At 64.5% G+C, this 55,254-nt stretch carries 59 protein-coding genes, 4 tRNA genes and 2 pseudogenes (2 of these 65 running past the window's edge); 58 read left to right on the top strand and 7 right to left on the bottom strand.

Annotation, left to right across the window (positions count from 1 at the left end):
- The 50 genes and pseudogenes from H9L16_RS09050 to H9L16_RS09295 all read left to right on the top strand — a co-directional run.
- On the top strand, window positions 1-270 hold the final stretch of the coding sequence (locus tag H9L16_RS09050; protein ID WP_187551408.1) for a ribose-phosphate diphosphokinase. The gene continues 690 nt to the left of window position 1, outside the view; the window shows 270 of its 960 coding nt (coding positions 691-960); its start codon lies beyond the left edge, outside the window; its stop codon occupies window positions 268-270.
- 109 nt (window positions 271-379) lie between these two features.
- Entirely contained in the window at window positions 380-1,030 is a 651-nt protein-coding gene (locus H9L16_RS09055) for a 50S ribosomal protein L25/general stress protein Ctc (RefSeq protein WP_187551409.1), read from the top strand.
- Window positions 1,031-1,090: 60 nt separating this feature from the next.
- Window positions 1,091-1,675, top strand: a complete 585-nt coding sequence (gene pth, locus H9L16_RS09060) for an aminoacyl-tRNA hydrolase (protein WP_187551410.1) — start codon at window positions 1,091-1,093, stop codon at window positions 1,673-1,675.
- Window positions 1,676-1,733: 58 nt separating this feature from the next.
- Window positions 1,734-2,824 (top strand): annotated as a pseudogene (gene ychF / locus H9L16_RS09065) (redox-regulated ATPase YchF).
- Window positions 2,825-2,914: 90 nt separating this feature from the next.
- Window positions 2,915-3,000: transfer RNA gene (locus H9L16_RS09070), tRNA-Tyr, on the top strand.
- A 77-nt stretch (window positions 3,001-3,077) separates the two neighbouring features.
- Window positions 3,078-3,151 (top strand) — tRNA-Gly (locus tag H9L16_RS09075).
- A 38-nt stretch (window positions 3,152-3,189) separates the two neighbouring features.
- Window positions 3,190-3,265, top strand: a tRNA-Thr gene (locus H9L16_RS09080).
- Window positions 3,266-3,293: 28 nt separating this feature from the next.
- Window positions 3,294-4,484, top strand: a complete 1,191-nt coding sequence (tuf, locus tag H9L16_RS09085; protein ID WP_187551411.1) for an elongation factor Tu — start codon at window positions 3,294-3,296, stop codon at window positions 4,482-4,484.
- Window positions 4,485-4,631: 147 nt separating this feature from the next.
- A tRNA-Trp gene (locus H9L16_RS09090) sits at window positions 4,632-4,707 on the top strand.
- 45 nt (window positions 4,708-4,752) lie between these two features.
- A complete protein-coding gene (gene secE / locus H9L16_RS09095) occupies window positions 4,753-5,136 on the top strand; it encodes a preprotein translocase subunit SecE (protein WP_187551412.1) in 384 nt (127 codons plus the stop codon).
- Between the two features lie 10 nt (window positions 5,137-5,146).
- Complete coding sequence (nusG, locus tag H9L16_RS09100) at window positions 5,147-5,722, top strand: transcription termination/antitermination protein NusG (RefSeq protein WP_229796608.1); 576 nt, start codon at window positions 5,147-5,149, stop codon at window positions 5,720-5,722.
- A gap of 217 nt (window positions 5,723-5,939) precedes the next feature.
- Window positions 5,940-6,368 (top strand): 50S ribosomal protein L11, encoded by a 429-nt coding sequence (gene rplK, locus H9L16_RS09105; RefSeq protein WP_187551414.1) that lies wholly within the window; start codon window positions 5,940-5,942, stop codon window positions 6,366-6,368.
- Between the two features lie 3 nt (window positions 6,369-6,371).
- Window positions 6,372-7,070 carry a 50S ribosomal protein L1 gene (gene rplA, locus H9L16_RS09110; RefSeq protein WP_187551415.1) on the top strand — a complete coding sequence of 233 codons (699 nt, stop codon included), beginning with the start codon at window positions 6,372-6,374 and terminating at the stop codon, window positions 7,068-7,070.
- Window positions 7,071-7,419: 349 nt separating this feature from the next.
- Complete coding sequence (gene rplJ / locus H9L16_RS09115; RefSeq protein WP_187554125.1) at window positions 7,420-7,959, top strand: 50S ribosomal protein L10; 540 nt, start codon at window positions 7,420-7,422, stop codon at window positions 7,957-7,959.
- 57 nt (window positions 7,960-8,016) lie between these two features.
- Window positions 8,017-8,385, top strand: coding sequence for a 50S ribosomal protein L7/L12 (gene rplL / locus H9L16_RS09120; RefSeq protein WP_187551416.1), 369 nt, complete (start codon window positions 8,017-8,019; stop codon window positions 8,383-8,385).
- Between the two features lie 254 nt (window positions 8,386-8,639).
- The gene (gene rpoB / locus H9L16_RS09125) at window positions 8,640-12,821 is read left to right on the top strand and encodes a DNA-directed RNA polymerase subunit beta (protein ID WP_187551417.1); all 4,182 of its coding nucleotides are present in this window, start codon (window positions 8,640-8,642) and stop codon (window positions 12,819-12,821) included.
- A 69-nt stretch (window positions 12,822-12,890) separates the two neighbouring features.
- Window positions 12,891-17,090: a DNA-directed RNA polymerase subunit beta' gene (gene rpoC / locus H9L16_RS09130; protein WP_187551418.1), complete on the top strand. Its 4,200-nt coding sequence runs from the start codon at window positions 12,891-12,893 to the stop codon at window positions 17,088-17,090.
- 348 nt (window positions 17,091-17,438) lie between these two features.
- The gene (gene rpsL, locus H9L16_RS09135) at window positions 17,439-17,813 is read left to right on the top strand and encodes a 30S ribosomal protein S12 (protein ID WP_187551419.1); all 375 of its coding nucleotides are present in this window, start codon (window positions 17,439-17,441) and stop codon (window positions 17,811-17,813) included.
- Window positions 17,814-17,865: 52 nt separating this feature from the next.
- Window positions 17,866-18,333, top strand: coding sequence for a 30S ribosomal protein S7 (gene rpsG / locus H9L16_RS09140; RefSeq protein ID WP_187551420.1), 468 nt, complete (start codon window positions 17,866-17,868; stop codon window positions 18,331-18,333).
- A gap of 158 nt (window positions 18,334-18,491) precedes the next feature.
- A complete protein-coding gene (gene fusA / locus H9L16_RS09145) occupies window positions 18,492-20,609 on the top strand; it encodes an elongation factor G (RefSeq protein ID WP_187551421.1) in 2,118 nt (705 codons plus the stop codon).
- A gap of 30 nt (window positions 20,610-20,639) precedes the next feature.
- Window positions 20,640-21,830, top strand: coding sequence for an elongation factor Tu (gene tuf, locus H9L16_RS09150; protein ID WP_187551411.1), 1,191 nt, complete (start codon window positions 20,640-20,642; stop codon window positions 21,828-21,830).
- Window positions 21,831-22,216: 386 nt separating this feature from the next.
- Complete coding sequence (rpsJ, locus tag H9L16_RS09155; protein WP_187551422.1) at window positions 22,217-22,528, top strand: 30S ribosomal protein S10; 312 nt, start codon at window positions 22,217-22,219, stop codon at window positions 22,526-22,528.
- Between the two features lie 10 nt (window positions 22,529-22,538).
- On the top strand, window positions 22,539-23,195 hold the full coding sequence (rplC, locus tag H9L16_RS09160; RefSeq protein WP_187551423.1) for a 50S ribosomal protein L3: 657 nt from the start codon (window positions 22,539-22,541) through the stop codon (window positions 23,193-23,195).
- Window positions 23,196-23,197: 2 nt separating this feature from the next.
- Window positions 23,198-23,803, top strand: a complete 606-nt coding sequence (rplD, locus tag H9L16_RS09165; RefSeq protein ID WP_187551424.1) for a 50S ribosomal protein L4 — start codon at window positions 23,198-23,200, stop codon at window positions 23,801-23,803.
- Window positions 23,800-24,099 (top strand): 50S ribosomal protein L23, encoded by a 300-nt coding sequence (rplW, locus tag H9L16_RS09170; protein WP_187551425.1) that lies wholly within the window; start codon window positions 23,800-23,802, stop codon window positions 24,097-24,099. The genes rplD and rplW overlap by 4 nt, the downstream gene beginning before the upstream one ends.
- Before the next feature lie 10 nt (window positions 24,100-24,109).
- A complete protein-coding gene (gene rplB / locus H9L16_RS09175; protein WP_187551426.1) occupies window positions 24,110-24,937 on the top strand; it encodes a 50S ribosomal protein L2 in 828 nt (275 codons plus the stop codon).
- A 6-nt stretch (window positions 24,938-24,943) separates the two neighbouring features.
- The gene (rpsS, locus tag H9L16_RS09180) at window positions 24,944-25,213 is read left to right on the top strand and encodes a 30S ribosomal protein S19 (RefSeq protein WP_187551427.1); all 270 of its coding nucleotides are present in this window, start codon (window positions 24,944-24,946) and stop codon (window positions 25,211-25,213) included.
- A 10-nt stretch (window positions 25,214-25,223) separates the two neighbouring features.
- On the top strand, window positions 25,224-25,559 hold the full coding sequence (rplV, locus tag H9L16_RS09185) for a 50S ribosomal protein L22 (RefSeq protein ID WP_187551428.1): 336 nt from the start codon (window positions 25,224-25,226) through the stop codon (window positions 25,557-25,559).
- Between the two features lie 2 nt (window positions 25,560-25,561).
- Complete coding sequence (gene rpsC / locus H9L16_RS09190; protein WP_187551429.1) at window positions 25,562-26,299, top strand: 30S ribosomal protein S3; 738 nt, start codon at window positions 25,562-25,564, stop codon at window positions 26,297-26,299.
- Between the two features lie 3 nt (window positions 26,300-26,302).
- Window positions 26,303-26,716, top strand: coding sequence for a 50S ribosomal protein L16 (gene rplP, locus H9L16_RS09195; protein WP_187551430.1), 414 nt, complete (start codon window positions 26,303-26,305; stop codon window positions 26,714-26,716).
- Window positions 26,716-26,907, top strand: a complete 192-nt coding sequence (gene rpmC / locus H9L16_RS09200) for a 50S ribosomal protein L29 (protein ID WP_187551431.1) — start codon at window positions 26,716-26,718, stop codon at window positions 26,905-26,907. The genes rplP and rpmC overlap by 1 nt, the downstream gene beginning before the upstream one ends.
- A gap of 11 nt (window positions 26,908-26,918) precedes the next feature.
- Window positions 26,919-27,182 carry a 30S ribosomal protein S17 gene (gene rpsQ / locus H9L16_RS09205; protein ID WP_187551432.1) on the top strand — a complete coding sequence of 88 codons (264 nt, stop codon included), beginning with the start codon at window positions 26,919-26,921 and terminating at the stop codon, window positions 27,180-27,182.
- Between the two features lie 12 nt (window positions 27,183-27,194).
- Window positions 27,195-27,563, top strand: a complete 369-nt coding sequence (rplN, locus tag H9L16_RS09210; protein ID WP_187551433.1) for a 50S ribosomal protein L14 — start codon at window positions 27,195-27,197, stop codon at window positions 27,561-27,563.
- A gap of 16 nt (window positions 27,564-27,579) precedes the next feature.
- Complete coding sequence (gene rplX, locus H9L16_RS09215) at window positions 27,580-27,894, top strand: 50S ribosomal protein L24 (protein ID WP_187551434.1); 315 nt, start codon at window positions 27,580-27,582, stop codon at window positions 27,892-27,894.
- Between the two features lies 1 nt (window position 27,895).
- A complete protein-coding gene (gene rplE / locus H9L16_RS09220) occupies window positions 27,896-28,438 on the top strand; it encodes a 50S ribosomal protein L5 (RefSeq protein WP_187551435.1) in 543 nt (180 codons plus the stop codon).
- A gap of 10 nt (window positions 28,439-28,448) precedes the next feature.
- Window positions 28,449-28,754, top strand: a complete 306-nt coding sequence (rpsN, locus tag H9L16_RS09225) for a 30S ribosomal protein S14 (protein WP_187551436.1) — start codon at window positions 28,449-28,451, stop codon at window positions 28,752-28,754.
- Between the two features lie 177 nt (window positions 28,755-28,931).
- Window positions 28,932-29,327 (top strand): 30S ribosomal protein S8, encoded by a 396-nt coding sequence (gene rpsH / locus H9L16_RS09230; RefSeq protein ID WP_187551437.1) that lies wholly within the window; start codon window positions 28,932-28,934, stop codon window positions 29,325-29,327.
- Between the two features lie 13 nt (window positions 29,328-29,340).
- On the top strand, window positions 29,341-29,868 hold the full coding sequence (rplF, locus tag H9L16_RS09235) for a 50S ribosomal protein L6 (protein WP_187551438.1): 528 nt from the start codon (window positions 29,341-29,343) through the stop codon (window positions 29,866-29,868).
- A 44-nt stretch (window positions 29,869-29,912) separates the two neighbouring features.
- Complete coding sequence (gene rplR, locus H9L16_RS09240) at window positions 29,913-30,269, top strand: 50S ribosomal protein L18 (protein ID WP_187551439.1); 357 nt, start codon at window positions 29,913-29,915, stop codon at window positions 30,267-30,269.
- 165 nt (window positions 30,270-30,434) lie between these two features.
- Window positions 30,435-30,974, top strand: coding sequence for a 30S ribosomal protein S5 (gene rpsE, locus H9L16_RS09245; protein WP_187551440.1), 540 nt, complete (start codon window positions 30,435-30,437; stop codon window positions 30,972-30,974).
- Window positions 30,967-31,161: a 50S ribosomal protein L30 gene (gene rpmD / locus H9L16_RS09250; RefSeq protein ID WP_187551441.1), complete on the top strand. Its 195-nt coding sequence runs from the start codon at window positions 30,967-30,969 to the stop codon at window positions 31,159-31,161. The genes rpsE and rpmD overlap by 8 nt, the downstream gene beginning before the upstream one ends.
- A gap of 4 nt (window positions 31,162-31,165) precedes the next feature.
- On the top strand, window positions 31,166-31,603 hold the full coding sequence (gene rplO, locus H9L16_RS09255; protein WP_187551442.1) for a 50S ribosomal protein L15: 438 nt from the start codon (window positions 31,166-31,168) through the stop codon (window positions 31,601-31,603).
- Between the two features lie 28 nt (window positions 31,604-31,631).
- Window positions 31,632-32,963, top strand: a complete 1,332-nt coding sequence (secY, locus tag H9L16_RS09260; protein ID WP_187554126.1) for a preprotein translocase subunit SecY — start codon at window positions 31,632-31,634, stop codon at window positions 32,961-32,963.
- Window positions 32,964-33,368: 405 nt separating this feature from the next.
- A complete protein-coding gene (rpsM, locus tag H9L16_RS09265) occupies window positions 33,369-33,725 on the top strand; it encodes a 30S ribosomal protein S13 (RefSeq protein WP_187551443.1) in 357 nt (118 codons plus the stop codon).
- 10 nt (window positions 33,726-33,735) lie between these two features.
- Complete coding sequence (rpsK, locus tag H9L16_RS09270; protein WP_187551444.1) at window positions 33,736-34,128, top strand: 30S ribosomal protein S11; 393 nt, start codon at window positions 33,736-33,738, stop codon at window positions 34,126-34,128.
- A 19-nt stretch (window positions 34,129-34,147) separates the two neighbouring features.
- Window positions 34,148-34,780 (top strand): 30S ribosomal protein S4, encoded by a 633-nt coding sequence (gene rpsD / locus H9L16_RS09275; protein ID WP_187551445.1) that lies wholly within the window; start codon window positions 34,148-34,150, stop codon window positions 34,778-34,780.
- Window positions 34,781-34,832: 52 nt separating this feature from the next.
- Complete coding sequence (locus H9L16_RS09280) at window positions 34,833-35,831, top strand: DNA-directed RNA polymerase subunit alpha (protein WP_187551446.1); 999 nt, start codon at window positions 34,833-34,835, stop codon at window positions 35,829-35,831.
- A 291-nt stretch (window positions 35,832-36,122) separates the two neighbouring features.
- Window positions 36,123-36,497: a 50S ribosomal protein L17 gene (gene rplQ, locus H9L16_RS09285; RefSeq protein ID WP_187551447.1), complete on the top strand. Its 375-nt coding sequence runs from the start codon at window positions 36,123-36,125 to the stop codon at window positions 36,495-36,497.
- Window positions 36,498-36,600: 103 nt separating this feature from the next.
- Window positions 36,601-37,119, top strand: a complete 519-nt coding sequence (locus H9L16_RS09290; protein ID WP_187551448.1) for a disulfide bond formation protein B — start codon at window positions 36,601-36,603, stop codon at window positions 37,117-37,119.
- 59 nt (window positions 37,120-37,178) lie between these two features.
- Window positions 37,179-38,567, top strand: coding sequence for a class II 3-deoxy-7-phosphoheptulonate synthase (locus tag H9L16_RS09295; RefSeq protein ID WP_425507189.1), 1,389 nt, complete (start codon window positions 37,179-37,181; stop codon window positions 38,565-38,567).
- A gap of 9 nt (window positions 38,568-38,576) precedes the next feature.
- On the opposite strand, the pseudogene H9L16_RS09300 reads toward H9L16_RS09295, so the two are convergent.
- The 4 genes and pseudogenes from H9L16_RS09300 to typA form a co-directional block, all read right to left on the bottom strand.
- Window positions 38,577-40,003 (bottom strand): annotated as a pseudogene (locus tag H9L16_RS09300) (amidase).
- Window positions 40,004-40,249: 246 nt separating this feature from the next.
- Entirely contained in the window at window positions 40,250-40,717 is a 468-nt protein-coding gene (locus H9L16_RS09305; RefSeq protein ID WP_187551449.1) for a DUF2127 domain-containing protein, read from the bottom strand.
- Window positions 40,714-41,262, bottom strand: coding sequence for an RNA 2',3'-cyclic phosphodiesterase (thpR, locus tag H9L16_RS09310; protein WP_187551450.1), 549 nt, complete (start codon window positions 41,260-41,262; stop codon window positions 40,714-40,716). Before thpR ends, H9L16_RS09305 begins: the two co-directional genes overlap by 4 nt.
- Window positions 41,263-41,312: 50 nt before the next feature.
- The gene (gene typA / locus H9L16_RS09315) at window positions 41,313-43,157 is read right to left on the bottom strand and encodes a translational GTPase TypA (RefSeq protein ID WP_187551451.1); all 1,845 of its coding nucleotides are present in this window, start codon (window positions 43,155-43,157) and stop codon (window positions 41,313-41,315) included.
- A gap of 112 nt (window positions 43,158-43,269) precedes the next feature.
- Here typA and H9L16_RS09320 point away from each other — a divergent pair, with 112 nt between their 5' ends.
- The 5 genes from H9L16_RS09320 (at window position 43,270) to prpC (ending at window position 48,558) form a co-directional block, all read left to right on the top strand.
- Window positions 43,270-43,764, top strand: a complete 495-nt coding sequence (locus tag H9L16_RS09320; RefSeq protein ID WP_187551452.1) for a peptidylprolyl isomerase — start codon at window positions 43,270-43,272, stop codon at window positions 43,762-43,764.
- 160 nt (window positions 43,765-43,924) lie between these two features.
- Window positions 43,925-45,127 (top strand): pyridoxal phosphate-dependent aminotransferase, encoded by a 1,203-nt coding sequence (locus H9L16_RS09325; RefSeq protein ID WP_187551453.1) that lies wholly within the window; start codon window positions 43,925-43,927, stop codon window positions 45,125-45,127.
- A gap of 60 nt (window positions 45,128-45,187) precedes the next feature.
- Window positions 45,188-46,171: a malate dehydrogenase gene (locus tag H9L16_RS09330; RefSeq protein WP_187551454.1), complete on the top strand. Its 984-nt coding sequence runs from the start codon at window positions 45,188-45,190 to the stop codon at window positions 46,169-46,171.
- Between the two features lie 331 nt (window positions 46,172-46,502).
- A complete protein-coding gene (prpB, locus tag H9L16_RS09335) occupies window positions 46,503-47,381 on the top strand; it encodes a methylisocitrate lyase (protein WP_187551455.1) in 879 nt (292 codons plus the stop codon).
- Between the two features lie 19 nt (window positions 47,382-47,400).
- Window positions 47,401-48,558 carry a bifunctional 2-methylcitrate synthase/citrate synthase gene (gene prpC / locus H9L16_RS09340; RefSeq protein WP_187551456.1) on the top strand — a complete coding sequence of 386 codons (1,158 nt, stop codon included), beginning with the start codon at window positions 47,401-47,403 and terminating at the stop codon, window positions 48,556-48,558.
- Between the two features lie 85 nt (window positions 48,559-48,643).
- Here prpC and H9L16_RS09345 read toward each other — a convergent pair whose 3' ends face one another.
- Window positions 48,644-49,105 (bottom strand): cell wall hydrolase, encoded by a 462-nt coding sequence (locus tag H9L16_RS09345; RefSeq protein ID WP_187551457.1) that lies wholly within the window; start codon window positions 49,103-49,105, stop codon window positions 48,644-48,646.
- 281 nt (window positions 49,106-49,386) lie between these two features.
- Window positions 49,387-51,408 carry an NADPH-dependent 2,4-dienoyl-CoA reductase gene (locus tag H9L16_RS09350; RefSeq protein WP_187551458.1) on the bottom strand — a complete coding sequence of 674 codons (2,022 nt, stop codon included), beginning with the start codon at window positions 51,406-51,408 and terminating at the stop codon, window positions 49,387-49,389.
- A gap of 353 nt (window positions 51,409-51,761) precedes the next feature.
- On the opposite strand from H9L16_RS09350, the gene H9L16_RS09355 reads away from it, so the two are divergent.
- The 3 genes from H9L16_RS09355 to H9L16_RS09365 all read left to right on the top strand — a co-directional run bounded on the left by H9L16_RS09355 (window position 51,762) and on the right by H9L16_RS09365 (window position 54,254).
- On the top strand, window positions 51,762-52,844 hold the full coding sequence (locus tag H9L16_RS09355; RefSeq protein ID WP_187551459.1) for an OmpA family protein: 1,083 nt from the start codon (window positions 51,762-51,764) through the stop codon (window positions 52,842-52,844).
- 134 nt (window positions 52,845-52,978) lie between these two features.
- The gene (locus H9L16_RS09360; RefSeq protein WP_187551460.1) at window positions 52,979-53,488 is read left to right on the top strand and encodes a hypothetical protein; all 510 of its coding nucleotides are present in this window, start codon (window positions 52,979-52,981) and stop codon (window positions 53,486-53,488) included.
- A gap of 25 nt (window positions 53,489-53,513) precedes the next feature.
- A complete protein-coding gene (locus H9L16_RS09365; protein WP_187551461.1) occupies window positions 53,514-54,254 on the top strand; it encodes a pseudouridine synthase in 741 nt (246 codons plus the stop codon).
- Between the two features lie 4 nt (window positions 54,255-54,258).
- On the opposite strand, the gene kbl is transcribed toward H9L16_RS09365, so the two are convergent.
- Window positions 54,259-55,254: the 3' portion of a glycine C-acetyltransferase gene (gene kbl, locus H9L16_RS09370; protein ID WP_187551462.1), read on the bottom strand. 198 nt of this gene lie beyond the right edge of the window; the window shows 996 of its 1,194 coding nt (coding positions 199-1,194); the start codon falls outside the window, past its right edge; it ends in the stop codon at window positions 54,259-54,261.

Raw genomic sequence — 55,254 nt, forward strand, 5'->3', positions numbered from 1 at the left:
GGCACCCTGTGCGCCGCCGCGAACGCGCTGAAGGAGCGCGGGGCGTTGAAGGTCGCGGCGTACTGCACCCACCCTGTGCTGTCCGGCGCGGCGATCGACAATGTCACCCGCTCGCAGCTGGACGAGCTGGTGGTGACCGACACCATCCGCCTGTCCGACGCCGCCAAGGCCTGCCCGAAGATCCGCCAGCTCAGCGTGGCCGAGCTGCTGGCCGAAACCATTCGCCGGGTGGCGTTCGGCGAATCCGTCAGTTCGCTCTACGTCGACTGACCGCAAGAATTCGCGATGCCGGTCCCCGGCGCCGCAACCCACTCACCTGGTCGCGGGTGAGTGACATCGCCGCCGCGAGGCGGCTTCAATGCAACGAGAGTGAAACAACATGGCAACGCATGAAATCAACGTCGAAAGCCGCGCAGTCGAAGGCAAGGGTGCGAGCCGCCGCCTTCGTCTGGCCGGCAAGATCCCCGCCATCGTCTACGGTGGCGAACTCCAGCCCGTCGCGATCCAGCTCGACCACGAGAAGGTCTGGCTGGCCCAGCAGAACGAGTGGTTCTACTCGTCGATCCTGGACCTGAGCCTCGGTGGCGACATCCAGAAGGTGCTGCTGCGCGATATCCAGCGCCATCCGTTCAAGCAGATCATCATGCACCTGGACTTCCAGCGCGTGAATGCCAACGAGGCGCTGCGCGCCAAGGTGCCGCTGCACTTCCTCAACCAGGAGACCTCGCCGGCCGGCAAGGCCGCCGACGTGGTGGTTCTGCACGAACTGAACGATGTCGAAGTGAGTTGCCTGCCGAAGGACCTGCCGGAGTTCATCGAGATCGATCTGGCGAATCTGGTCGTCGGCGACATCATCCACCTGTCCGAGCTGAAGCTGCCGGCTGGCGTGGAGATCCCGGAACTCAAGCTGGGCAAGGAACACGACGTCGCCGTCGTGATCGCCAAGCACGGCAAGGAAGATGCCGAAGTCGACGCGCCGGAAACCGCCGAAGTGCCGGCGACCAAGGCCGCGAAGAAGGACGACAAGTAATCGCGCCGCGTCCCGCCGGTTCGCGCCGGCGGGACGTCCGCATTGCTTTGCGATGCCGCGATGGCAGGCCTGCGCCTCATCGTCGGGCTGGGCAATCCCGGACCCGAACACGCCAGAACCCGGCACAACGCCGGGTTCTGGTTCATTGACGCGCTCGCGGAACAGGTGCGCGTGCGCTTCGGGCTGGACAGCAAATTGTTCGGCGAGATCGCCAAGGCCGATATCGGTGGTCGCGATGTGTGGATGCTGAAGCCGGCGACCTTCATGAATCTTTCCGGCAAGTCGATCACCGCGGCATTGCGCTACTGGAAGATCGAACCGGAGGAAATGCTGGTCGCGCATGACGAACTGGACATGCCGCCCGGTGTGGCAAGGCTCAAGTTCGATGGCGGCCACGGCGGTCAGAACGGCCTGCGCGACACCATGCGTCTGCTCGGGCACGGCAAGTTCCACCGCCTGCGGGTCGGCATCGGCCATCCCGGGCACAAGGACAGGGTCACCCCCTGGGTGCTCGGCAAGCCCGGGCGCGACGACGAAGCGAGCATCCTGCGCGCCATCGACGATGCCATCGGCGTGCTGCCGCTGGCGATGGACGGCAACTACCAGGACGCGATGACCCGGCTGCATACGCCGCGGCCAGGCTGATCCAACTGATTTTTCCTCGCGCGGCCAGAAGCCGCGCGACAACGGAGCAACCAGCGACATGGGCATCAAATGCGGCATCGTCGGCCTGCCGAACGTCGGCAAGTCCACGCTCTTCAACGCGCTCACCAAGGCCGGCATCGCCGCCGCCAATTTCCCGTTCTGCACGATCGAGCCGAACGTCGGCATCGTCCCGGTGCCGGATCCACGCTTGAATGCGCTCAGTGAGATCGTGAAGCCGCAGAAGTGCATCCCCACTGCGGTGGAGTTCGTCGACATCGCCGGACTGGTCGCCGGTGCCGCCAGCGGCGAGGGCCTGGGCAACAAGTTCCTGGCCCACATCCGCGAAGTGGACGCGATCACCCACGTGGTCCGCTGTTTCGAGAACGACGACGTCATCCACGTCAACAACAAGGTCGACCCGCTGGCTGACATCGACACCATCGACACGGAATTGGCCTTGGCCGACCTCGAGTCGGTCGACAAGGCGCTGAACAAGGCCGAGCGCTCCGCCAAGACCGGCGACAAGGACGCGAAGGCGCGCGCCGAGGTGCTCGGGCGCATCAGTACCGGCTTGAACGAAGGCAGGTCGGCGCGTTCGCTGGGCCTGTCCGATGACGACAAGCTCGCGGTACGCGACCTGTTCCTGATCACCCTGAAGCCGGTGATGTACGTGGCCAACGTGCTCGAGGACGGCTTCGAGAACAACCCGCACCTGGATGCGGTGCGTACCCGCGCGGCGGGCGAGGGGCCGAAGTGGTGCCGGTCTCCGCCGCCATCGAGGAAGAGCTGAGCCAGCTGGAAGATGCCGACCGCGACGAATTCCTGAAGGATCTCGGCCTGGACGAACCCGGCCTGAATCGCGTCATCCGCGCGGCCTACAAGCTGCTCGGCCTGCAGACCTATTTCACCGCCGGGGTGAAGGAAGTTCGCGCCTGGACGGTCAAGGCCGGCTCCACCGCGCCGCAGGCCGCGGGCGTGATCCATACCGATTTCGAGAAGGGCTTTATCCGCGCCGAGACCATCGGCTACGACGATTACCTGAAGTACAAGGGCGAATCCGGCGCCCGCGACGCCGGGCGCCTGCGCCTGGAAGGCAAGGAATACCGCGTGCAGGAAGGCGATGTGCTGCACTTCCGCTTCAATGTCTGACCGATCTGCACATAGGCGTTGACAGTCCGGAAAGCTGGCGTCAAAATTGCGGGCTCTTTGGAGGGCTTCGGTTCGCCAGCGAGGACAATCGGAGGGATACCCAAGCGGCCAACGGGGGCAGACTGTAAATCTGCTGGCTTACGCCTTCGGTGGTTCGAATCCACCTCCCTCCACCAGCTTCACTGCTCCACGGATTTCGCGGTACCCGGCGACCTTACCAGTCACCGGCGCAACATCGGATGGGCCTCCCGGCGCGGGAGTAGTTCAATGGTAGAACCTCAGTTTTCCAAACTGATTACGAGGGTTCGATTCCCTTCTCCCGCTCCACCATTGCACTGCAACGCTCAGGTCCTCCGTTACAACTTGCTCACGTAGCTCAGTCGGTAGAGCACCTCCTTGGTAAGGAGGAGGTCGAAGGTTCGATTCCTTTCGTGAGCACCATATTTCAGCCTCCAAACGAGACGCAGCCATGGCAAAGGGTAAGTTCGAGCGCACCAAGCCCCACGTGAACGTGGGCACGATTGGCCACGTGGACCACGGCAAGACGACGCTGACGGCGGCGCTGACGAAGGTGGGCGCGGAGCGTTTTGGCGGCGAGTTCAAGGCGTACGACGCGATCGACGCGGCGCCGGAAGAGAAGGCGCGCGGCATCACGATTTCGACGGCGCACGTGGAATATGAATCCGCGAACCGCCACTACGCGCACGTGGATTGCCCGGGTCACGCGGACTACGTGAAGAACATGATCACTGGTGCGGCGCAGATGGACGGCGCGATCCTGGTGTGTTCGGCGGCCGACGGCCCGATGCCGCAGACGCGCGAGCACATCCTGCTGGCCCGTCAGGTCGGCGTGCCGTACATCCTGGTCTACCTGAACAAGGCGGACCTGGTGGATGACGCCGAGCTGCTGGAACTGGTGGAGATGGAAGTCCGCGAGCTGCTGAGCAAGTACGAGTTCCCGGGCGACGACACTCCGATCGTGACGGGATCCGCGCGCATGGCGCTGGAAGGCGACCAGAGCGACATGGGCGTGCCGTCGATCCTGAAGCTGGTGGACGCACTGGATACCTGGATCCCGCAGCCGGAGCGCGACATCGACAAGGCGTTCCTGATGCCGGTCGAAGACGTGTTCTCGATCTCGGGTCGTGGCACCGTGGTGACCGGCCGCATCGAGCGCGGCGTGATCAAGGTGGGCGAGGAAATCGAGATCGTCGGTATCCGCGACACCCAGAAGACCACCGTGACCGGCGTGGAAATGTTCCGCAAGCTGCTGGACCAGGGCCAGGCGGGCGACAACGCCGGCCTGCTGCTGCGCGGCACCAAGCGTGACGACGTGGAGCGTGGCCAGGTGCTGTGCAAGCCGGGCAGCATCAAGCCGCACACCGACTTCGAGGCCGAAGTCTATGTGTTGTCCAAGGACGAAGGTGGCCGCCACACGCCGTTCTTCAAGGGTTACCGTCCGCAGTTCTACTTCCGCACGACCGACATCACTGGCGCATGCCAGCTGCCGGAAGGCGTGGAGATGGTGATGCCGGGCGACAACGTGAAGATGGTGGTGAGCCTGATCAACCCGGTGGCGATGGACGAAGGCCTGCGTTTCGCGATCCGCGAAGGCGGCCGTACCGTCGGTGCCGGCGTCGTGGCCAAGATCGTCAAGTAATGCAACAAGGCGCTCGCGCCCAGGCGTGAGTGCGGCCCTGCGTTTCCCCGTTCCTGCATGCAGGAATGGGTCGGGGCAGAAGGCAGGCGGCGCAAGCCGCCGTTGCCTTTTCAGGAAACAGCGCAATTTCGATCAGCAACTTTCAATACGCCAGTAGCTCAATTGGCAGAGCAGCGGTCTCCAAAACCGCAGGTTGGGGGTTCGAGTCCCTCCTGGCGTGCCACTTCGGGCCGGCGCTTCAGCGCCGCCCGCGCGGAGAAATAAAGTTTTGACCAGCAAGACGCTGCCAACCCCGTCCACCGGTGCCGGGGACATCGCCAAATACGCTCTTGCCATCCTGCTGGCGGTTGCGGGTCTTGTCGCTTTCTACTGGTTCGAGAACCAGTGGCCTGCGGGTATTCGCGTCCTTGCGGTCGTGGCTGGTCTGGTGCTGGGTGCGCTGGTCTTCATGGCAACGGCCAAGGGTGCGCAGACCCGCGAGTTTCTTTCGGAGTCCCGCTTCGAGTTGCGCAAGGTGGTCTGGCCGACGCGCCAGGAAACCACGCGCACCATGTGGGTGGTGGTCGCGGCGGTGATCATCATCAGCCTGATCCTGGCGGCCTTCGACTGGGTGATCCAGCTGGGCGTGAAATTCCTGCTCGGCAATGGTTGAGGAGATCGGCGTGACGGAAACTCAAACGGACAAGCGCTGGTATGTCGTTCATGCCTATTCCGGCTTCGAAAAGTCGGTGGCGCAGGCGTTGCGTGATCGCATCGTGCGGATGGAAATGCAGGATCGCTTCGGCGATGTGCTGGTGCCGACCGAAGAAGTGATCGAGATGCGCGCCGGGCAGAAGCGCCGTTCCGAGCGCAAGTTCTTCCCGGGCTACGTGCTGGTGCAGATCACCACCCATGACGAGGGCGGCATCCCGCGCATCGACAACGAATCCTGGCACCTGGTCAAGGAAACCTCGAAGGTGATGGGCTTCATCGGCGGCACCGCCGACCGCCCGTTGCCGATCCGCGACGCCGAGGCCGACATGATCCTGCAGCGCGTGCAGGAAGGCGTTGAGAAGCCGAAGCCGAAGGTGCTGTTCGAGCCAGGCCAGATGGTCCGCGTCGTCGACGGCCCGTTCAACGATTTCAACGGCGTGGTCGAGGAGATCAACTACGACAAGAGCCGCCTGCGGGTAGCGGTGCTGATCTTCGGCCGTTCGACTCCGGTCGAACTCGAGTTCGGGCAGGTCGAAAAAGCCTGACCGGGCGGCCTCGTCGGCGGGTCCGGACGGGGTGGCGAAAAACCTGCTATGATTTCCGGCTCCCTGCGGGGAGTCGAAGCCGCCCGGCCGCCTTGTGCGGCCGTCGCTGCGACAGGATTCGTGGTGCGCGACGCCGGGACGCGCTCCACTTCGACACAGTTGATCCCGGTCCGATGGGGAGCCTGACAACAGGCGCTTGCACCCGGAGACAAGAACAATGGCAAAGAAAGTAGTTGGTTACATCAAGCTGCAGGTGAAGGCTGGCCAAGCCAATCCTTCGCCGCCGGTGGGTCCTGCCCTCGGCCAGCGTGGCCTGAACATCATGGAGTTCTGCAAGGCGTTCAACGCCGCAACCTCCAAGCTGGAACCCGGTTTGCCGACCCCGGTGGTCATCACCGCGTATTCGGATCGCACGTTCACCTTCGTCACCAAGAGCACGCCGGCATCGGTGCTGTTGAAGAAGGCGGCGGGCATCACCTCCGGCTCCAAGCGCCCGAACACCGACAAGGTGGGCAAGGTCACGCGCCAGCAGCTCGAAGATATCGCCAAGGCGAAGGAACCCGACCTGACTGCGGCCGACTTGGATGCGGCGGTGCGGACGATTGCGGGCTCGGCCCGTTCCATGGGTCTGGTGGTGGAGGGTTAAGACATGGCCATGAACAAGCGACAGAAGGCGATCCTCGCCGCCACCCAGCCGGGCAAGGCGTACGCGATCGATGACGCCCTGAAGATCCTGAAGGACAACAGCAAGGCCAAGTTCGTCGAGGCGATCGACGTGGCCGTGCGCCTTGGCGTGGATGCCAAGAAGTCGGACCAGCAGGTGCGCGGTTCCACCGTGCTGCCGGGCGGTACCGGGAAGTCGGTGCGCGTGGCGGTGTTCGCCCCGGCTGGCGCCAAGGCTGATGAGGCCGTGGCCGCGGGCGCGGAAGCGGTGGGCATGGACGACCTGGCGGAGAAGATGATCGCCGGCGACCTGAACTACGACGTGGTCATCGCCACGCCGGACGCGATGCGCGTGGTCGGCAAGCTCGGCCAGGTGCTCGGTCCGCGCGGCCTGATGCCGAACCCGAAGGTCGGTACCGTCTCGGCGAATCCGGCGGAAGCCGTGCGCAATGCGAAGGCGGGCCAGGTGCGTTACCGCACCGACAAGGCCGGCATCATCCATTGCACGATCGGCAAGGCCAGCTTCGAGAACGACACCCTGAAGGGCAACCTGCAGGCGCTGCTGGTGGACCTGGTCAAGGCCAAGCCGGCGACCTCGAAGGGCACCTACCTGCAGAAGATCTCGCTCAGCTCGACCATGGGCCCCGGCGTGACCGTGGACCAGTCCTCGCTCAGCCTCAAGTAATCGCTTCAACCTTCCCGCGTGCGGGAAGGCGTACCGAATTTTGAAGGCCCTGCCGCGGTCCATCGCGGCGGAAGCCGTCAAAGACCGCAGGTGCGGTCTGCGCAAGGCAACGACGGGCACGGATGCTCACATGGCAAGGAATCGCCGTTGCCGAAGGCGGGATCGCTTAATCCGCATCCGACAAGGATGCCGGCCTGCGTAGATGGTGATGCCCTTCTGGAATGTTTTGATTCAAGACACCTCTGGATGGCCACCACCGGGATGCCCCGCATCCCCGATGCCACGGATCGGCATCGCCCAGAACCGCCAGCGGCAGGAGCCGTGGGCGGAGTTCATTAGGAGGAGTGAAATGGCTCTCAATCTGACCCAGAAACAGAACGTTGTCGCCGAGGTGGCCGAAGTCGCCGCCAAGGCGCACTCCTTGATCGCAGCCGAGTACGCAGGCACCACGGTCTCGCAGATGACCGCGATGCGCAAGAAGGCCCGCGAAACCGGCGTGTACTTGAAAGTCGTCAAGAACACGCTGGCCGCGCGCGCCGTGGAAGGTACCGATTTCGCAGTCGCAAAGGACTCGATGGTCGGCCCCCTCCTGTATGCGTTCTCGACCGAGGAGCCCGGCGCCGCCGGTCGCCTGATCAAGGAGTTCGCCAAGGGTAACGACAAGCTTCAGCCGAAGCTGGTCGTGGTCGAAGGCCAGCAGTACGGCCCCGCGCACGTCGAAGTGTTGGCCTCGCTGCCGACGCTGGAACAGGCGCTCGGCATGCTGGCAAGCGTGCTGTCCGAACCCGCCCGCATGTTCGCCCGCGCCGTCAAGGCCGTGGCCGACCAGCAGGGTGGCGGCGATGCCCCGGCGGAAGAAGCCGAGGCTGCCGAGGCCGAACCGGCCTGATCGCGACGCCCAGACAACGTTTCCCATTCAATCGAATCACATCCAGAGGTAAATCAAATGTCCCTGTCCAATGAGCAGATCGTCGACGCCATCGCCGCCAAGTCGCTGATGGAAGTGATGGAGCTGGTGAAGGCCATCGAAGAGAAGTTCGGCGTCTCCGCCGCCGCCCCGGTTGCCGCGGCTGGCCCGGCCGCCGCCGCTGCCGTCGTCGAAGAGCAGACCGAGTTCAACGTCATCCTGAAGTCGGCCGGCGACAAGAAGGTCGAAGTGATCAAGGCCGTCCGCGCGATCACCGGCCTGGGCCTGAAGGAAGCCAAGGACCTCACCGAGGCCGGTGGCGTCGTGAAGGAAGGCGCGTCGAAGGACGATGCCGCGAAGATGAAGAAGGATCTTGAAGCCGCCGGTGCGACCGTCGAAGTCAAGTAATCCAGATTTGCGTCGTCAGCTGGCATCGACGACACGCTGAAGGCTGGGGGCCAAAAGCCCCCGGCCTTTGGTCGTTGTAGCGGGACGGGCTTGCCAGGCCGTTCCAGGATCCACCGAAGTTCATGAGTTGACAGTCGGAAGTAGCGGGACAGGGCGTGCTGGTGCCGGCAATACCAGCGACTTCCAACTGTCGGTTCCAGGCATTCCCCCAGGCCGCGCATGCGCGGCCGAACGAGCAACGAGGCGCACGCCCCATGACCAACGCCACCACCCAGTATTCGTTCACCGAGAAGAAGCGCGTCCGCAAGGATTTCGGCAAGAGCCGTTCGATCCTCGAGGTGCCCTTCCTGCTCGCCATCCAGGTCGACTCCTACCGCGAGTTCCTGCAGGAGCACGTCGACGCCGCCAAGCGTTCCGACCGCGGCCTGCACGCCGCGCTGAAGTCGGTGTTCCCGATTTCCAGCTACAGCGGCAACGCCGCGCTCGAGTACGTGGGCTACAAGCTGGGCGACCCGGCGTTCGACGAGCGCGAGTGCCGCAACCGCGGCCTCAGCTACGGCGCGCCGCTGCGCGTGACCGTGCGCCTGGTGATCTACGACCGCGAGTCCTCGACCAAGGCGATCAAATACGTCAAGGAGCAGGAGGTCTACATGGGCGAGATCCCGCTCATGACCGACAACGGCACCTTCATCGTCAACGGCACCGAGCGCGTCATCGTCTCCCAGCTGCACCGCTCGCCGGGCGTGTTCTTCGACCATGACCGCGGCAAGACCCACAGCTCGGGCAAGCTGCTGTTCTCCGCCCGCGTGATCCCGTACCGCGGCTCCTGGCTGGACTTCGAGTTCGACCCGAAGGACGCGCTGTTCACCCGCATCGACCGCCGCCGCAAGCTGCCGGTCAGCGTGCTGTTGCGCGCGCTGGGCTACAACAACGAAGAGATGTTGAACGAGTTCTTCGACATCAACACCTTCCATATCGAAGACGAAGGCGTGCAACTCGAGCTGGTGCCCGAGCGCCTGCGCGGCGAAACCCTGGACTTCGACCTGGCGGACGGCGACAAGGTCATCGTCGAGGCCGGCAAGCGCATCACCGCGCGTCACGTGAAACAGCTGGAAACCGCCGGCGTTGCCGCGCTGGCCGTGCCTGACAGCTACATCGCCGGCCGCATCCTGTCGCACGACGTGATCGACCCGAAGACCGGCGAACTGCTGGCCACCGCCAACGACGAGATCAACGACGACATCCTGGCCAAGCTGCGCAAGGCCGGCATCACCAACGTCGGCACCCTGTGGGTGAACGACCTCGATCGTGGTGCCTACCTGTCCAACACCCTGCGCATCGACGGCACCAAGACCCAGCTGGAAGCCCTGGTCGAGATCTACCGGATGATGCGTCCGGGCGAGCCGCCGACCAAGGACGCCGCGCAGAACCTGTTCCACAACCTGTTCTTCACCTTCGAGCGCTACGACCTGTCGGGCGTGGGCCGGATGAAGTTCAACCGCCGCCTCGGTCGCAAGGAAGTCACCGGCGCCTCGGTGCTGTACGACGCCAAGTACTACGCCGAGCGCAAGGACGAAGAATCCGTGCGCCTGCGCAACGAGTTCGGTGCCGGCTCCGACATCCTCGACGTGATCAAGGTGCTGACCGAGATCCGCAACGGCCGCGGCGTGGTCGACGACATCGACCACCTGGGCAACCGTCGCGTGCGTTCGGTCGGCGAAATGGCCGAGAACGTGTTCCGCGTGGGCCTGGTCCGCGTCGAGCGCGCGGTCAAGGAGCGCCTGTCGATGGCCGAGTCCGAAGGCCTGACCCCGCAGGAACTGATCAATGCCAAGCCGGTGGCCGCCGCGATCAAGGAGTTCTTCGGTTCCTCGCAGCTCTCGCAGTTCATGGACCAGAACAACCCGCTGTCGGAAGTCACCCACAAGCGCCGCGTCTCCGCACTTGGCCCGGGCGGCCTGACCCGCGAGCGCGCCGGCTTCGAAGTGCGCGACGTGCACCCGACCCATTACGGCCGCGTCTGCACCATCGAGACGCCGGAAGGCCCGAACATCGGCCTGATCAACTCGCTGGCGGTGTTCGCCCGCACCAACAAGTACGGCTTCCTGGAGACGCCGTACCGCAAGGTCGTGGACGGCAAGGTCACCGACGACGTCGAGTTCCTCTCGGCGATCGAGGAGAACGAGTACGTCATCGCCCAGGCCAACGCCCCGCGCGACAGCAAGAACAAGATCACCGCGCAGTTCGTGGCCTGCCGCTACCAGGGCGAGTCGCTGCTGAAGCCGCCGGCCGAGATCCACTTCATGGACGTCTCGCCGATGCAGACCGTGTCGGTCGCGGCGGCGCTGGTCCCGTTCCTGGAGCACGATGACGCGAACCGCGCGCTGATGGGCGCGAACATGCAGCGCCAGGCCGTGCCCACCTTGCGTGCGCAGAAGCCGCTGGTCGGCACCGGCATCGAGCGTGCCGTGGCGCGCGACTCCGGCGTGACCGTGAATGCCCGCCGTGGCGGCGTGATCGAGCAGATCGACGCGGCACGCATCGTGGTCAAGGTCAACGAGGCGGAGATCTCCGGCGAGCAGGATGCCGGCGTCGACATCTATTCGCTGATCAAGTACACGCGTTCGAACCAGAACACCTGCATCAACCAGACCCCGCTGGTCAACGTGGGCGACGTGGTCGCGCGCGGCGACGTGCTGGCCGACGGTCCGTCCACCGACATCGGCGAACTGGCGCTGGGCCAGAACATGCTGATCGCGTTCATGCCGTGGAATGGCTACAACTTCGAGGACTCCATCCTGCTCTCCGAGCGCGTGGTGGAAGAGGATCGCTACACCACGATCCACATCGAAGAGCTGACCTGCGTGGCCCGCGATACCAAGCTGGGGCCGGAGGAAATCTCCGCCGACATCCCGAACGTGAGCGAGAACGCGCTGAACCGCCTGGACGAATCCGGCGTGGTGTACATCGGTGCCGAAGTGCGCGCCGGCGACATCATGGTCGGCAAGGTCACGCCGAAGGGCGAGAGCCAGCTGACCCCGGAAGAGAAGCTGCTGCGCGCGATCTTCGGCGAGAAGGCGTCCGACGTGAAGGACAGCTCGCTGCGCGTGCCGCCGGGCATGGACGGCACCGTCATCGACGTGCAGGTGTTCACCCGCGACGGCATCGAGAAGGACAAGCGCGCGCGCCAGATCGAGGAATCCGAGATCAAGCGCGTCAAGAAGGACTTCGACGACCAGTTCCGCATCCTCGAGTCGGCGATCTACGCACGCCTGCGCGAAGTGCTGCTGGGCAAGACCGCCAACGGCGGTCCGGGCGTGAAGAAGGGCGATACCGTGTCCTCGCTGGTGCTCGACGGTCTGAAGAAATCCGACTGGCTGCAACTGCGGATGAAGGAAGACGAAGCGTCCGACGCCATCGAGCGCGCCGCCAAGCAGCTCGACGCCCACGAGAAGGAATTCGAGCGCCGCTTCGCCGACAAGCGCGGCAAGATCACCCAGGGCGACGACCTCGCCCCGGGCGTGCTGAAGATGGTCAAGGTGTACCTGGCGGTGAAGCGCCGCATCCAGCCGGGCGACAAGATGGCCGGCCGCCACGGCAACAAGGGCGTGGTGTCGACCATCGTGCCGGTCGAGGACATGCCGTACATGGCCGACGGCCAGACGGTCGACATCGTGCTCAACCCGCTCGGCGTGCCGAGCCGCATGAACATCGGCCAGGTGCTCGAGGTCCATCTGGGCTGGGCGGCAAAGGGCCTGGGCCAGAAGATCCAGCGGATGCTGGATGCACAGGCCAAGATCGCCGACCTGCGCAAGTTCCTTGACGAGATCTACAACCACGACAACCACCCGGACAAGGGTTTTGGCACGCATGCGGAACGCGTCGACCTCAAGCAGTTCAGCGATGCCGAATTGCTGACGCTGGCGCAGAACCTCACCGACGGCGTGCCGATGGCCACCCCGGTGTTCGACGGGGCCGCCGAGGCCGAGATCAAGAAGATGCTCGAACTCGCCGACCTGCCGCTGTCCGGCCAGACCGTGCTGCACGACGGTCGCACCGGCGAGGCATTCGAGCGTGAAGTCACGGTCGGCTACATGCACATGCTGAAGCTGAACCACCTGGTCGACGACAAGATGCACGCGCGCTCGACCGGTCCGTACTCGCTCGTCACCCAGCAGCCGCTGGGCGGCAAGGCGCAGTTCGGCGGCCAGCGCTTCGGCGAAATGGAAGTCTGGGCGCTGGAAGCCTACGGCGCGGCCTACACCTTGCAGGAAATGCTGACGGTGAAGTCCGACGACGTGCAGGGCCGCAACCAGATGTACAAGAACATCGTCGATGGCGAGCACGAGATGGTCGCGGGCATGCCGGAGTCCTTCAACGTACTCGTGAAGGAAATCCGCAGCCTGGCCATCAACATGGAACTCGAGGAGCTCTGAGTGCGATGACGCGCGGCGGCAACCCCGCGCGATCCACACACCTCATTGCCCCCGATTCGGAGAGAACACATGAAAGACCTGCTCAACCTCTTCAACCAGCAGCGCCCGGCGCTGGACTTCGACGCGATCAAGATCGCGCTGGCTTCGCCCGACCTGATCCGTTCGTGGTCCTACGGCGAAGTGAAGAAGCCGGAAACCATCAACTACCGCACCTTCAAGCCCGAGCGCGACGGCCTGTTCTGCGCCGCCATCTTCGGCCCGATCAAGGATTACGAGTGCCTGTGCGGCAAGTACAAGCGCATGAAGCACCGCGGCGTGGTCTGCGAGAAGTGCGGCACCGAAGTGACCTTGGCCAAGGTGCGCCGCGAGCGCATGGGTCATATCGACCTGGCCTCGCCGGTCGCGCACATCTGGTTCCTGAAGTCGCTGCCGTCGCGCATCGGCCTGATGCTGGACATGACCCTGCGCGACATCGAGCGGATCCTGTACTTCGAAGCCTATGTGGTGACCGAGCCGGGGCTGACCCCGATGGAACGCGGCAGCCTGCTCAATGAAGAGCAGTTCCTGACCGCGCGCCAGGAGCACGGCGACGACTTCGACGCCGCGATGGGCGCCGAGGCCGTCTACGACCTGCTGCGCACGATCGACCTGCAGTCGGAAATGCTGACGCTCAGGGAAGAGATCGCCAGCACCGGTTCGGAAACCAAGCTCAAGCGCCTGACCAAGCGGATCAAGCTGATCGAGGCCTTCCTGGAGTCCGGCAACCGTCCCGAGTGGATGGTGATGACCGTGCTGCCGGTGCTGCCGCCGGACCTGCGTCCGCTGGTCCCGCTGGATGGCGGCCGCTTCGCGACCTCCGACCTCAATGATCTCTATCGCCGCGTCATCAACCGCAACAACCGCCTGCGCCGCCTGCTGGAGCTCAACGCGCCAGACATCATCGTGCGCAACGAGAAGCGCATGCTGCAGGAGTCGGTGGATGCGCTGATGGACAATGGCCGTCGCGGCCGCGCCATCACCGGCACCAACAAGCGCCCGCTGAAGTCGCTGGCCGACATGATCAAGGGCAAGCAGGGCCGGTTCCGCCAGAACCTGCTCGGCAAGCGCGTGGACTACTCCGGCCGTTCGGTGATCGTGGTCGGCCCGACCCTGCGCCTGCACGAGTGCGGCCTGCCGAAGAAGATGGCGCTGGAGCTGTTCAAGCCCTTCATCTTCGCCAAGCTGCAGCGCCGTGGCCTGGCCACGACGATCAAGGCCGCCAAGAAGCTGGTCGAGCGCGAAGAAGCGGAAGTCTGGGACATCCTGGAAGAAGTGATCCGCGAACACCCGGTGCTGCTGAACCGCGCGCCGACCCTGCACCGCCTCGGCATCCAGGCGTTCGAGCCGGTGCTGATCGAAGGCAAGGCGATCCAGCTGCACCCGCTGGTCTGCACCGCGTTCAACGCCGACTTCGACGGTGACCAGATGGCCGTGCACGTGCCGCTCTCGCTGGAAGCCCAGCTGGAAGCGCGCGCGCTGATGATGGCGTCGAACAACATCCTGTCGCCGGCCAACGGCGAGCCGATCATCGTGCCGTCGCAGGACGTGGTCATGGGCCTGTACTACATGACCCGCGCGCTGGAGAACAAGGCGGGCGAGGGCATGGTGTTCGCCAACATCGCCGAAGTGAAGCGCGCCTACGACAACCGCGTGGTGCAGCTGCACGCCAAGTGCAAGGTGCGCATCAGCGAGACCGTGGTGGCCGAGGACGGCAGCCGCAGCGCCCAGACCTCGATCGTCGACACCACGATCGGTCGCGCGCTGTTGCGCGAGATCCTGCCGGAAGGCCTGCCGTTCGCGCTGGCCAACACCGAGCTGACCAAGAAGAACATCAGCCGCCTGATCAACTCCAGCTACCGCTTGCTGGGGCTGAAGGACACGGTGGTGTTCGCCGACAAGCTCATGTACACCGGCTTCGCCTACGCGACTCGCGCCGGCGTGTCGATCGGCATCGACGACATGACCATCCCGGACGAGAAGAAGGGCATCCTCGCCGAGGCCGAAGCCGAGGTGCTGGAGATCCAGCAGCAGTACCAGTCCGGTCTGGTCACCGGCGGCGAGCGCTACAACAAGGTGGTCGACATCTGGTCGCGCACCAACGAGCGCGTGGCCAAGGCGATGATGGACACGATCGGCACCGAGAAAGTGCAGAACGCGAAGGGCGAGACCATCGACCAGAAGTCGATGAACTCGGTCTACATCATGGCCGACTCCGGCGCGCGTGGTTCGCAAGCGCAGATCCGCCAGCTGGCCGGCATGCGTGGCCTGATGGCCAAGCCCGACGGCTCGATCATCGAGACCCCGATCACCGCGAACTTCCGCGAGGGCCTGAACGTCCTCCAGTACTTCATCTCGACCCACGGCGCGCGCAAGGGCCTGGCCGACACGGCGCTGAAGACCGCGAACTCCGGTTACCTGACCCGTCGTCTGGTAGACGTCGCGCAGGACGTGGTGATCACCTCGACCGACTGCGGCACCCTGCATGGCCTGACCATGACCCCGATCGTGGAAGGCGGCGACGTGGTCGAGCCGCTGCGCGACCGCGTGCTCGGTCGCATCGTGGCCCGCGACGTGTTCCTGCCGGGCAACGACGAGGATCCGTTCGTCACCCGCAACACCCTGCTCGACGAAGCGTGGGTGCAGAAGCTGGAAGACGCCAGCGTGCAGGCGATCGACGTGCGTTCGACGATCACTTGCGAAGCCTCGTTCGGCGTTTGCGCGCATTGCTACGGTCGTGACCTCGGCCGTGGCCACCTGGTCAACCACGGCGAAGCGGTTGGTGTTGTCGCCGCGCAGTCGATCGGTGAACCCGGCACCCAGCTGACGATGCGTACATTCCACATCGGTGGCGCGGCATCGCGTGCGGCGGCGATCGACAACGTGACGGTGAAGACCACCGGCTCGGTGAAGTTCAACAATCTCAAGCACGTCAACCACGCCAGCGGCGGTTCGGTGGCGGTGTCGCGTTCCGGCGAACTGTCGGTGCTCGACAATCACGGTCGCGAGCGCGAACGCTACAAGCTGCCTTACGGCGCGATGATCAACGTCAAGGACGGCGGCGAAGTCAAGGCGGGCCAGACCGTGGCCAACTGGGATCCGCATAACCACCCGATCGTCTCGGAAGTCGCGGGCTTCATGCGCTTCATCGACTTCATCGACGGCGTGACCGTGATCGAGAAGACCGACGACCTGACCGGCCTTGCCTCGCGCGAGATCACCGATCCGAAGCGTCGCGGCACCCAGGCCAAGGACCTGCGCCCGCTGGTTCGCATCGTCGACAAGGACGGCAAGGACCTGACCATCCCGGGCACCGACCTGCCGGCGCAGTACCTGCTGCCGCCGCGCTCGATCGTCAATCTGCAGCATGGTGCCGCCGTGGGCGTGGGCGACGTGGTCGCGAAGATCCCGCAGGAAGCGTCGAAGACCCGCGACATCACCGGCGGTCTGCCGCGCGTCGCTGACCTGTTCGAGGCGCGCAAGCCGAAGGAACCGGCGATCCTCGCCGAGACGTCCGGCATGATCAGCTTCGGCAAGGACACCAAGGGCAAGCAGCGCCTCATCATCAAGCCGCTCGACGGCGAAGAGCATGAAGAGCTGATCCCGAAGTACCGCCAGATCATCGTGTTCGAAGGCGAGCACGTGGAGAAGGGCGAGACCGTGGTGGATGGCGAGCCCACCCCGCAGGACATCCTGCGCCTGAAGGGCGTGTCCGAACTCGCCGCGTACCTGGTGAAGGAAATCCAGGACGTGTACCGCCTGCAGGGCGTGAAGATCAACGACAAGCACATCGAGGTGATCATTCGCCAGATGCTGCGCAAGGTCGAAATCGTCGACCAGGGCGATTCCAAGTATCTCAATGGCGAGCAGGTCGAGCGCCAGCGTGCGATCGAGGAAAATGCCCGCCTTGCCGCGAAGGGCCTGATCCTGGCCAAGGTCGATCCGGTCCTGCTCGGCATCACCAAGGCCTCGCTGGCCACGGAATCCTTCATCTCCTCGGCGTCGTTCCAGGAAACCACCCGCGTGCTGACCGAGGCGGCCGTTCGCGGCACCCGCGACACCCTGCGCGGCTTGAAGGAAAACGTGATCGTCGGTCGCCTGATTCCGGCCGGTACCGGCCTGGCGTACCACAGCCAGCGCCGCAAGAACGCCTCGGGCCTGACCGAGGCCGAGATGGCGACGTTGGCCGGCGAGCCGGCAGAAGCCGCCACGGACGAGGCTGCCGCGGAGTAAAAACCGCTTCCTTCCCGGCCACGGCCGGGAAGGGGGCTGGCGCAACACGCCGGACCGGACTATACTGCCGGCCGCTTTTGATGGCCTCGTGCCATCCAGATCACCAAATGAGGTCGCAGGACGCGCCTCGTGTTGGGCCCAGGAAGGGCGGGATCGCAGATTGGCCATCGTTGCCTGCAGCGCAGGGGGATGGCTGTTCGGTATGGCCTCGTTTGACCTAATGGTCACGCGCGGGCTATACTTTTTCGTCTAACTCGGCCGGATTGCATTACATCCGGCCGAGCATGTTGTTCATGCGTCTCCGCACGTCCGCCTCCTAGGGCTCCGGCCCACCAATCGAGTCACCAAATGGCAACCATCAACCAGCTTGTGCGCAAGCCGCGCAACCCGGAAACCTACAAGAGCACCTCGCCTGCGCTGGCCAACTGCCCGCAGCGTCGTGGTGTCTGCACCCGCGTCTACACCACCACCCCGAAGAAGCCGAACTCGGCGCTTCGCAAGGTCGCCAAGGTGCGTCTGACCAACGGCTACGAGGTCATCTCGTACATCGGTGGCGAAGGCCACAACCTGCAGGAGCACAGCGTGGTGCTGATCCGTGGCGGTCGCGTCAAGGACCTGCCGGGCGTGCGTTACCACACCGTGCGCGGCTCGCTGGACGCCGCAGGCGTCGCCAAGCGTCGCCAGAGCCGTTCCAAGTACGGCGCGAAGCGTCCGAAGTCCTGATCGCGCCGCTTCGCGAGCGCCCACGCAAAGATTCGTTTAGGGGTTACTGAATATGTCCCGTAAAGGCAATACTCCGCAGCGCTCCGTGCTGCCGGACCCGAAGCACGGAAGCGAAACCATCGCCCGTTTCATCAACATGGTCATGCAGAGCGGCAAGAAGTCGGTCGCCGAGAAGATCGTGTACGGCGCCATGGACACCATCAGCGAGAAGAACCCGAACCCGCTCGAGCTCGTCGAGAAGGCGCTGGGCAATGTGTCGCCGTCGGTCGAAGTGAAGTCCCGCCGCGTCGGTGGTGCTACTTACCAGGTGCCCGTCGAAGTGCGCACCTCGCGTCGCATGGCGCTGGCGATGCGCTGGTTGATCGAGTCGGCGCGCAAGCGCGGCGAGAACACCATGCCGCGCAAGCTGGCTGGTGAGCTGCTGGACGCCTCGGAAAATCGTGGCGGTGCCATCAAGAAGCGCGAAGAAACCCACCGCATGGCCGAAGCCAACAAGGCCTTCGCGCACTACCGCTGGTAATGACGTCGGCGCGGGCCCGCTGAAGCCCGCAGGCGCAGCGACACGCGCCAGCGCAGGACCTCTGTCCTGCATGAAACCGACGGCCGCCGCAAGGCGGCCATCGGCCATCCGGAATATCGATTCCATTCCGTTTCGGCGGACACAAAGAGAGACTCATCGTGGCCCGTACCACTCCCATCGAGCGTTACCGCAACTTCGGCATCATGGCCCACATCGATGCCGGCAAGACCACCACGTCCGAGCGCATCCTGTTCTACACCGGCGTCAGCCACAAGATCGGTGAAGTGCATGACGGCGCGGCGACCATGGATTGGATGGAGCAGGAGCAGGAGCGCGGCATCACCATCACGTCCGCTGCGACCACCGCGTTCTGGTCGGGCATGGACAAGTCCCTGCCGCAGCATCGCTTCAACATCATCGACACCCCCGGACACGTGGACTTCACCATCGAAGTCGAGCGCAGCTTGCGCGTGCTCGATGGTGCCGTGTTCGTCCTATGCGCCGTCGGTGGCGTGCAGCCGCAGTCCGAGACCGTGTGGCGCCAGGCCAACAAGTACTCGGTGCCGCGCATGGCGTTCGTCAACAAGATGGACCGCACCGGCGCCAACTTCGACAAGGTCGTCGAGCAGCTGAAGTCGCGCCTGGGCGCGTATGCGGTGCCGATGCAGGTGCCGATCGGCGCCGAAGACGGCTTCGAGGGCGTGGTCGACCTGCTGAAGATGAAGGCGATCCATTGGGACGTCGCCTCGCAGGGCACCCAGTTCGAGTACGGCGACATCCCGGCGGACCTCCAGGCGAAGGCCGAGGAAGCGCGCAACTTCATGATCGAAGCTGCTGCCGAAGCTAACGAAGAATTCATGGACAAGTATCTCAACGAGGGTGAACTGAGCGAGGACGAGATCATCTCCGGCCTGCGCGAGCGCACCCTGCGCGTCGAGATCGTGCCCGTGTTCGCCGGTTCCGCGTTCAAGAACAAGGGCGTGCAGGCCATGCTCGACGGCGTGATCCAGTTGCTGCCGTCGCCGGCCGACCGTCCGCCGGTTGCGGGCATCGACGAAGACGAGAAGGAAGACACTCGCCTGGCCGACGACAAGGCGCCGTTCTCGGCGCTGGCGTTCAAGATCATGACCGATCCGTTCGTGGGTTCGCTCACGTTCTTCCGCGTCTATTCGGGCGTGCTGAATTCGGGCGACGCGGTGTACAACCCGGTCAAGTCGAAGAAAGAGCGCGTGGGTCGCATCCTGCAGATGCATTCCAACGATCGCAGCGAGATCAAGGAAGTGCGTGCGGGCGACATCGCCGCGGCGGTGGGACTGAAGGATGTCACCACCGGCGACACCCTGTGCGCGCAGGATCACATCATCACCCTGGAACGCATGGTCTTCCCGGAGCCCGTCATCTCGATGGCGGTCGAGCCGAAGACCAAGTCCGACCAGGAAAAGATGGGCATGGCGCTGGGTCGCCTGGCGCAGGAAGATCCGTCGTTCCGCGTGCGCACCGACGAGGAATCCGGCCAGACCATCATCGCCGGCATGGGCGAGTTGCACCTGGACATCCTGGTCGACCGCATGAAGCGCGAGTTCAACGTGGAAGCCAACGTCGGCAAGCCGCAGGTGGCCTACCGCGAAACCATCCGCAAGAAGGACGTCAAGAGCGACTACAAGCACGCCAAGCAGTCGGGTGGCAAGGGCCAGTACGGCCACGTGGTCATCGAGATGTCGCCGATGACCGCCGAAGACCGCGCCAATCCGGACGTCAAGAACGATTTCCTGTTCATCAACGACATCACCGGCGGCGTGATCCCGAAGGAATTCATCCCGGCGGTCGAGAAGGGCATGCGCGAAACCATCACCAGCGGTCCGCTCGCGGGCTTCCCGGTGGTCGGCGTCAAGGCCAAGCTGGTGTTCGGCTCGTACCATGACGTCGACTCGTCGGAAATGGCGTTCAAGCTCGCCTCGTCGATGGCGTTCAAGGAAGGTTTCCGCAAGGCCGATCCGGTCCTCCTGGAGCCGATCATGAAGGTCGAGATCGTCAGCCCCGAGGATTACGTGGGTGACGTGATGGGCGACGTGAGCCGTCGTCGCGGCCTGCTGCAAGGCCAAGACGACAGCCCGTCGGGCAAGATCATCAACGCGATGGTGCCGCTGGGCGAGATGTTCGGTTACGCGACCAGCTTGCGTTCGATGTCGCAGGGTCGCGCGACGTTCACCATGGAATTCGATCACTACGCCGAAGCGCCGACCAACGTCGCCGAAGCCGTGATCAAGAAGGGTTGATCCAACCAAATTTCTGAAGGAATCAAGACAATGGCAAAGGGTAAGTTCGAGCGCACCAAGCCCCACGTGAACGTGGGCACGATTGGCCACGTGGACCACGGCAAGACGACGCTGACGGCGGCGCTGACGAAGGTGGGCGCGGAGCGTTTTGGCGGCGAGTTCAAGGCGTACGACGCGATCGACGCGGCGCCGGAAGAGAAGGCGCGCGGCATCACGATTTCGACGGCGCACGTGGAATATGAATCCGCGAACCGCCACTACGCGCACGTGGATTGCCCGGGTCACGCGGACTACGTGAAGAACATGATCACTGGTGCGGCGCAGATGGACGGCGCGATCCTGGTGTGTTCGGCGGCCGACGGCCCGATGCCGCAGACGCGCGAGCACATCCTGCTGGCCCGCCAGGTCGGCGTGCCGTACATCCTGGTCTACCTGAACAAGGCGGACCTGGTGGATGACGCCGAGCTGCTGGAACTGGTGGAGATGGAAGTCCGCGAGCTGCTGAGCAAGTACGAGTTCCCGGGCGACGACACTCCGATCGTGACGGGATCCGCGCGCATGGCGCTGGAAGGCGACCAGAGCGACATGGGCGTGCCGTCGATCCTGAAGCTGGTGGACGCACTGGATACCTGGATCCCGCAGCCGGAGCGCGACATCGACAAGGCGTTCCTGATGCCGGTCGAAGACGTGTTCTCGATCTCGGGTCGTGGCACCGTGGTGACCGGCCGCATCGAGCGCGGCGTGATCAAGGTGGGCGAGGAAATCGAGATCGTCGGTATCCGCGACACCCAGAAGACCACCGTGACCGGCGTGGAAATGTTCCGCAAGCTGCTGGACCAGGGCCAGGCGGGCGACAACGCCGGCCTGCTGCTGCGCGGCACCAAGCGTGACGACGTGGAGCGTGGCCAGGTGCTGTGCAAGCCGGGCAGCATCAAGCCGCACACCGACTTCGAGGCCGAAGTCTATGTGTTGTCCAAGGACGAAGGTGGCCGCCACACGCCGTTCTTCAAGGGTTACCGTCCGCAGTTCTACTTCCGCACGACCGACATCACTGGCGCATGCCAGCTGCCGGAAGGCGTGGAGATGGTGATGCCGGGCGACAACGTGAAGATGGTGGTGAGCCTGATCAACCCGGTGGCGATGGACGAAGGCCTGCGTTTCGCGATCCGCGAAGGCGGCCGTACCGTCGGTGCCGGCGTCGTGGCCAAGATCGTCAAGTAATTCAGTGGGTTGCAGGTGCACGCTTGGTCGGGCACCTGCTGTTTCGCAAAAGATGCAAATCTCGCTTGCGCATGGCTGAAAAAATCCGCTAGAATGCAAGACCCTCGCGGCGACTTGAATCGCTGCAGGGAGCGAAAAGAGGCGCAGGAAGCGCCTCGTGTTCGCCAGACAGGGAGATGTCGCGTGGCAAGGCCTCGTCCGTTCCGGAGCTTTCCGGAGCACTTCGGCGGGGCCTTTCGGCGCGTTCATGGATTCCCACGCTGGCGGGCCGGGCAACCGGGCCGCCAGTTGGTTTGTCGGCATAAAGGTTTTACCCGTTGTTTCCACGGGGTGATGCGCACTCAGCCGCATCGCCTGTCGCTCTTTAGATACGAGGCAATCCTCCCATGGCGGACCAAAAGATTCGCATCCGGCTGAAGGCGTTCGATCATCGTCTGATCGACCGTTCGGCCAGCGAGATCGTCGAGACGGCCAAGCGGACCGGCGCGCAAGTGCGCGGCCCGATCCCGCTGCCGACCAAGATCGAGCGTTACACCATCCTGACCTCGCCGCACGCCGACAAGGACGCGCGCGACCAGTATGAAACCCGCACGCACAAGCGCGTGCTCGATATCGTGGACCCCAACGACAAGACCGTGGACGCGCTGATGAAGCTCGAACTCGCGGCTGGCGTCGACGTCCAGATCAAGCTGACCTGAGGGCACAACGATGAGCGCGAAGAAATATTCGCTCGGCATCGTCGGTCGCAAGGCCGGCATGAGCCGCATGTTCACCGAGGACGGCAAGTCCATTCCGGTGACCTTGATCGAGGCAACCCCGAACCGCATCACCCAGGTGAAGACCGTCGAGACCGACGGCTACTCCGCGCTGCAGGTGACCGCGGGCGTGAAGCGTGCCTCGCTGTTGAACAAGCCGACCACTGGTCACCTGGCCAAGGCCAAGGTGGAAGCGGGTCGCGGGTTGTGGGAACTGCGCGTGGAAGCCGACCAGATCGGTGGTTATGAAGTGGGCGGCGAGATCAAGGCCGACATCTTCAGCGAAGGCCAGATCGTCGACGTCCAGGGCGTGACCAAGGGCAAGGGTTTCCAGGGCACGATCAAGCGCTGGAACTTCAAGATGGGTGATGCCACCCACGGTAACTCGCTGTCGCACCGCTCGCCGGGCTCCATCGGCCAGCGCCAGACGCCGGGCCGCGTGTTCCCGGGCAAGAAGATGTCCGGCCACATGGGCGACGTGACCCAGACCACGCAGAACCTGCAGGTCGTCAAGGTCGACGCCGAGCGCGGCTTGATTGCCGTGCGTGGTGCCGTGCCGGGTGCGCCGGGTGGCGACGTGATCGTGCGCCCGACGAGCAAGGGAGTCTGATCATGGAACTCAATATCAACGGTAGCGCAAGCACGTTGTCGGTCTCCGATGCCGTGTTCGGCCGCGAATTCAGTCAGGACCTCGTTCACCAGGTCGTGGTCGCGTACCGCAATGCCGGTCGTGCCGGCACCAAGGCGCAGAAGACCCGTTCGGAAGTCAACGGCACCACCAAGAAGTCGAAGAAGCAGAAGGGTGGCGGTGCGCGTCATGGCGCGCTGACGGCTCCGATCTTCGTCGGCGGCGGCGTGACCTTCGCGGCCAAGCCGCGCAGCTTCGCGCAGAAGGTCAATCGCAAGATGTACCGCGCCGCGATCGCTGCGATCCTGTCGGAGTTGAACCGCCAGGGCCGCATGATGGTCGTCGAGGGCTTCGAGCTGGATTCGCCGAAGACCACCGGCATGATTGCCAAGCTGAAGGACCTCAACGTCGGTCGGCGTCCGCTGATCGTCACCGAGGATGCGACCGAGAACGTGTTCCTGTCCGCTCGCAATCTGCCGTATGTGCAGGTTCGTGACGTGCAGGGTCTGGATCCGGTTGCGCTGGTCGGTGCCGACACCGTCGTCATCACCTCCGATGCCGTCAAGAAGATCGAGGAGTGGCTGGCATGAGCGCCGTGAACATGTACGAAGTGATTCGTGCACCGCGCGTGTCCGAAAAGACCGCGCGCCTGCAGGAAGTCTCCAACCAATACGTTTTCGAAGTCGCGAAGACTGCCACCAAGGCCGACGTCAAGGCCGCCGTGGAGAAGATCTTCGACGTCAAGGTCACTGCGGTGAACGTGCTGAACGTGAAGGGCAAGTCCAAGACCTTCAAGTTCCGCCAAGGTCGCCGCGGTGATTGGCGCAAGGCGTACGTGACACTGGCCGAAGGCCAGTCGATCGACGTCATGACGACTTCTGCCTGAGGAACGACCCATGGCATTGATGACATTCAAACCCACTTCGCCTGGCCGTCGCTCGATGGTCCGCGTGGTGACGCCGGATCTGCACAAGGGTGCGCCGCATGCGGCTTTGCTCGAAAAGCAGAGCAATTCGGGCGGGCGCAATCACCACGGCCGCATCACCACCCGTCACATCGGTGGTGGCCACAAGCAGCATTACCGCATCATCGACTTCAAGCGCGACAAGGAAGGCATTGCCGCCCGCGTCGAGCGGATCGAATACGATCCGAACCGCACTGCGCACATCGCGCTGCTGTGCTACGTGGACGGTGAGCGCCGCTACATCATCGCGCCGAAGGGCCTGAAGGCCGGCGACCAGGTGATTGCGGGTCGTGATGCGCCGATCAAGGCCGGCAACACCCTGCCGCTGCGCAATATCCCGGTCGGTTCGACCGTGCATTGCATCGAGATGAAGCCGGGCAAGGGCGCGCAGATCGCGCGTGCCGCTGGTGCCGGCGTCCAGCTGGTTGCCCGCGAAGGCGTCTACGCGATGCTCCGCCTGCGTTCGGGCGAGATGCGCAAGGTGCCGGCAGACTGCCGCGCGACCATCGGCGAAGTCGGCAACGACGAGCACAACCTCGAGAAGCTGGGCAAGGCTGGTGCGAAGCGCTGGCGTGGCGTCAAGCCGACCGTGCGCGGCGCGGCCATGAACCCCGTCGACCACCCGCACGGTGGCGGCGAGGCGAAGGCTGGCCAGGGCAACCCGCATCCGGTCACCCCGTGGGGCGTGCCGACCAAGGGTTACAAGACCCGCAAGAACAAGCGCACGCAGCAGTTCATCGTGCGCGACCGCAGGAGCTAATCGGCAATGGCACGTTCACTCAAGAAGGGCCCGTTCATCGATCACCACCTTCAGAAGAAGGTGGAGACCGCGGGCAGCAGCAAGAAGCCGATCAAGACCTGGTCGCGTCGTTCCACGGTGTTGCCGGAAATGATCGGCTTCACCATCGCCGTGCACAACGGCAAGAACCACATCCCGGTGCTGATCAACGAGAACATGATCGGTCACAAGCTCGGCGAGTTCGCCCTGACCCGCACGTTCAAGGGTCATGGCGGCGACAAGAAGAGCGGGAAGTAAGGAGATGACCATGGAAGCGAAAGCCATCCTGCGCAGTGCGCGCATCTCCGCCCAGAAAGTCCGTCTGGTCGCCGACCAGGTGCGCGGGTTGTCGGCAGAGCGTGCCGTCAATCTGCTCAAGTTCTCGGACAAGAAGGCTGCCGTCATGATCCGCAAGGTCGTGGAGTCCGCCATCGCCAACGCCGAGAACAACCAGGGCGCCGACATCGACGCACTGAAAGTCAAGACCATCATGGTGGACGAGGGTCCGTCGCTGAAGCGCTTCATGGCGCGTGCGAAGGGGCGTGGCACGCGCATCACCAAGCGCACCAGCCATATCACCGTGATCGTGGGCGAGGGCAAGTAATCATGGGTCATAAAGTCAATCCGATCGGCATCCGCTTGGGCATCTCCAAGGACTGGAACTCCAAGTGGTTCGCCGGCAAGAAGCACTTCGCCGACTACCTCTCCGCCGACCTCAAGGTCCGCGAGATGCTTCGCAAGAAGCTGGCCGCGGCCGGGATCAGCAAGATCCTGATCGAGCGTCCGGCCAATAACGCGCGCGTGACGATCCACACCGCCCGGCCGGGCGTGGTGATCGGCAAGCGCGGCGAGGACATCGAGAAGCTGCGCAAGGAAGTGTCCGACGTGATGGGCGTCCCGGCGCACATCAACGTCACCGAAGTGCGTAAGCCCGAGCTCGACGCCCAGCTGGTCGCGGAATCGATCGCGCAGCAGCTAGAGCGTCGCATCATGTTCCGCCGCGCGATGAAGCGTGCGGTCGGCAACGCGATGCGCCTCGGCGCGCTGGGCATCAAGGTGAATGTCGGTGGCCGCCTCAACGGTGCGGAAATCGCCCGTTCGGAGTGGTATCGCGAAGGTCGCGTGCCGCTGCATACCCTGCGTGCGGACATCGACTACGGCTTCGCCGAGGCCAAGACCACCTACGGCATCATCGGCATCAAGGTGTGGGTCTACAAGGGCGAGATCTTCGACTTCTCCCAGGTTGGCCAGGAAAAGCAGGACGACACCCCGGCGCCGCGCGCCGAGCGTGGCGACCGCGAGCGCCCGCGCGGCCCGCGCCGCGATCGTGAAGCGAGGGACTAAATCATGTTGCAACCCAAGCGAACCAAATACCGCAAGGTCCACAAGGGCCGCAATGACGGCCTGGCCTGGAGCGGCAACGCCGTCAGCTTCGGCGAATTCGGCCTGAAGGCGACCGCCCACGGCCAGCTCACCGCACGCCAGATCGAGGCCGCGCGTCGTTCCATCAGTCGTTACGTGAAGCGTGGCGGCAAGATGTGGATCCGCGTGTTCCCCGACAAGCCGATCACCAAGAAGCCGATCGAAGTCCGCATGGGCTCGGGCAAGGGCAACGTGGAGTACTGGGTCGCTCAGATCCAGCCCGGCCGCATGATCTACGAGATCGAGGGCGTCGATGAGACGATCGCGCGCGAGGCGTTCCGCCTGGCCGCGGCCAAGCTCTCGGTCACCACCACTTTCGTGACCCGGACGGTGCGCTGATGGAACTCAAGCAACTGCGTCAGAAGTCGGCGGACGAGCTGAAGGCCCACTTGGTCGAGCTGCAGAAGGAGCGTTTCGCGCTCCGCATGCAGAAGGCCACCGGCCAGCTTCCCCCGTCCAAGACCAACGAACCCCGCCGCGTGCGCCGCGAGATTGCTCGCGTCAACACGCTGCTCGGCGCGACGAAGTAAGGACAGCCGAGATGACCGAACAAACCAAGAAGCTGCACACGGTCGAAGGCCGCGTCGTCAGCAACAAGATGGACAAGACCGTGACGGTGCTCGTCGAGCGCCTCGTCAAGCATGCGTTGTACGGCAAGTACATCCGCCGCTCGACCAAGCTGCATGCCCACGATGCCGAGAATTCGTGCAACGAGGGCGACACCGTCCGCGTGGCCGAATGCGCGCCGATGTCCAAGACCAAGAACTGGCGCGTGGTCGAGATCCTCGCCCGCGCAGCCGAGTAACAGGAGACAGCCATGATCCAGATGCAGAGCTATCTCGACGTTGCCGACAACTCCGGTGCCAAGGAACTGATGTGCATCAAGGTGCTCGGTGGCTCCAAGCGCCGTTACGCCGGCATCGGCGACATCATCAAGGTCTCGGTGAAGGACGCGATCCCGCGCGGCAAGGTCAAGAAGGGCGACGTCTACGACGCCGTCGTGGTCCGTACCCGCAAGGGTGTGCGCCGCGCGGACGGTTCGCTGATTCGCTTCGACGGCAACGCCGCCGTGCTGCTCAACAACAAGCAAGAGCCGATCGGCACGCGCATCTTCGGGCCAGTGACCCGCGAGCTGCGCTCCGAGAAGTTCATGAAGATCGTTTCGCTCGCGCCTGAAGTGCTCTGAGCGGAGGAAGGAAACCATGAACCGTATCCGCAAGGGCGACCAGGTCGTCGTCACCACCGGCAACAAGAAGATCAAGGGTCAGACCGGCGAAGTGCTCCGCGTCGACGGCGAGCGCGTGTTCGTCTCGAACCTGAACCTGGTCAAGCGCGCCACCAAGCCGAATCCGCAAGCCGGCCAGGCCGGCGGGCTGATCGAGCGCGAGGCGTCTATCCACATTTCCAACGTGATGCTGCTCAATCCGGCCACCGGCAAGGGTGAGCGCACTGCCACCAAGATCCTGGAGAATGGAAAGCGCATTCGCGTGCTCCGCTCCAGCGGCGAGGCCATCTGAAATGAACACCCGTCTCGAAAAGTTCTACAAGGATGAAGTGGTGCCGAAGCTGATGAAACAGTTCGGCTACACCAACATCATGGAAGTTCCGAAGCTGACCAAGATCACGCTGAACATGGGCGTGGGCGAAGCGGCGACCAACAAGAAGGTGCTGGAGAACGCGGTGGCCGACATGGCCAAGATCGCGGGCCAGAAGCCGCAGGTCACCAAGTCGCGCGTTTCGGTTGCCTCGTTCAAGATTCGCGACGGCTGGCCCATCGGCGCCAAGGTCACCCTGCGTCGCGCCAAGATGTACGAGTTCCTGGATCGCCTGATCAACATCTCGCTGCCGCGCGTCCGCGACTTCCGCGGCGTATCCGGTCGTTCGTTCGACGGCCGTGGCAACTACAACATGGGCGTCAAGGAACAGATCATCTTCCCGGAGATCGATTTCGACCAGGTCGATGCGATGCGCGGCATGGACATCGCCATCACCACCACCGCGAAGACCGACGCCGAGGCCAAGGCCCTGCTCGAAGCCTTCCGCTTCCCGTTCCGCAACTGAGGCAAGACAGATGGCCAAGACTTCAATGGTGAACCGCGAGGTCAAGCGCACCAAGCTTGCCAAGCAGCATGGCGCCAAGCGCGACGCGCTGAAGAAGATCATCTCCAGCCAGGACGCGTCCTACGAGGAGAAGATGGACGCGGCGGTCAAGCTGCAGAAGCTTCCGCGCGATTCCTCGCCGAGTCGCCAGACCACGCGTTGCGCCCTGACCGGCCGCCCGCGCGCGGTGTACAGCAAGTTCGGCCTGGGCCGTAACGCGCTGCGCAAGGCGACGATGAATGGCGATGTTCCCGGTCTGCGCAAGGCTAGCTGGTAACTGAAACTCCTGCTATATTGGGCGGCTTCCCGCCTTTAAAGCAGGGAAATCCCGAGGCCCGCAGCGATGCGGGCCTTCGGTCGCAACCGGTGTCGCGTCTTTTCCGGGCGGCGGCATCACCACAATCCGACAGATTTTCGCGAAAGCGGATATCGGTGCACTCATCAGGAATTTTCAATGAGCATGACTGATCCCATCGCCGACATGCTGGTCCGCATCAAGAATGCGGCAGCGGTTGGCAAGCAGACGGTGAAGATGCCGTCCTCCAAGACCAAGGTCGCGATCGCCAACGTCCTCAAGGGCGAGGGCTACATTGCCGACGTGCGTGTCACCGAGAACGGCGCCAAGGCCGAGCTGGAGCTGGCCCTGAAGTATTACGAAGGCAAGCCGGTGATCGAGACCCTGAAGCGCGTGTCGCGCTCGGGCCTGCGCAACTACCGCGGCAAGGACGCGCTGCCCAAGGTGCTCAACGGCCTCGGCGTCGCCATCATTTCCACCTCCAAGGGCATCATGACCGACTCGCAGGCGCGCCTGCACGGCGTCGGTGGTGAAGTCCTGTGCATCGTGGCCTAAGGGAGTAACGACCATGTCCCGAGTCGCCAAGAAGCCGGTTGCCATCACCAGTGGTGTCGAGCTCAACGTCCAGGCCACTTCGATCAGCGTGAAGGGCCCGAAGGGCACCCTCAGTGTGCCGAAGCCGGCCGGCATCGAAGTCAAGATCGAAGACGGCAACGCCCAGCTGTCGGCCAACGACGCCTCGCTGGTGCCGCTGACCGGCACCCTGCGTGCGATTGTCGCCAACATGGTGCACGGTGTCAGCACCGGCTTCGAGCGCAAGCTCGAGCTGGTCGGCGTTGGTTACCGCGCTGCCATGCAGGGCAAGGATCTGAGCCTGTCGCTCGGTTTCTCGCACCCGGTCGTGTTCCAGACCCCGGAAGGCATCACCATCAGCACCCCGACCCAGACCGAAATCCTGGTGGCCGGTGCGGACAAGCAGCGCGTCGGCGAAGTCGCCGCCAAGATCCGTGGCTACCGCCCGCCTGAGCCCTACAAGGGCAAGGGTGTGAAGTACGCCGGCGAAGTCATCATCCGCAAGGAAGCCAAGAAGGCGTAATCCCCTCCGGGATGCAAGCGCTTTCAGCTTCGAGGAATCAGATCATGAGCATCAAGAACACCGCCCGCCTGCGTCGCGCCAAGTCCACCCGCGCGCATATCCGCAATCTCGGCGTGCCGCGCCTCACGGTGCTGCGCACCGGCCAGCATCTGTACGCCCAGCTGTTCACCGCCGATGGCGCCAAGGTGCTGGCTTCGGCTTCCACCGTGCAGGCCGACGTCATGGACGGCCTTAAGAACGGCAAGAACAAGGATGCTGCTTCCAAGGTCGGCCAGGTCATTGCCGAGCGTGCCAAGGCCGCCGGTATCGAGAAGGTTGCGTTCGACCGCTCGGGCTATCGTTACCACGGCCGCGTCAAGGCGCTGGCTGATGCCGCCCGCGAGGGTGGCCTGCAGTTCTAAGGGTTGATGGCGCGGGGCTCCGGCCCCATGCCTGTTGCCTGTCTCCCGCCGATGCGGATTGCATCGGACGCCACTGCCGGTTGCGGCGATGGCGGGACCCCCGAAACACTTCACAACAATAAGCGGCGACGCCGCAATTTCCCTTCAATACAACGAGATACCGAAATGGCAGAGCAACGCGAATCCCGCGGCCGCGATCGTGGTCCGCGCGAGGAAAAAGTCGATGACGGCATGATCGAAAAGTTGATCGCGGTCAATCGCGTCAGCAAGACGGTCAAGGGCGGTCGCCAGTTCACCTTCACCGCATTGACGGTGGTGGGCGACGGCGCTGGCAAGGTCGGCTTCGGCTATGGCAAGGCGCGTGAAGTGCCGGTGGCTATCCAGAAGTCGATGGAATACGCCCGCAAGGGCATGACCACGGTGGACCTGAACAACGGCACCCTGTTCCATCAGGTGAAGGCCAATCATGGTGCGGCCAGTGTGTTCATGAAGCCGGCATCGGAAGGTACTGGCGTGATCGCCGGTGGCGCGATGCGCGCCGTGCTGGAAGTGGTGGGCGTGAAGAACGTGCTGGCCAAGGCCACCGGTTCGCGCAACCCGATCAATCTGGTGCGCGCCACCATCCGCGGCCTGGAGTCGATCCGTTCGCCGGCCAAGATCGCGGCCAAGCGCGGCAAGAAGCTGGAGGATATCAACCATGGCTGATAATAATTCCGGCAAGACCGTCAAGGTCCGCCTGGTCAAGGGTCTGCGCGGCACCCAGGCGCGTCATCGCCTCTCGGTGAAGGCGCTCGGCCTGGGCAAGCTCAACAGCGTCCGCGAGCTGAAGGACAGCCCGCAGGTGCGTGGCTTGATCAACCAGCTGCATTACCTGGTCAAGGTCGAGGAGTAATCACATGAAGCTCAATACGCTCAAGCCCGCCGATGGCGCTCGCCAGGACGCCCGTCGCGTCGGTCGCGGCATCGGTTCCGGTCTCGGCAAGACCTGCGGCCGCGGCCACAAGGGTTCGTTCGCGCGCTCCGGCAAGGGCAAGATCAAGGCCGGCTTTGAAGGTGGTCAGATGCCGATGTACAAGCGGTTGCCGAAGATCGGCTTCCGCTCGAAACTGGCCAATGATTGCGCCGAAGTGCTGCTGTACAAGCTGGACACGTTGCCGGCCGGCGAGATCGACTTCGCCGCCCTGCGCGCTGCCAAGCTGGTGCCGAGCACCGCCAAGCGCGCCAAGATCGTTGCCAAGGGCGAAGTCAGCAAGGCCTTCACGCTTAAGGGCGTGGCTGCGACTGCGGGTGCCAAGGCCGCGATCGAGGCCGCCGGCGGCAAGCTGGCGGAGTAAGCACGGCATGTCGCGAAACGCGGGTGCGATGTCGGGTCTGGCGGGTGCGGGCAAGTTCACCGAACTTCGCTCGCGCCTGCTGTTCGTGCTGGGCGCGCTGATCATCTACCGGATTGGCTGCTTCATCCCGGTGCCGGGCGTCAACCCGCAGGCGATGCTGCAGCTCATGGAAGGGCAGAAGGGCACCATCGTGGACATGTTCAACATGTTCTCGGGTGGTGCGTTGTCGCGCTTCAGTCTGTTCGCATTGAACGTGGTGCCGTACATCTCGGCGTCGATCGTGGTCCAGTTGATGACCCAGATCCTGCCGAGCTGGAAGGCGATGTCGAAGGAAGGCGAGTCCGGACGCCGCAAGATCACCCAGTACTCGCGCTTCGGCGCAGTGTTCCTGGCGATCTTCCAGGCCGCCGGCATCGCCATCGCGCTGCAGGGCCAAGGTGCAGGAAGCGGCCTGCCGGTGGTCTACAGCCCCGGCCCCGGCTTCGTGCTGACCGCGGTGGTGTCGCTGACCGCGGGCACGATGTTCCTGATGTGGATTGGTGAGCAAATCACCGAGCGCGGTATCGGCAACGGCATCTCGCTGATCATTTTCGCCGGCATCGTCGCCGGCCTGCCGGGCGCGGTGTTGAATACCCTGCAGCAGGCCAATAGCGGCGACATGCAGTGGATCACGGTGTTCTTCATCCTGGCCATCGTGCTGGCGTTCACTTGGTTCGTGGTGTTCGTGGAGCGCGGTCAGCGCCGGATCACGGTGAATTACGCCCGTCGCCAAGGTGGTCGTGGCGCGTACATGAACCAGAGCTCGTTCCTGCCGCTCAAGCTCAACATGGCAGGCGTGATCCCGCCGATCTTCGCCTCGTCGATCATCATGTTCCCCGCCACTGCGTCCAGCTGGTTCGGTCAGTCCGGTGGCTCGGCCACCACGTGGCTGCAGAAGGTGAGCCAGATGCTGTCGCCGGGAGAGCCGTTGCACATGGTGTTGCTTGCGGCCCTGATCGCCGGTTTCGCGTTCTTCTACACCGCGCTGGTGTTCAATTCGCAGGAAACCGCCGACAACCTGAAGAAGTCCGGCGCGCTGATCCCGGGAATTCGCCCGGGCAAGGCGACGGCCGAGTACATCGATGCCGTGCTGACCCGGTTGACCGCGGCTGGTGCGTTGTACCTGGTCATCGTTTGTCTGTTGCCGGAAGTGATGCGCACAGAGCTGGGTACCTCTTTCTACTTTGGTGGCACCTCCCTGCTGATCGTGGTGGTGGTGGTGATGGATTTCATCGCGCAGATCCAGGCGCACTTGATGTCGCACCAGTACGAGAGCCTGTTGAAGAAAGCGAATCTGAAGGGGCGAGGCGGTTCACGCTAGCGCGGCAGCGCTGCTCTGAACCGGGCGAGCGTCTGGACAGGATGTCCGGGCCGGGCTTTACGAAGTCTGTAAACCAACGCCATGGATGGCAACGAACACCAGCCAACGCCGACTTATGCGCGGCTTGGCACAATGGGCGACCCGGGCGGCAGTCTCGCGCACGGGTGGCGCTGAACCGATCCGCACGCCGGAGTAGCGCGCGGGCAGGTCGGAATGCCTTCGAGAAGAAGTCGTTCCGGGGCTGCCAGTTCAGGGCCATCGCCGGAGCATGGGCACACTCCCCATGCCGGGTTCCTGCGCCGTTCCGGGCAGGGGCTTCCTGAAATGCCGAGACTTGACTATAATTTCGTGTTCACTGCGCCGGGTCGAGAGATCCAGCGCCATTTCGTTATCGGAGATCGCCTTATGGCGCGTATTGCGGGCGTCAACCTGCCTGCCCAGAAGCATGTCTGGGTCGGGCTGCAAAGCATCTACGGCATTGGCCGTACCCGTTCCAAGCTGGTGTGCGAATCGGCTGGCGTGAAATCGTCGACCAAGATCCGCGACCTGTCCGAGCCGGACGTCGAGCGCCTGCGCGCCGAGGTAGGCAAGTTCGTGGTCGAGGGCGACCTGCGTCGCGAAATCGGCATGGCGATCAAGCGCCTGATGGATCTGGCCTGCTATCGCGGCCTGCGCCATCGTCGCGGTCTGCCGCTGCGTGGTCAGCGCACCCGGACCAATGCACGCACCCGCAAGGGTCCGCGCAAGGCCATCAGGAAGTAAGGGATAAATCATGGCCAAGCCAGCTGCAGCTAAAACCAAGAAGAAGATCAAGCGCATCGTCACTGACGGCATCGCCCACGTGCACGCTTCCTTCAACAACACCATCATCACCATCACCGATCGCCAGGGCAATGCGCTGTCGTGGGCCACTTCGGGCGGCGCGGGTTTCCGTGGTTCGCGCAAGTCGACCCCGTTCGCCGCGCAGGTTGCCGCCGAGAAAGCCGGCAAGGTTGCTCTCGATTACGGCGTGAAGTCGCTGGAAGTGCGCATCAAGGGCCCGGGCCCGGGACGCGAGTCTGCCGTTCGTTCGTTGAACAACGTCGGCTACAAGATCATCAACATCATCGACGTGACGCCAATCCCGCACAACGGGTGCCGTCCGCCGAAGAAGCGTCGCGTCTGACGCCGGGGAGCATTAGAAAATGGCTCGTTATATCGGTCCCACCTGTAAGCTCGCCCGTCGCGAAGGCGCCGACCTCGGCCTGAAGTCGCCGGCCCGCGCGCTCGATTCCAAGTGCAAGCTGGAGCAAAAGCCCGGCCAGCATGGCGCCACCATGACCCGCAAGGGCAAGCTGTCCGACTACGCCACCCAGCTGCGCGAGAAGCAGAAGGTCAAGCGCATCTACGGCCTGCTGGAGCGTCAGTTCCGCAACTACTACAAGAAAGCGGCGACCAAGAAGGGCAACACCGGCGAGAACCTCCTGCAGTTGCTGGAGACCCGCCTGGACAATGTCGTCTATCGCATGGGCTTCGCGATCACCCGTCCGGCCGCACGCCAGTTGGTCTCGCACCGCGGCATCACCGTCAACGGCAAGCCGGTCAACCTTCCGTCGTTTGCGGTCAAGGCCGGAGATGCGATCGCCCTGTCCGAGAAGGCTGCCCGCCAACTCCGGGTCAAGGAATCGCTGACCGTGTCCCAGCAGATGGACCTCTCGCCGTCTTGGGTCGATGTGGACGCCACCAAGTTCGCCGGCGTGTTCAAGGCCGTGCCAGCGCGTGGCGACTTGCCCAGCGACATCAACGAAGCGCTGATCGTCGAGCTGTACTCGAAGTAAGCCATTGCCACAGGCCTGCGCAACCTGCGCAGGCCAGCAGGAGACACCACGAATGACGGTTACCGCCACCCAAGTGCTGCGTCCGCGCGGCCCGCAGATCGAGCGCATCACCGACAACCGCGCCCGGGTCGTGATCGAACCGCTGGAACGCGGTTACGGCCACACCCTCGGCAACGCGCTGCGTCGTGTGCTGCTGTCCTCGATCCCCGGTTTCGCCATCACCGAAGTCGAGATCGACGGCGTTCTGCACGAATACACCACGGTCGAAGGTCTGCAGGAAGACGTGCTCGAAGTCCTGTTGAACCTGAAGGACGTCGCCATCCGCATGCACAGCGGCGACTCGGACACCCTGGAGCTGAAGAAGCAGGGCCCGGGCCTTGTCACCGCCGGCGACATCAAGACCAGCCACAACGTCGAGGTGTTGAACCCCGGCCACGTGATTGCCAACCTGACCAAGGACGTGGCGCTGAACATGCGCCTCACCATCAGTCGCGGTTTCGGCTACCAGCCGGCCGCCGCGCGTCGTCGTCCGGATGAAGAAACCCGGACGATCGGCAAGCTGATGCTGGACGCTTCGTTCTCGCCGGTCCGCCGCGTTGCGTACGCAGTGGAAGCCGCGCGCGTCGAGCAGCGTACCGACCTCGACAAGCTGGTGCTGGACATCGAGACCAACGGCACCATCGACGCCGAGGAAGCCGTGCGCACCGCCGCCGACATCCTCAGCGACCAGTTGTCGGTGTTCGGCGATTTCACCCACCGCGATCGCGGCGCGCCGAAGCAAGCCGCCAGTGGCGTGGATCCGGTGCTGTTGCGCCCGATCGACGACCTCGAGCTGACCGTGCGTTCGGCCAACTGCCTCAAGGCCGAGAGCATCTACTACATCGGCGATCTGATCCAGAAGACCGAAGTCGAGTTGCTGAAGACCCCGAACTTGGGCAAGAAGTCGCTCACCGAGATCAAGGAAGTGCTGGCCCAGCGTGGCCTGTCGCTTGGCATGAAGCTCGAGAACTGGCCGCCCGCCGGCGTCGCCTCGCACGGAATGATGGGGTAAGCACGAGGCGCTTGCGCGGCACTGCCGCGCGCCTCGTGCGAACGCCCGGCGCGCTGCGCCGGGCCGGGGGTGCAAACGCGGCGTGAGCCGCGGCCCCCGCTCAAGACTTAGGCAACACAGCAGCACCGCAACACGCTCCACCCCGCCGACGAACGACACGTTCGCGGCATGACCGGCAAGGGACGCCGGCACGGACCAGCGCAGTCCACCCGCCCGGAACAACGGGCACACGCCAGGATGGCGACAGCGAACCCCAACGCCACAACATTCTTTCGTCAAGGAATCCTTCCCATGCGTCACCAGAAATCCGGCCGCAAGTTCAACCGTACCAGTGCCCACCGCGGCGCGATGTTCTCGAACATGGCGGCCTCGCTGTTCAAGAGCGAACTGATCCGCACCACCCTGCCGAAGGCCAAGGAACTGCGCCGCGTCGCCGAGCCGCTGATCACCTTGGCCAAGGTCGATGGCGTCGCCAACCGCCGCCTGGCGTTTTCGCGCCTGCGCGACAAGGAAGCCGTGGGTACGCTGTTCACCGTGCTGGGCCCGCGCTACGCGCAGCGTCCGGGTGGTTACCTGCGCATCCTGAAATGCGGCTTCCGCGCCGGCGACAACGCGCCGATGGCGTACGTCGAGCTGGTGGATCGCCCGCAGGTCGCCGCCGAGTAATCGACGGCGCCAGCCGATGCATCGAAAGACCCCGGGACTTCCGGGGTTTTTTGTTTTCGGGCGTCTGGACGATAATCGCGAGATCCCCACGCAAGGCAGGCGCATGAATCCGTTCCGCTGGTCGTTCCGCAGTCAGTTCCTGCTCGGATTCTTCATCTGCGCCGCGCTACTCGGCTACGCGTTCTACGTCCAATTCCAGCTCGACATCCAGCCGTGCCCGTTCTGCATTTTCCAGCGCATCGCCTTTGCCGCGCTCGGCGTCGTGTTCCTGATCGGCGGCCTGCATGCACCGCGTGCGCCCGGTGGACGCAAGACGTGGTCGCTACTGGCATTAGCCGCCGCAGCCGTGGGTGCCGGATATGCAGGGCGGCATTCCTGGGTGCAGCTGAATCCACCGGCTTTTCCAAGCTGCGGCCCCGGCCTGAACTTCATCGTCGAACAGCACTCGTGGCTGGGCGCGGCGCGCAAGGTGCTGCTGGCCACCGGTGATTGCAGCGCCATCGATTGGCAGTTCCTCGGCTTGAGCATGCCGATGTGGTGCCTGGTGTTTTTCGTCGCGATGGGACTGGGCGCGCTGTATGCCGGTTTCAAACGTCGCCATCACCATCGGTTCCACCGGTAACGGTTGCGGCCACGCGGGTCGGGCAGGATGATGCACTGCCGCATCCCGTGATCATCGCCATGTCGTCCGTCACCGCGCTCCCCGTCATGCCCGCCTCCCACGCCACGCCATGGGCGCCGGACAGCTGGCGTGCGAAGCCGGCCCTGCAGTTACCGCAATACCCGGATGCTTCCGCCCTCGCATCGGCGCAGAACGAATTGCGCGGGTTGCCGCCGCTGGTGACGTCGTGGGAAATCCTCACGCTCAAGCAGCAACTGGCCGAAGCGCAGGAAGGCAAGCGCTTCCTGCTGCAGGGCGGCGATTGCGCCGAGACCTTCGCCGAGTGCAATTCCGAGATCATCTCCAACCGCCTGAAGGTGCTGTTGCAGATGAGCCTGGTGCTGGTGCACGGGCTGAAGTTGCCGGTCGTGCGCGTGGGCCGCTTCGCCGGCCAGTACGCCAAGCCGCGTTCGGCCGATCTGGAAACCAAGGGCGACGTGACCCTGCCGAGCTACCGCGGCGACATGGTCAACGGCCCGGAGTTCACCAGCGAAGCGCGGATCCCCGATCCGAGGCGGATGATCAAGGCGCATGCGCGCTCGGCGATGACGATGAACTTCGTGCGTTCGCTGATCGATGGCGGTTTCGCCGACCTGCACCATCCCGAATACTGGGGGCTGGGCTGGGTCAGCCAGTCGCCTCATGCAGTCGAGTACCAGAAGATGGTCGCCAGCATCGGCGATGCGGTGCGCTTCATGGAGACCTTGGCCGGCGGGCAGATGCACAACCTCAACCGCGTCGATTTCTACACGTCGCACGAGGCGCTGTTGCTGCCATATGAGGAAGCACAGACGCGCCAGGTACCGCGCCAGCCGGGCTGGTTCAACCTGAGCACGCACTTCCCGTGGATCGGCATGCGCACCGCTGCACTGGATGGCGCGCACACCGAATACTTCCGCGGGATTCGCAACCCGATCGCGGTCAAGGTCGGGCCGTCGGTGACGCCGGACCAGTTGCTGCGCCTGATCGACGTGTTGGATCCCGACAACGAGCCGGGCCGCCTCGGCCTGATCCACCGTATGGGTGCGGAGCACATCGCGGCCAAGCTGCCAGCCCTGCTCGATGCGGTGAAGCGCGAAGGCCGCCGCGTGCTGTGGATCTGCGATGCGATGCACGGCAACACCGAATCCACCAGCAACGGCTACAAGACCCGTCGCTTCGCCAACATCCGCAGCGAAATCGAACAGGCGTTCGACCTGCATGCCGCGGCCGGTACCAAGCTGGGTGGCGTGCACCTGGAGCTGACCGGCGAGAACGTGACCGAATGCCTGGGCGGTGCGCGCGACCTCACCGAGATCGACCTGCAGCGCGCCTATCGCACCACTGTCGATCCTCGCCTCAACTACGAGCAGGCGCTGGAGATCGCGATGCTGATCGTGCGCAAGCGCGGGCCGATCGCCAACAGCTGATCGTGCGGGTCACTCCTCCGCGCCGATCGTGATGCTGGCCGGGAAGCGCGGCGGCTTGCGCGCCTTGCTGGCCTGTTCGTAGGCATAGGCCAGCTCGATCAGCCGTCCCTCGCTCCATGCCGGCCCCATGAAGGCGATGCCGACCGGAAGGCCGTGCACGTCGCCCATCGGCACGGTGATGCTGGGATAGCGTGCGACCGCGGCGGCACCGTAGCCCGCGCCGGTGAAATGGTCGGCGTTGACCGGATCGGTGGGCCAGGCCGGCGACATCGCGGGCGCGACCAGCACATCGAGTTGCTGCGCCTTCAACGCGGCATCGATGCCTTCCGGGCCGGCCAATCTGCGCGCCTTGTCGCGTGCAGCGATGTAGGCCGCGTCGGTCAGCGGACCTTTCGCGTTCGCCTGCTCGAAGATCTCCTGCGCGAAGAACGGCATCTCCTTGGCGCTGTTCGCCGTGTTGAAGGCGATCAACGCATCCAGCGACGCATGCGGTGCGCCACTGCTCGCCAGGTAGCGATTGAGCCCGTCCTTGAACTCGTACAACAGCACTTCGTACTCGTCCTTGCCCATTGCCCCAGGGTGGGAATTTCCGCATCGACCACCGTCGCGCCGGCGGCCTTCATCGCCGCGATGGCTCGCTCGAAGGCGGCATCGGTATCCGGCTGGTAGCCCATCAACTTGCGGATCACGCCGATCCGCGCGCCTTTCAGTGCATCGGCCTTGAGGTGCGTCGTGTAGTCGATCGCCGCACGCGCCGTGTATTCCCTGGTCGCGGCATCGCTATCGTCGGCCGCGGCGATCGCTGTCAGCAGCGCGGCGGCATCGGCCACGCTGCGGGTCATCGGGCCGGCGGTGTCCTGAGAGGCCGAGATCGGGATGATGCCGCTGCGGCTGACCAAGCCGACGGTCGGCTTGAGACCGACCAGACCCGCAACAGCAGACGGGCACAGGATGCTGCCATCGGTCTCGGTGCCGATCCCGACCGCGGCCAGGTTCGCGGCGATCGCACTGCCGGTGCCCGCGCTGGAGCCGCAGGGATTGCGGTTGAGCGCGTAGGGATTGTGGGTCTGCCCGCCGCGCCCGCTCCAGCCCGAGGTGGAGCGGGTGGAACGGAAGTTGGCCCACTCGCTGAGGTTGGTCTTGCCCAGGATCACCGCGCCGGCCTCGCGCAGTCTGGCGACCAGGAAGGCATCGGCCTTCGGCTTGTGCGATGCCAGCGCCAGCGAGCCCGCCGAGTTCACCATCGGCAGCGCGTCGATGTTGTCCTTCAGCAGCACGGGGATGCCGTGCAGCGGCCCGCGCAGCTTGCCGGACTTGCGTTCGGCGTCGAGTGCGTCGGCGTCCTTCAGCGCGTCTGGATTGGTTTCGATGACGGCGTTGAGTGTCGGGCCGGCGTCGTCGATGGCGGCGATGCGATCGAGGTAGGCCTGCGTCAATGCGCGGCTGCTGAGCGAGCCATCGGCCATCTGCTTCTGCAGCGAGCCGATGTCGGCTTCCTCGAACGCGAACGCTGCGGGTGCTTGCGCAACGACAGGCGTTTTCGCATCGCCTGCTGCAGGAGATTGTGATCCGGGCTGGCAGGCAACGAGCAACGAAAACGAGGTCGCAAGGGCAAGGCGGCGCATCGGCGTGATTCCGGCAGGGAATGCGCAAGCATCACCGTTGCCGCGCCCGGGTTCAACTCACTCGCGGCGCTTGCGCAGGTCGCGCGCGAGCACCCAGACCACCAGCAGGTTGATCGCGACCACTGCCGCTTCCAGCCAATGGCGGTGCAGAGCGAAGGCATAGATGTCGAAGGGCAGATACGCGGCGGCGGCGATGCAGCCCAGCCATGAAGCCCAGGCCTTCGCGCGCCACAGGCCCCAGCCTTCGATCAGGTGGACGATGCCGTACAGCAGTGCCACGCCAGCGGCGAGGTGCACCGAACCGGGATTGATCGCATGTGCCAGCCACGCCATCGCGCCGGTGTCCGGATCCAGCTGGAAATGGGCGATGAGTTCGGCGAGCCATCGCTGCAATGGCGCGGGGCCAAGCAGTTCCAGGCCACTGGCGGCGACCAATGCCAGCGCGCCCTTGACCGCCTCGACCACGGCGATGAAATGCAGGCCGGGATGCGCGTGCGGATCGGGGTTGTAGTCCTGCTGGATCATGCGTCGGTCGATGCGCCAGCCAGCGGCCACGATGCATGCGACATGTAGGCACCTGGCATGGTGCGCAAGAGGTGGATGCGATCGATGTGGAGCAACGTCGCGGGGAACGCGACCTCGGGCAATGCCGGTGGTCGTGCGTCGCGCGGCAGGTAGGCGAGGGTGACGTGCGCGGTCTGCGTGCGCTCCTTCGCGAAGCCGCAGCCCTGCATGCTCGTTTCGAGTTGCTTGAGCAGCGCCTTGAGCGCGTCCGATGCATCGATCTTGGCGACCAGCACGCGTGCATGCGGCCAGTACTGCACACCGACCAGTGATGCCTCGACGGCGGGTGCCTGCGATGCGAATGCCTGCATGGCGGCGTCGATGCGTTTGTGCTGCGAGTCGTGGATGGATTCGCCGAGATAGCGCAGCGTCATGTGCCACTGCGCCGGCGTGCGCCAGTCGTGGCGCGGCGCATCCGCGGGCACGGCCGCGCGGATGCCGTGTTGCAGGTCGGCCAGCGCGGCCTGAGTGGCCGCGTCCGGCATCCAGTCGAGGAACGTGCTCATGCGAGCAGGCTTACGAGAGCGCACTCATCGAGCGCGTCCTCGCAGAAGCATCACGCAGAGCGCGAGGCGCGCTTGCGGTCGCTTTCGGTCAGGAACTTCTTGCGCAGGCGGATTTCCTTCGGGGTGACTTCGACCAGCTCGTCGTCCTCGATGAAATCCAGTGCCTGCTCCAGCGTGTACTTGATCGCCGGGCTCAGCTGGATGGCGTCGTCCTTGCCGGAGGCGCGCATGTTGGTCAGCGGCTTCGGCTTGATCGCGTTGACGGTCAGGTCGTTGTCCTTCGAGTGGATGCCGACCAGCTGGCCTTCGTACACGTTGTCGCCTTCGGCGGCGAACAGCTTGCCGCGCTCCTGCAACGGCCCGAGCGAATACGCCGGGGTGGTGCCGGGCGCGTTCGCGATCATCACGCCGTTCTGGCGCTTGGCGATCGCGCCGGTTTCCTTCGGGCCGTAATGGTCGAACACGTGGAAAAGCAGGCCCGAGCCCTGGGTCAGGGTGCGGAACTCGTTCTGGAAGCCGATCAGGCCCCGCGCCGGGATCATGTAGTCCAGGCGCACGCGGCCCTTGCCGTCGGATTCCATGTTCTTCAGCGCCGCCTTGCGGGTGCCGAGCTTCTCCATCACGCCGCCCTGGTGCACTTCCTCGATGTCGACCACCAGCTGCTCGACCGGCTCCATCTGCTGGCCGTCGATGTTCTTGATGATGACTTCCGGGCGCGACACCGCCAGCTCGAAGCCTTCGCGGCGCATGTTCTCGATCAGCACCGACAGGTGCAGCTCGCCGCGGCCGGAGACCAGGAACTTGTCCGGGTCCGAGCCTTCCTCGACCTTCAGCGCGACGTTGTGCAACACCTCGCGTTCCAGCCGCTCGCGCAGCTGGCGGCTGGTCAGGAACTTGCCGCCGCTCATGTCCTTGTTGCCGGCGAACGGCGAGTTGTTCACCTGGAATGTCATGCTGATGGTCGGCTCGTCCACGGTCAGCGCGGGCAGCGCTTCCGGCGTGTCGAGCGCGCACACGGTGTCGGAGATCGAAAGATCCGCGACGCCGGAGATGGCGACGATGTCGCCGGCATCGGCTTCCTCGGCCTCGATGCGCTCCAGGCCCATGAAACCGAGCACCTGCAGCACCTTGCCCTGGCGCTTCTTGCCTTCGCGGTCAACCACGCTGACCGGCATGTTGCGGCGGACCTTGCCGCGCTGGATGCGGCCGATGCCGATCAGGCCGACGAAGTTGCTGTAGTCGAGCTGGCTGATGCGCATCTGGAAGGGGCCGTCACGGTCGACCTGCGGCGGCGCGACGTGCTGCATGATCGCTTCGTACAGCGGGGTCATGTCGCCTTCGCGGGCGCTGTCGTCCAGGCTCGCGTAGCCGTGCAGGGCAGAGGCGTAGACGATCGGGAAGTCGAGTTGCTCGTTGGTCGCGCCGAGCTTGTCGAACAGGTCGAACACCTGGTCGATCACCCAGTCCGGGCGGGCACCCGGACGATCGATCTTGTTGACCACCACGATCGGCTTGAAGCCCATCGCGAAGGCCTTCTGGGTGACGAAGCGCGTCTGCGGCATCGGGCCGTCCATCGCGTCGACCAGGATCAGCACCGAATCGACCATCGACAACACGCGCTCGACCTCGCCACCGAAGTCGGCGTGGCCCGGGGTGTCGACGATGTTGATGCGGTTGCCCTGCCAGGTGATGGCAGTGTTCTTGGCCAGGATCGTGATGCCACGTTCCTTTTCCTGGTCGTTGCTGTCCATCGCGCGCTCGGCCAGCACCGTGCGTTCGTTGAGCGTGCCGGACTGCTTGAGCAGGCAGTCGACCAGGGTGGTCTTGCCATGGTCGACGTGGGCGACGATGGCGATGTTGCGGAGGCGTTCGACGGGAGAATTGGATTCGGACATGGGGAATGCGCGCCGCTTGCGGTTCAGGCCGGGCACGAAGGTCAGGAAGGGAAGCCGAGTATTATAGCCGGCCCAAGCGCCCAGCGCCGAACCCCGACCAAAAGGATCCCCAATGTCCCTGATCGCCACCTTCGACACCGCCCGCGGCCCGATCCAGGTCGAGCTTTACCCCGACAAGGCCCCGCTCACCGTTGCCAATTTCGTCAACCTGGCCAAGCGTGGCTTCTACGACGGCCTGAATTTCCACCGGGTCATCCCGGATTTCATGATCCAGGGCGGCTGCCCGCAGGGTCGTGGCACTGGTGGCCCCGGCTACAAGTTCGAAGATGAAACCAACAACGGCGTAAAGCACGAGCGCGGCGTCCTGTCGATGGCCAATGCCGGTCCGAATACCAACGGCAGCCAGTTCTTCATCACCCACATCAAGACCGACTGGCTGGACGGCAAGCACACCGTGTTCGGCAAGGTGATCCAGGGCCTGGACGTGGTCGATGCGGTGAAGCAGGGCGACCTGATCGCCTCGGTGAAGATCGAAGGCGACGCCGATGCCGTGCTGGCCGCGAAGGCCGACAAGGTCGCCGAGTGGAACAAGATCCTCGCCGCCTGACCCGTTGCCGACAGGGCGAGCGAAAAGGCGGCTTCGGTCGCCTTTTTTGTTGCCGCTAAGGTCGGGTCGGGATCGACCCCTGTGTTAAAATCCGGCGGCTTTATCCACGTCGCTTGCCCACGTCCTGCCGCGCCACGCGGCCCTTTCGAGGTCCCCCACGATGCCTCAACTCGCCCGGCGCATGAGTCGCGCCAAGCCCAGCGCCATCATGGCCGTCGCCGAAAAGGCCAAGCGGCTGAAGTCGGAAGGCCGCGACATCATCAGCTTCTCGATCGGCGTCCCCAATTTCCTGCCCGGCGACCACGTGTATGCCGCCGCGCGCGAAGCGCTGGACAAGGACAGCGGTCAGTACGGCAGCAATCGTGGTCCCGATGCGCTGCTCGACGCCTTCATCGCGCACATGGACGCGATCGGCCTGGCCGGCTACGGCCGCGCCAACTGCTCGACCGGCGTCGGCGCCAAGCACGTGATCTACAACTTGGCCGAGGCCCTGCTGGACGAAGGCGACGTCATCGCCTTCCCGGCGCCGTACTGGACCACCTACCTCGATATCGCCGACATCGTGAACGCCAAGGCGGTCACCCTGCCGTGCCCGGCTTCGCAGGATTACAAGCTGACCTCGGCGCAGCTCGACGAGGCGCTGGCCACGCACAAGCCGAAGGTGTTCCTGTTCAACAACCCGTCCAACCCGACCGGCATGGTCTACACCCGCGAGGAGATCGTCGCGCTGGCCGATGTGCTGGTGAAGTATCCGGACACCTGGATCATCGCCGATGACATCTACAACCGGATGCTGTTCGACGGGCTGGAATACGTGAACTTCGTGCAGGTCCGCCCGGAACTGCGCGACCGCGTGATCTTCATCGACTCGCTGTCCAAGACCTACGGCATGCCGGGTTGGCGCGTGGGCTTCATGGCCGGGCCGGAATCGGTGGCGAAGGCGGTCACCACGATGAATTCCAACCACATCACCAATCTCCCGGAAGTCGTCTGCGCCGCGGCAATCGCCGCGCTGAGCGGCCCGCAGGACGTGCCGACGCAGAAGAACGCGGAGTTCCAGGCCAAGCGCGACCAGGTCATGGCGGTGATGGATGCGATCCCGGGCGTGGTCTGTCCGCGCCCGCAAGGCGCGTTCTATGTGTTCCCGGACATCAGCAGCGCATTCGGCAAGTCGCATAACGGCGTGCAGATCGAAAACGATGTCGATTTCTGCAACGTGCTGCTGGAAGCGAAGGGCGTGGCCTGCGTGCCGGGTTCCGCGTTCGGCGAGCCGCGCGCGCTGCGCATCAGCTACACCTGCCCGACGCCGCAGCTGGCGCCGGGCCTGGCACGCATCCAGGAATTCTTCGCTGAGTTGGTCTGACCCATTCGTTCAACCGATGCGGCGCCGCGAGCGCCGCTTCGACATTTCAGGAGCCCCGCAATGAAAGCCCCCGTCCGTGTTGCAGTCACCGGTGCTGCCGGCCAGATCGGTTACGCCCTGTTGTTCCGCATCGCCTCCGGCGAAATGCTGGGCAAGGACCAGCCGGTGATCCTGCAGATGCTGGAACTGCCGATGGAGAAGGCCCAGGCCGCGCTGAAGGGCGTGATGATGGAGCTGGAAGACTGCGCGTTCCCGCTGCTGGCCGGCATGGTCGGCACCGACGACGCCGAAGTCGCGTTCAGGGACGCAGACTACGCCCTGCTGGTCGGCGCGCGTCCGCGCGGCCCGGGCATGGAGCGCAAGGACCTGCTGCTGGAGAACGCCAAGATCTTCACCGCGCAAGGCGCGGCGCTGAACAAGGTCGCCAGCCGCGACATCAAGGTGCTGGTGGTCGGCAACCCGGCCAACACCAATGCCTACATCGCGATGAAGTCCGCGCCCGACCTGCCGGCGAAGAACTTCACCGCGATGCTGCGCCTCGACCACAACCGCGCGCTCTCGCAGCTGGCCAACAAGGCCGGCGTGGCCGTGGCCGACATCGAGAAGCTGGTCGTGTGGGGCAACCACAGCCCGACGATGTACCCGGACTACCGCTTCGCCACCGTCGGCGGCGCGTCGCTGGCGGAGAAGATCGGCGACGCCGACTGGAACGCCAACACCTTCATCCCGCAGGTCGGCAAGCGCGGCGCCGCGATCATCGAAGCGCGCGGGCTGTCGTCCGCCGCATCGGCCGCGAATGCCGCCATCGACCACATTCGCGACTGGGCGCTGGGCACCGACGGCAAGTGGGTGACCATGGGCGTGCCGTCGGACGGCAGCTACGGCATCCCGGAAGGCGTGATGTACGGCGTGCCGGTGACCTGCGCCAACGGCGAGTACACCCGCATCGAGGGGCTGCCGGTCGACGACTTCAGCCGCGCGGCGATGGACAAGACCTTGGCCGAGCTGGAAGAAGAGCGCGCTGGCGTGGCGCACCTGCTCTGATCCACTTGCTGCCGTTGCACCACGAAACGCCGGGCAATGCCCGGCGTTTTCGTCTCAACGTGCGCGTCGCGTGAGCACGCCGGTTGACGAATACGTGAGGCAATGGCCCATCGTCGCGATGCCTGCGCAGGAATGAGGGGCTTGACGCGCCGTGTTCTACCCAGGACTTCTTCGCCTCCGTGCCTCCAGCGGCGCGGCCGTAAGTGTGCGCGGGAGTCGATCCGGACGCAGGACGAGGCTGGCAACAGGATCCGCTCCGGACTTTAGTCGGGTGCCGGCGAGTCCGGCCGACGCGCTAAAATGGCGGACTCCGACCAAGGAACCGCCGCCCATGTCCGCGACCGCCGGCGCACGCTTCCGTGCCGACCTATCCATCGAATCCCCGTTGCAGGTGATGGGCGCGATTACGGCTTATGCCGGCCTGATGGCCAAGCGCACCGGCTACAAGGCGCTGTACCTGTCCGGCGGAGGCGTCGCCGCCAATTCGCTGGGCGTGCCCGACCTCGGCATCTCCACGATGGAAGACGTGCTCACCGATGCGCGCCGCATCGTCGACGCCACTGGCATGCCGCTGCTGGTCGACATCGACACCGGCTGGGGCGGGGCGTTCAACATCGGCCGCACGATCCGCAACTTCGAGCGCATCGGCGTGGCCGCGGTGCACATGGAAGACCAGGTCGGGCAGAAGCGCTGCGGCCATCGTCCGGGCAAGGAAGTGGTGAGCACGCAGGAAATGGTGGATCGCATCAAGTCCGCAGTGGACGCGCGCACGGATGGCGATTTCGTGATCATGGCGCGCACCGACGCCGCTGCGGTCGAGGGCCTCGACAGCGCGATCGAGCGCGCAGTGGCTTACGTCGAAGCGGGCGCCGACATGGTGTTCCCGGAAGCGATGACCTCGCTCGACGACTACCGCAAGGTCAAGGCCGCGGTACAGGTGCCGATCCTGGCCAACCTCACCGAGTTCGGCAGCACGCCGTTCTACACCACCGACGAACTGCACGATGCCGGCGTCGACATCGCCCTGTATTGCTGCGGCGCCTATCGCGCGATGAACAAGGCGGCGCTCAACTTCTACGAAACCGTGCGTCGCGAGGGCACCCAGAAGCACATCGTCGACACCCTGCAGACCCGGGCTGAGCTCTACGACTTCCTCGGCTATCACGCCTACGAAGACAAGCTCGACGCGCTGTTTGCGCAGACCAAGTAAGCAAGCGAAGGACAACACAATGAGCGAACAGATTCCCGCGCCCGGCGCGTTCAAGCCGAAGAAGTCGGTTGCCCTGAGCGGCACGGCTGCCGGCAACACCGCGCTGTGTACCGTCGGTCGCAGCGGCAACGACCTGCATTACCGAGGCTACGACATCCTCGACTTCGCCAACACCAGCGAGTTCGAGGAGATCGCCTACCTGTTGGTGCACGGCAAGCTGCCGAACAAGGCGGAGCTGGCCGGGTACAAGGCCAAGTTGAAGTCGTTGCGCGGCATCCCGGCGGCGGTGAAGTCGGCACTGGAAGAATTGCCGCCATCGGCGCACCCCATGGACGTGATGCGCACCGGCGTATCGGTGCTCGGTTGCGTGTCGCCGGAGAAGGACGACCACAACCATCCCGGCGCGCGCGACATCGCCGACAAGCTGATGGCCTCGCTCGGTTCGATGCTGCTGTACTGGTATCACTGGAGCCACAACGGACGCGCCATCGATGTGGAAACCGACGACGACAGCATCGGTGGCCACTTCCTGCACCTGCTGCATGGCGAAGCGCCGCGCGAATCGTGGGTGCGCGCGATGCACACCAGCCTGATCCTGTACGCCGAGCATGAGTTCAATGCCTCTACCTTCGCCGCGCGGGTGATTGCCGGGACCGGCAGTGACATGCATTCCTGCGTCACCGGTGCGATCGGCGCACTGCGCGGGCCGAAGCACGGCGGCGCAAACGAAGTCGCGTTCGAGGTGCAGAAGCGCTACGAGACGCCCGACGAAGCGGAAGCCGACATCAAGGCGCGAGTCGAACGCAAGGAAGTGGTGATCGGCTTCGGCCATCCGGTGTACACGGTGTCCGATCCGCGCAACCAGGTGATCAAGGACGTCGCGCGGGAATTGTCTGCCGAGCAGGGCGACACGAAGATGTACGACATCGCCGAGCGCCTGGAATCGGTGATGTGGGACATCAAGAAGATGTTCCCGAACCTCGACTGGTTCAGCGCTGTCAGCTACCACATGATGGGCGTGCCCACCGCGATGTTCACCCCGCTGTTCGTGATCGCCCGCACCAGCGGCTGGAGCGCGCACGTGATCGAGCAGCGCATCGACGGCAAGATCATCCGCCCCAGCGCGAACTACACCGGACCGGAAGACCGCGAATACGTGCCGCTCGACAAGCGTTGAGTGGTTGGACGTGAAACGGAAAAGCCGCGCACTGCGCGGCTTTTCCGTTTTCGGTGATCAGGTCACGAGGCCCGCACCTTGCAAATCAACCGCGGCGCGATTTCAGCTTCTGCACCTGCAGGAAGGTGTGGTCGCCGATGGTCGCCACTTGATAGGCATTGCGCCAACTCGGGCTGGCGATCGCATGCGCCATGAAGTGGCTGGCACCGGGCACGATCTCGCGGCGTTGGCCCTTGGGCAGCGACCAGTTGTGCTCGGATTCCAGCGCGATGGTGACGGCTTCGGCCCAGGCTTCGCCGTTGGACAGGCGGGTCTGCGGCGACACGATGGTGGGTGCGAACTGCTTGCGGGCAGTGACCACCTCGCAGACATTCTGCCCCCACAGGCCACTGTCGCGGCGACGCAGGGCGACCTCGGCGACGGCTCGCTGGCCACGCACCGACTGGTCGCGTGCTTCGAGGTACACGGTGGTGGACAAACACAGCGAATCTGCGGCCGGTTGCGGCAGCACGTTGCTTGACAGCCAGAGGATCCAGGCCAGTTTCATGTCGTACTCCTTGCTCCGTTGCGGCGCAGGCGCTTGCATCGGCAGCAACCGATGGCAAGGCATGCGTCATGGCGTACTGGGGAGGGCGGCAGCTCTATGGCGGCCTTTGCCCGGGCCCGCCGCATTCGAGTGCGGGGGCGGGTTGCCTGCCTGTGCGCGAAGGTGCGCGTCCGGTCAGGGCGGAAAGTCGGCGCACCTTAGGGGCGCTTTCCCCAACGCCAGCTGAACAGCGATTTTGGAAGCCACTGATTCGATTGGAGTTTTTGTTCGGAGTAGTAGGTCTACAGGCTGGCTGCGAGCTTGCAGCCCTCGGCGATCGCACGCTTCGCATCCAGCTCCGCCGCGACATTCGCACCGCCGATCAGGTGGCTGCGTTGGCCCTTGGCCTGCAACGCATCGAAGAGTCCGCGCCGCGACTCCTGGCCGGCACAGATGACCACGTGATCGACCGGCAACGTCTGCTCGCTGCCGTCAACACGGATGTGCAGGCCGGCATCGTCAACCCCGAGGTATTCGACGCCACCGAGCATCTTCACGCCCTTCGCTTTCAGCGTGGCGCGATGGATCCAGCCGGTGGTCTTGCCCAATCGCGCGCCCGGTTTTCCAGCGGAACGCTGCAACAACCACACCTTGCGCGCCGGCGGTTCCGGATGCGCCGGCACCAGGCCACCCGGCGTTTCGAAGTTGGCGTCCACGCCCCATTCGGTCATCCAGCGGGCGGGGTCAGTCGTGGCCGACGGGCCGGTTTCGACCAGGAATTCAGCAACGTCGAAGCCGATGCCGCCGGCGCCGATGATCGCGACCTTCGCGCCTGGAGTGACGCGGCGTTCCAGTACGTCGAGGTAGCTGACCACTTTCGGATGGTCTTGGCCTTCGATGTCCACCGCACGCGGGGTGACGCCGGTGGCCACTACCACTTCGTCGAAACCGGAAAGTGCCTCGGCATCGATCTGCGTGGACAGTCGCAGAACGACGCCGGTGTCGTCGATGCGCTGGCCGAAGTAGCGCAGGGTCTCGTGGAATTCTTCCTTGCCCGGGATCGTCTTGGCCAGGTTGAACTGGCCGCCGATCCGCTCGGCGGCATCGAACAGGGTGACGCGATGACCACGTTCTGCCGCGACGGTGGCGCAGGCCAGGCCGGCAGGGCCGGCACCAACCACCGCGATCGACTTCGGCGAAGTGGCCTGCGTGTAGTTCAGTTCGGTCTCCGCGCAGGCGCGCGGATTGACCAGGCAACTGGCTTTCTTCTGTTCGAACACGTGGTCCAGGCAGGCCTGGTTGCAGGCGATGCAGGTATTGATGGCATTGCTGCGGCCGGTGCGGGCCTTGTTCACCCATTCGGGGTCGGCCAGCAACGGTCGCGCCATCGACACCATGTCGGCACCGCCGGAGGCCAGGATCGTCTCGGCGACTTCGGGCATGTTGATCCGGTTGGTCGCGACCAGCGGCAGGCGCACATGTGGCTTCAGTTTCGCGGTCACGCCGGCGAACGCTGCACGCGGTACCGAGGTGGCGATGGTCGGCACTCGCGCTTCGTGCCAGCCGATGCCGGTATTGATGATGGTGGCGCCGGCGGCTTCCACCGCCTGCGCCTGGGCCACGATGTCGTCCCAGCCATTGCCGCCTTCGACCAGGTCGAGCATCGACAGGCGATAGACCAGGATGAAGTCCGGCCCGCAGGCCTCGCGCACCTGCCGCACGATCTCCACCGCGAAGCGCATCCGCTTGGCGGCATCGCCACCCCATGCATCGGTGCGCCGGTTGGTGCGCGCCGAGGTGAACTCGTTCAGCAGGTAGCCCTCCGAGCCCATCACCTCGACGCCGTCATAGCCCGCCTCGCGGGCCAGGCTCGCGGCGGTGGCGAAGTCGCGGATGTGGCGTTCGATCCCGCGCGCCGACAGCGCCCGCGGGGTGAAGGGGTTGATCGGTGCCTTCAGCTTCGACGGAGCCACCGACATGGGGTGGTAGGCGTAGCGTCCCGCGTGCAGCAATTGCATGCAGATCTTGCCGGCGTGAGCATGCACCGCCGAGGTGACCTGCTTGTGCCTGGCGACATGCCACGGCATCGACATGCGGCTGGCGAACGGTTTCAGCCAACCGACGAGGTTGGGCGAGAAGCCGCCAGTGACGATCAGGCCAGTCCCGCCCGCGGCACGTTCGGCAAAATACGCCGCCAGCTTCGGGAAATCTGCAGCACGGTCTTCGAGGCCGGTGTGCATGGATCCCATCAGCACCCGGTTACGCAAGCGGGTGAAGCCCAAGTCGAGTGGTTGGAACAGATGCGGGTAGGGAGGACTGGTCATGGCGCAAGCATACCCATGCGTACGGTCGTGTGCATCGCCTTAGCGGACCTGTCGGTCCCGATCGACGAGTGCGGATGATGTCTGGCAAGACGCAACCGTGCCATCGGTCACGGTCTGGCGTGCTAAATTGTTGCGTCGGCCGTGCCAGTCGGGTGGGGATGCCGACAAATGTGGACAGGCATCCATCCGATACTCCGAGGGCTATCCGTTTTGCGCGGAAGCAACTGTTATGCTAGTGTTAACACGCCTTTCACGTGGCCGCCATTAAGGTATCCGGGATGGCGTGCGGACTAAGCCGTCTGAAACACCTAATTTGGCGTCACTAGTTTCTATTACTGATCAAGGAGCTGAACATGAATAAGAAACTCCTCTGCGCTGCCCTGCTGGGTAGTCTGGGTATGGCGCAGGCTGCGTCCGCCCAGGAGTTTGATGATCGCTGGTATGTCTCCGGTTCGACCGGTGTGAACTTCCAGGACAATGATCGTGGTACCGAGGATTCGCTGTTTGGAACCTTGGGTTTCGGCAAGTTCCTGAACCCGAATCTCTCGCTCGAAGCGGAACTGAACTATCAGAACCCCGACAAGACCATCAACCCGAACCTGTGGTGGAGCCAGTATGGTGTTTCGGTTGATGCGCGTTACCACTTCCGGAATGTCGATTCCAAGTGGTGGCCGTACGTGCGCGGTGGCGTCGGCTATCAGCGCCATGAGGAAGAGTACAACGCCTTCCCGAACCCGAATTCTCCGGGGCAGCACGAAGATTCCAACCTCGCCCTGAACCTGGGTGCAGGTCTGCAGTTCGATTTCGGTCGCGTCGACCTGCGTACCGAAGTAGGTACCCGCGTTGATTTCGACGATCAGCAGGCTCGCATCGGTAGCCAGGAAGACATGTTCACCGACCTGCTGGCTTCGGTCGGCCTGACGGTGGCCCTCGGACCGGAGCCGGTTGCCCCGGTTGCCCCGGCACCGGTCGCCGAGACCAGCTGTGCGGATCTGGATGACGACGGCGACGGCGTCAACAACTGCAACGACAAGTGCCCGGGTTCGCAGGCTGGCCAGACCATCGGTCCGGATGGCTGCCCGGTGCCGGTCTCGATCGACCTGAAGGGCGTCAACTTCGACTTCGACAAGTCGACCCTGCGTCCGGACGCCGTCGCGATCCTCAACGAAGCCGTTGAAATCCTGAAGCGCTATCCCGAGCTGCGCGTCGAAGTCGCCGGTCACACCGACCTGTGCGGCACCGACGTCTACAACCAGTCGCTGTCGGAGCGTCGCGCCAAGGCCGTGTACGACTACCTCACCGGCAACGGTGTCGACGGTGGCCGTCTGGCTGGTCCGGTCGGTTACGGCGAGAGCCGTCCGCTGGAGCAGACCGCGCAGACGCTGCCGGGTTGCAAGAGCGAGACCAACCGCCGCACCGAGCTGAACGCCCAGTAATCCTGGTCGCCAGTGATGCAACATGCGAAGCCCGGCCTTGTGCCGGGCTTCGTCTTTGCGCGAAAGCGAAACGCGATTGCGGCATTCGTACGGCAGCACCTACACTGCAAGCCTCACCGGGGAGTCCTGTTTCCATGTCGTCGATTCGCAGCACATTGCCGCTCCTGTTGTCCCTTGCGATGCCGGGTCTGGTGCATGCGGCGGGCGATGCCTGCCACGGCGAGGCGCTGTCCGCGACACCGGTGCGACCCACGTTGATCGCACCGGTCGCCATCGAATTGCCGCCTGCCACCACCCAGCTTGGTGGTGCGACCGGCGTGCTGTCGCAGTCCTTCGACGAAGCGTTGTCGCTCGACAACGTGCTGCTGCGGATCCGCTTGGACGGTTGTCGGGAGATGGCGAAAGCGAACATCCCGGCAAGCGTGGCCAAACCGGGCGATCCTGCCGCCTACAAGCCGCGCACCGAGTTCGACAACGCCCCGTGGCGTTTCGACATGACCCAGAACGGCAAGCGGATGACGGCCGATGAATTCGATGCGTGGATGAAGGCCAAGGGCGTGCGTGTAGTGGGCCGCAAGGACCCACCCGCGGCCGAGGCGAGCACGCCGCCTGCAGCCGCTCCAGCGGACAAGGCGAAGAAATAACCCGCCTACATTTGCCGCCGCAGGAATGAAGGTGGCCGATGGACCGCGCAGGATCGGATTGGCTCGCGTCCTCTCCAAACGAGGGCTTTGTTCGCGCACGCAGGCAAGTGGATTGATCCGCGAGGGACGCGTGCAGGTCGATGGGCGCGTGGTGCGCGATCCCGAATTCCCGACGATTGCAGGCAGGCACCACATCGCTGTCGACGGGCGCGGGATCGAGGAAACAGCCCCGCAAACCATCCACTTGGTGCTCAACAAGCCGCGCGGCCTGGTAACGACGCTTCAGGACGAGCAAGGGCGCGACACCGTCTATCGCTGCTTCGACGGCGCGGGACTGGGCTTCATTGCGCCGGTCGGGCGCCTCGACAAGGCCAGCGAAGGCTTGCTGTTGTTCACCAATGATCCGGCATGGGCCGCTCGCATCACCTCGCCCGATTCCGGGCCGGACAAGACTTATCACGTGCAGGTGGACTGCATTCCCGACGCGCCGATGCTGGCATCGATGCAGGCGGGCGTCGCATGCGAAGGCGAAGTCCTGCGCGCGAAGTCTGTGCAACTCCTGCGTGCCGGCGGGAAGAACGCCTGGCTCGAAGTCGTGCTGGACGAGGGCCGCAATCGTCAGATCCGCCGCTTGCTGGCCGCTTTCGACATCGGCGTGTTGCGGCTGTTGCGGGTCGCCATCGGCACGTTGCAACTCGGCGAATTGCCGAAGGGGCAGTGGCGCTCGCTCACTGCCGAAGAAGTCGCCGCGCTCGGCGGCGACTGACACTTCAGGCCTTCAGTACGCCCAGTTCGTGGCCGATACGGATGAAGGCATCGATCGCGCGGTCGAGCTGTTCGCGCGTATGCGCGGCACTGATCTGGGTGCGGATGCGCGCCTGCCCCTTGGCCACCACCGGGAAGAAGAAGCCGATCGCGTAGATGCCTTCCTCCAGCAGCCGCTCCGCAAAGCGCTGCGCGAGTGGTGCGTCGTACAACATCACCGGGCTGATCGGGTGCACGCCGGGCTTGATGTCGAAGCCGGCATCGACCATGCGGGTGCGGAAGTAGGCGGTGTTCTCGCGCAGGCGTTCGCGCAGTTCACCGGCGGACGACAGCATGTCGAATGCCTCGATGCCGGCGGCCACCACGTGCGGCGGCAGCGAATTGGAGAACAGGTACGGACGCGAACGCTGGCGCAGCAGCTCGATGACGTCCTTCTTCGCGGTGGTGAAGCCACCCAGCGCACCACCCATTGCCTTGCCCAGGGTACCGGTGAAGATGTCGATCTTCTCCATCACACCCTTCACTTCGGCGGAGCCGCGGCCGGTGGCGCCGAGGAAGCCGGTGGCATGGCATTCGTCGATGTGGACCAGCGCGCCGTACTTCTGCGCCAGCGCCGTGATCTCGTCGAGCGGCGCGATGAAGCCGTCCATCGAGAACACGCCGTCAGTGGTGATCATGATCGTGCGCGCGCCATCCGCTTTGGCCTGCACGAGTTGCGCTTCCAGATCGGCGATTTCGCAGTTGGCGTAGCGATAGCGCTTCGCTTTGCACAGGCGCACGCCATCGATGATCGAGGCATGGTTGAGCGCGTCACTGATGATCGCGTCGTGTTCGTCCAGCAGCGGCTCGAACAGGCCGCCGTTGGCATCGAAGCAGGCGGCATAGAGGATGGTGTCCTCGGTGCCGAAGAAGTCGGCGATGGTTTTCTCGAGCTGCTTGTGCAGGTCCTGGGTGCCGCAGATGAAGCGCACGCTGGCCATGCCGAAACCGTGCGTATCCAG

The sequence above is a fragment of the Thermomonas carbonis genome (genome assembly GCF_014396975.1).
In the GTDB taxonomy this organism is placed as follows: domain Bacteria; phylum Pseudomonadota; class Gammaproteobacteria; order Xanthomonadales; family Xanthomonadaceae; genus Thermomonas; species Thermomonas carbonis.

What these genes read in the sequence shown, in the direction of transcription:
- H9L16_RS09055 (WP_187551409.1), top strand. Translation starts at nt 380, where the DNA reads ATGGCAACGCATGAAATCAACGTCGAAAGCCGCGCAGTCGAAGGCAAG.
- H9L16_RS09360 (WP_187551460.1), top strand. Translation starts at nt 52,979, where the DNA reads ATGTCGTCGATTCGCAGCACATTGCCGCTCCTGTTGTCCCTTGCGATG.
- H9L16_RS09305 (WP_187551449.1), bottom strand. Translation starts at nt 40,717, where the DNA reads ATGATCCAGCAGGACTACAACCCCGATCCGCACGCGCATCCCGGCCTG.
- rpoB (WP_187551417.1), top strand. Translation starts at nt 8,640, where the DNA reads ATGACCAACGCCACCACCCAGTATTCGTTCACCGAGAAGAAGCGCGTC.
- H9L16_RS09320 (WP_187551452.1), top strand. Translation starts at nt 43,270, where the DNA reads ATGTCCCTGATCGCCACCTTCGACACCGCCCGCGGCCCGATCCAGGTC.
- rplD (WP_187551424.1), top strand. Translation starts at nt 23,198, where the DNA reads ATGGAACTCAATATCAACGGTAGCGCAAGCACGTTGTCGGTCTCCGAT.
- rplB (WP_187551426.1), top strand. Translation starts at nt 24,110, where the DNA reads ATGGCATTGATGACATTCAAACCCACTTCGCCTGGCCGTCGCTCGATG.
- tuf (WP_187551411.1), top strand. Translation starts at nt 20,640, where the DNA reads ATGGCAAAGGGTAAGTTCGAGCGCACCAAGCCCCACGTGAACGTGGGC.
- rplQ (WP_187551447.1), top strand. Translation starts at nt 36,123, where the DNA reads ATGCGTCACCAGAAATCCGGCCGCAAGTTCAACCGTACCAGTGCCCAC.
- rplW (WP_187551425.1), top strand. Translation starts at nt 23,800, where the DNA reads ATGAGCGCCGTGAACATGTACGAAGTGATTCGTGCACCGCGCGTGTCC.
- H9L16_RS09280 (WP_187551446.1), top strand. Translation starts at nt 34,833, where the DNA reads ATGACGGTTACCGCCACCCAAGTGCTGCGTCCGCGCGGCCCGCAGATC.
- H9L16_RS09350 (WP_187551458.1), bottom strand. Translation starts at nt 51,408, where the DNA reads ATGACCAGTCCTCCCTACCCGCATCTGTTCCAACCACTCGACTTGGGC.
- rplF (WP_187551438.1), top strand. Translation starts at nt 29,341, where the DNA reads ATGTCCCGAGTCGCCAAGAAGCCGGTTGCCATCACCAGTGGTGTCGAG.
- H9L16_RS09330 (WP_187551454.1), top strand. Translation starts at nt 45,188, where the DNA reads ATGAAAGCCCCCGTCCGTGTTGCAGTCACCGGTGCTGCCGGCCAGATC.
- tuf (WP_187551411.1), top strand. Translation starts at nt 3,294, where the DNA reads ATGGCAAAGGGTAAGTTCGAGCGCACCAAGCCCCACGTGAACGTGGGC.
- rplK (WP_187551414.1), top strand. Translation starts at nt 5,940, where the DNA reads ATGGCAAAGAAAGTAGTTGGTTACATCAAGCTGCAGGTGAAGGCTGGC.
- H9L16_RS09290 (WP_187551448.1), top strand. Translation starts at nt 36,601, where the DNA reads ATGAATCCGTTCCGCTGGTCGTTCCGCAGTCAGTTCCTGCTCGGATTC.
- rpmD (WP_187551441.1), top strand. Translation starts at nt 30,967, where the DNA reads ATGGCTGATAATAATTCCGGCAAGACCGTCAAGGTCCGCCTGGTCAAG.
- rpsG (WP_187551420.1), top strand. Translation starts at nt 17,866, where the DNA reads ATGTCCCGTAAAGGCAATACTCCGCAGCGCTCCGTGCTGCCGGACCCG.
- rpsQ (WP_187551432.1), top strand. Translation starts at nt 26,919, where the DNA reads ATGACCGAACAAACCAAGAAGCTGCACACGGTCGAAGGCCGCGTCGTC.
- rpsJ (WP_187551422.1), top strand. Translation starts at nt 22,217, where the DNA reads ATGGCGGACCAAAAGATTCGCATCCGGCTGAAGGCGTTCGATCATCGT.
- thpR (WP_187551450.1), bottom strand. Translation starts at nt 41,262, where the DNA reads ATGAGCACGTTCCTCGACTGGATGCCGGACGCGGCCACTCAGGCCGCG.
- rplJ (WP_187554125.1), top strand. Translation starts at nt 7,420, where the DNA reads ATGGCTCTCAATCTGACCCAGAAACAGAACGTTGTCGCCGAGGTGGCC.
- rpmC (WP_187551431.1), top strand. Translation starts at nt 26,716, where the DNA reads ATGGAACTCAAGCAACTGCGTCAGAAGTCGGCGGACGAGCTGAAGGCC.
- rpsD (WP_187551445.1), top strand. Translation starts at nt 34,148, where the DNA reads ATGGCTCGTTATATCGGTCCCACCTGTAAGCTCGCCCGTCGCGAAGGC.
- rplV (WP_187551428.1), top strand. Translation starts at nt 25,224, where the DNA reads ATGGAAGCGAAAGCCATCCTGCGCAGTGCGCGCATCTCCGCCCAGAAA.
- rplA (WP_187551415.1), top strand. Translation starts at nt 6,372, where the DNA reads ATGGCCATGAACAAGCGACAGAAGGCGATCCTCGCCGCCACCCAGCCG.
- H9L16_RS09365 (WP_187551461.1), top strand. Translation starts at nt 53,514, where the DNA reads ATGAAGGTGGCCGATGGACCGCGCAGGATCGGATTGGCTCGCGTCCTC.
- rpsM (WP_187551443.1), top strand. Translation starts at nt 33,369, where the DNA reads ATGGCGCGTATTGCGGGCGTCAACCTGCCTGCCCAGAAGCATGTCTGG.
- H9L16_RS09295 (WP_425507189.1), top strand. Translation starts at nt 37,179, where the DNA reads ATGTCGTCCGTCACCGCGCTCCCCGTCATGCCCGCCTCCCACGCCACG.
- rplP (WP_187551430.1), top strand. Translation starts at nt 26,303, where the DNA reads ATGTTGCAACCCAAGCGAACCAAATACCGCAAGGTCCACAAGGGCCGC.
- rplR (WP_187551439.1), top strand. Translation starts at nt 29,913, where the DNA reads ATGAGCATCAAGAACACCGCCCGCCTGCGTCGCGCCAAGTCCACCCGC.
- rpsH (WP_187551437.1), top strand. Translation starts at nt 28,932, where the DNA reads ATGAGCATGACTGATCCCATCGCCGACATGCTGGTCCGCATCAAGAAT.
- rpoC (WP_187551418.1), top strand. Translation starts at nt 12,891, where the DNA reads ATGAAAGACCTGCTCAACCTCTTCAACCAGCAGCGCCCGGCGCTGGAC.
- rpsL (WP_187551419.1), top strand. Translation starts at nt 17,439, where the DNA reads ATGGCAACCATCAACCAGCTTGTGCGCAAGCCGCGCAACCCGGAAACC.
- rplX (WP_187551434.1), top strand. Translation starts at nt 27,580, where the DNA reads ATGAACCGTATCCGCAAGGGCGACCAGGTCGTCGTCACCACCGGCAAC.
- rplO (WP_187551442.1), top strand. Translation starts at nt 31,166, where the DNA reads ATGAAGCTCAATACGCTCAAGCCCGCCGATGGCGCTCGCCAGGACGCC.
- typA (WP_187551451.1), bottom strand. Translation starts at nt 43,157, where the DNA reads ATGTCCGAATCCAATTCTCCCGTCGAACGCCTCCGCAACATCGCCATC.
- H9L16_RS09325 (WP_187551453.1), top strand. Translation starts at nt 43,925, where the DNA reads ATGCCTCAACTCGCCCGGCGCATGAGTCGCGCCAAGCCCAGCGCCATC.
- rpsE (WP_187551440.1), top strand. Translation starts at nt 30,435, where the DNA reads ATGGCAGAGCAACGCGAATCCCGCGGCCGCGATCGTGGTCCGCGCGAG.
- rplC (WP_187551423.1), top strand. Translation starts at nt 22,539, where the DNA reads ATGAGCGCGAAGAAATATTCGCTCGGCATCGTCGGTCGCAAGGCCGGC.
- prpB (WP_187551455.1), top strand. Translation starts at nt 46,503, where the DNA reads ATGTCCGCGACCGCCGGCGCACGCTTCCGTGCCGACCTATCCATCGAA.
- H9L16_RS09355 (WP_187551459.1), top strand. Translation starts at nt 51,762, where the DNA reads ATGAATAAGAAACTCCTCTGCGCTGCCCTGCTGGGTAGTCTGGGTATG.
- rplN (WP_187551433.1), top strand. Translation starts at nt 27,195, where the DNA reads ATGATCCAGATGCAGAGCTATCTCGACGTTGCCGACAACTCCGGTGCC.
- H9L16_RS09345 (WP_187551457.1), bottom strand. Translation starts at nt 49,105, where the DNA reads ATGAAACTGGCCTGGATCCTCTGGCTGTCAAGCAACGTGCTGCCGCAA.
- rpsN (WP_187551436.1), top strand. Translation starts at nt 28,449, where the DNA reads ATGGCCAAGACTTCAATGGTGAACCGCGAGGTCAAGCGCACCAAGCTT.
- rpsK (WP_187551444.1), top strand. Translation starts at nt 33,736, where the DNA reads ATGGCCAAGCCAGCTGCAGCTAAAACCAAGAAGAAGATCAAGCGCATC.
- rplL (WP_187551416.1), top strand. Translation starts at nt 8,017, where the DNA reads ATGTCCCTGTCCAATGAGCAGATCGTCGACGCCATCGCCGCCAAGTCG.
- rpsS (WP_187551427.1), top strand. Translation starts at nt 24,944, where the DNA reads ATGGCACGTTCACTCAAGAAGGGCCCGTTCATCGATCACCACCTTCAG.
- prpC (WP_187551456.1), top strand. Translation starts at nt 47,401, where the DNA reads ATGAGCGAACAGATTCCCGCGCCCGGCGCGTTCAAGCCGAAGAAGTCG.
- rplE (WP_187551435.1), top strand. Translation starts at nt 27,896, where the DNA reads ATGAACACCCGTCTCGAAAAGTTCTACAAGGATGAAGTGGTGCCGAAG.
- pth (WP_187551410.1), top strand. Translation starts at nt 1,091, where the DNA reads ATGGCAGGCCTGCGCCTCATCGTCGGGCTGGGCAATCCCGGACCCGAA.
- rpsC (WP_187551429.1), top strand. Translation starts at nt 25,562, where the DNA reads ATGGGTCATAAAGTCAATCCGATCGGCATCCGCTTGGGCATCTCCAAG.
- secY (WP_187554126.1), top strand. Translation starts at nt 31,632, where the DNA reads ATGTCGGGTCTGGCGGGTGCGGGCAAGTTCACCGAACTTCGCTCGCGC.